This is a genomic window from Malonomonas rubra DSM 5091 (assembly GCF_900142125.1).
Taxonomy (GTDB): Bacteria; Desulfobacterota; Desulfuromonadia; order Desulfuromonadales; family Geopsychrobacteraceae; genus Malonomonas; species Malonomonas rubra.
In genome coordinates this window covers 1-57,671 of sequence record NZ_FQZT01000015.1, presented here as the reverse complement: position 1 = coordinate 57,671, position 57,671 = coordinate 1, and the positions used below count along the sequence as shown (strand labels likewise).

The window sequence follows — 57,671 nt, the reverse complement described above, 5'->3', positions numbered from 1 at the left end:
TGAGCAGCTGCAACAGCGAAAAGGGATTAACTTCTGTGCCGGGAATGCCCCGAAGGGTGATGATTGTCTGGCGACTCCAGCCCTGCTGCAGACCAGTGGTGAACGTTTTCTTGTTGATCCACAAATCGCTGAAGAGGTCTTTGGCCCCAGTTCCGTCATGGTGGTCTGCGAATCGATCGAGCAGATGCTTGAATGTGCGACCGCATTGCAGGGACAGTTGACCGCAACCGTTCATGCGACAGAGGGCGAAACACAAACCTGCCGTAAACTGTTCTCCCTGCTGGAGCGAAAAGCCGGGCGATTGTTGTACAATGGCTTCCCGACCGGAGTGGAGGTCTGCCATTCGATGGTTCACGGTGGCCCCTACCCTGCGACGACCGATAGTCGTTCCACCTCTGTTGGGACGGAAGCGATACGGCGTTTTTTACGCTCAATTTGCCTGCAGAATTTTCCCCCTTCACTGCTGCCATTAGAATTGCAACGATGAGGTTTCTATCGTTCCAGTATCACTCAGCTTTAATGCTTGCAAGCTATCTCTTTAACTTGGAAGGAGAATAATATTAGCAGCTTAGAAGTTATTGATTAGCTAAAAAAAATATTATGCAACTCTTGAATAACTGGAATCTATAGCTTTAATTAGTTTTATGAGAAAGCTTAGGGAGAGATAACATGTTTTTCGAGAGTGCAGCAGAACGAGCCGCTTTTCCCCGCGTATGGGGGAAAGCGGCTTTTTAGTCTGCGCAACGTCAAGATCTCGTAGCGGGTGGAAATGGCCAATGATTTACGAAGCATTGGAGATACTGCGAAGTGAAATCAGCGATTATCTGAAGTCGTTACCGGAGCTGAATGTTGCGGGCAACACAGTGGTGTCGATGACGAATGTCGCCAAAGATGACGGCACTGTTGATATTCCCAACAACAACATCGGGCTGACTCTGGTGAACATTGAAGAGGAACGGCTGGTTCGCGATGTGACCCCACACCGGATCAATCCAGATAACAGCGTCAGTCACCTTAATCCCGAGATCCGCCTAAATCTCCTGGTGCTGTTTGTTGCGCATTTCAATGACTACAAAACCTCTTTGCAGTACATCTCAGGCCTCATCCGGTTTTTCCAGAGGAAAACAGTCTTTACTCCTGATAATTCGCCGAGCATGCCGGATGGCATTGAAAAGCTTGTGGTCGATCTGCACCAGCTTAACTTTGAACAGCAGAATAATCTCTGGGCCGTGCTTGGCGCCAAGTATCTGCCATCCGTTCTTTACAAAGTTCGCGCGATCAAAATCCAAGAGGGGCAGGCGAAGGATCTGCAGACGCCGATTACCAGCATCAAAATTGTTGGCAAAGGAAAGGAGGCCGGATGAGGATCGATTTCCAGAAAGCCTTCGCCGTCGAAGTTTTGCACGATTATTATCGGGACGGCATTAGCGCCGACTTTCTCATTGCACCGACGCCAAGTTGTCAGCAGCAGCTGCTGAAGCAGGGGATGTTGTTCAAGGAGACTCCGAGCGGTTTCGTTGTTCTTTATGAAACGGCCGGCGATGAGGCATCAGAGCCGAAACGGCCACTCGCCAGTCCACTCACTTTTTCCTTCGTGCTTTGGTCACAAGAATCTTTCCTGCTCAACTATTCGAACCTGCCGCTGGATAAAACCCCGGATCAGATCTTCTACCTGAGCAACCGAGATAAAAGTATCAACGATGGACAACTGTTGCTTTCTGCTGACAGTGGAGCCCAGTTCCTTTCTGCCGCTGACCTGTTGGCGCTGCGGCCACAACGCTTTCAGGTCGATATTGAAGACTCTTCCGATTCGGTTGTATGGGAGCTGACTGACAGCAAGGGAACTCTTGTTGACCGACGTCGGGTGGCAACGGTTGAGGGCAACAACAGTTATCTGGTTGATCTCAGGGAGCAGGCGCCAGGGCTGTACCGCTTGTGCTGTGATGGAGAAGAACATCTGAAATTTTATGCAGCCGACCGCCTGGTCAGTGGTTTTCCTTTTGGCTTGATCGAGATTTTTATCGATCCAGCCATTAGTAACGATTTCAGCTTTGTCGCAGCTGACGGATCTGTTCAGTTTCGCAATTACCGACTCAAGTTACAGGCTCGCAGTACCACCTGGGAATATTACGTGGTCGCCAAGTATGAGACTGAAGTGACGCCGAATGATCTGCAGATATCGCTCGATGAACCCGCGGTCAACTTTGTTCGGCAGCCGGCAGTGAGTCTGGCCGACGGCAGTACCGCTGTTCCTTTTGTCGCTGGTGCAACTTTGCCCCTGAGCCAGCAGCCTTTGACCGGGATAACCCTGCAGAAGAAAAAGGGGCCGTCGACTCCGCGACTGGTGATCGATAACCTGCCGAATCCATCGGTGGCAGAGATTATTCCTGAAGCGGACAGAGTGATATCACGAACATATATTTATGTTTAGTTAATATATAATTAGTTATTACAATGCATATATGCTTATAAAAAATCAAAAGTAAGTATAGAAAAAGTTAATAAACTAAAAGAATAGTTAAGAAGGCCTAGATAAGTCTAACTCTAACGAAAGAGGGACGAAAGATGGCGACTTACAAAACACCCGATGTCTATGTCGAAGAAATTTCCCTGTTTCCGCCGTCGGTTGCCGAGGTGGAAACCGCCATCCCGGCGTTTATCGGTTATACCGAGATTGCCAACAAAGATGGCGAAGACCTTACCCTGAACCCGACCATGATCCGTTCGATGGTCGAGTTTCAGCGCTATTTCGGTGGCGGTCCACCGGTCAAGCCGACTGTTTACCTTGACGACAACAATGCCGTCAGCAGTGTTGATCTGGGCGCCAACAGCTTTTACCTGTTCGACAGTATGCGCCTCTACTTCGACAACGGTGGCGGCAAGTGCTACATCGTCTCGGTTGGCGATTACAATTCTCCGCCGGCGATCGGCAACGACACCAGCGGCATCCTCGGGGGGCTGAAAAAACTGGAGATGGAGGACGAGCCGACAATCCTGCTCTGCCCCGACGCCACCCTGCTCGCCGGTACCAACCTTTACCAGTTTCAGCAGCAGGCGCTGGCCCAGTGCGGCAAGCTGATGGACCGGGTGACGGTCTGCGATCTGGCCAACAGCGGTGACCTGGAGACTGACAAAGCGGCCTTCCGCAACAATATCGGCATCAAGAATCTCAAGTATGGCGCCTCCTATATGCCCTGGTTGCAGACCAGCTACACCAAGACGATCAAGTCAAGCAACGTCAGCCTCAAGCGGGCCTCGACCAACGGTGATCTGCGGCTGGAGAACCTGACCAAGGATGCTGACCTCAAAGCATTTATTACTGGCGATTTAAACGCTGCGGTTTCCGCCGTTGAAGATCTGCAGAGCGACCTGATCGATGCCTTCACCACTGGTGATAACGAGACTTTGAAAGAGCAGTTCGGCGAGTTGGACGATACCTTCAAGGCCGCTCAGCCGTACGCGGCCGAAGATGATTTCCAGGGCAACATTCGGCCGATGTTTACCCTGGTGCTCGATGTCATGCACGCGATGATCGTTACCTATCGCAACAGTATTGTCGAAACCGACGACTTCAAGCTGCAAACCGACCTCGACACCATCGTCAACAACAATCAGCTGGATGAGGATTTCCAGTTGCTGCTTGAGCACCACAACGCCACCATCGGCTTCTCCGCCGGCAAGATCATGGTCACTACCGGCGCCACCGGGACCCGCATCAGCGAGACCATTGCCGCGCTCAATACGATTACCGGCAGCAGTTTGACCGACGGCATGACGGACGCCGCAGTCAACGCGCGTTACGCTGCCGCGGCTGATGCTAATGCCAAGGCGAACATTGCCCTCGAAGCGGCTTTCATGGCCTTCGGAGGCTTGAATGCCGCGGTTGCCGAACTGTCCGCATCGGCCGCCGACTATGAGAAAACCTTCGACGGCCTGCTGGCCGATCGTTTCGCTCTCTACAAGAACATCGTCAAAGGGATTAACGACAAGCTGGCGGTACTGCCGCCGAGCGGCGCGGTCGCCGGGGCTTATGCCTTCACCGATCGCACTCGCGGGGTCTGGAAAGCACCGGCCAACATCAGCCTCAGTTCGGTCAACGGTCCGGCGATCAAGATCGACAACAAGCAGCAGGAAGATCTCAACGTCGACGTCAACGCCGGCAAGTCGATCAACGCCATCCGCCCCTTCAGCGGCAAAGGTACCCTGATCTGGGGCGCTCGCACCCTGGCCGGCAACGACAACGAGTGGCGCTACATTTCGGTAAGGCGCTTCTTCAACATGGTCGAGGAATCGGTAAAAAAATCGACTTACTGGGCGGTTTTCGAGCCGAACGACGCCAACACCTGGATCAAGCTGAAAGCGATGATCGAGAACTACCTGGTGCAGAAGTGGCGTGACGGCGCCCTGCAGGGGGGCAAGCCGGAGCATGCCTTCTTCGTCAAGGTCGGTCTCGGCGAGACCATGACCGCGCAGGATATTCTTGAAGGGCGGATGAACGTGGAAATCGGCATGGCGGTGGTCCGCCCCGCTGAATTCATCATCCTGAAATTTTCGCACAAAATGATGGAATCTTAAGATAAGGAGACAGACAGATGGCTGACTATCCTTTGCCGGTTTTTCATTTCCAGGTGCAGTGGGGCGGCACCAAGCTCGGGTTCTCCGAGGTGTCCGGCCTGAACATCGAAACCCAGGTGATCGAGTACCGCGATGGCCTGAGCCCGACCTATTCGGCGACCAAGATGCCGGGCATCCCCAAATTCGGCAACATCACCCTGAAGCGGGGCATCGTGCCGAATGACAACGAATTCTTCGACTGGCTGAACACCACCAGCCTCAACAAAGTCGAGCGGCGCGACCTGGTGATCAGCCTGCTCAACGAAAGCCACGAGCCGGTGATGACCTGGAAAGCGGTCAACGCTTTCCCGGTCAAGGTCGAGGGACCGGGCCTTAAGGCGACCGGTAACGAAGTTGCGATCGAGTCGATCGAGGTGGCCCACGAAGGACTATCGATCGAGAACGGGTAACTAGATGGCTGATTATCCGCCGGTCGGGTTCCACTTCCGGGTCACTATCAGCCTGCCCGGAGTCGGGGAAAAAGACAGCCGTTTCCAGGAGGTCACCGGGCTTTCCGCCGAACTGGGCACCGAGGAGCTGCAGGAGGGAGGCGAAAACCGCTTCGTCCATCGCCTGCCGACCCTGCCGAAGTATGGCAACCTGGTGCTCAAGCGTGGGCTTTTGATCGACTCGGGGCTGATCCAGTGGTGCCGCGACGCCATCGAGAACTTCAGTTTTGCGCCAACCACCGTCGACGTGACCCTGCTCAACGAAAAGCACGAACCGCTCGGCTTTACCTACAGCTTTGTCAAGGCATGGCCGGTCAAGTGGGCGGTGTCCGATTTCAAGGCGCAGGAGAATGGGCTGGTGGTCGAGACGCTGGAGCTTTCGTACCAGTATTTTACCAGAATAGGTCGATAAGATTTTCCTCTGAAGAGAGGTCGCTATGCCGTTAGAAGTCAGAGAACTTGTTATTCGTGGAGTGGTTGAGGGAAGTCAATCCACGCAGCAGGAAAGTGAAACATCGGACGCGCCGCGTGAGGAGCGACAGCAGATTGTCAGCGACTGCGTGGAGCAGGTGCTCGAAATCCTCAAAAACCGGCAGGAAAGGTAGGTCGACATGTCAGCGCCGAACAAAGGTGAACTGGAAAGGCTGCTGCTCAAGGCCTATGCAGAAGCTGATTATTCTGGCCAGCCGGTTGCAGAATTCAAAGTCGACTTCAACCCGCAGGAGTACGGCCAGGTTTACGACGTCGAGTACCAGCGCCAGCAGGGAGAAGGAACAACCGGCAGCCCGGTGGTGTTCCGCAAGATCAAGCCACAGGAATACAAGTTCAAGCTGATGTTCGACGGCACCGGCACTTGCGGCGACAAGGTCGAAGTCTACGATCGGATTCAGGAGTTTTTCAAGGTTGTCGGCTACGATGGTGAAATTCACCGTCCCCGGTACCTGAAGTTGCTCTGGGGGAAGTTGGAGTCGAAGTGTGTGCTGATCAAGGCTGACATCACATACAAGCTGTTTTACAGCGATGGCCGTCCGCTAAGGGCGGTAATGGATGCAACCTTTACCGAAAATATCGATGACAGTACCCGGGTCGCAGAAGCAAACGACCAGTCGCCCGACCTGATGCGGAGAGTGACTGTGAAAGAAGGGGACAGCCTGCCGCTTCTCTGTTTCCGGACTTATGGCGATCAGTCTTATTACCTGCAAGTGGCTGAAGTAAACGGGCTGGATGATTTCCGCAACCTGCAGGCGGGCCAGCAGCTGGTTTTTCCGCCGCTGGAAAAGAGTGCCAATGCCTAATGAACGGGCCATACAGACGCAGGCGCCGATCGACCGGCCGACGTTTGCCATCCTGATCGAGGGGGAGGATATCTCCCGTGAATATCAGGTTGCTGCCCTGACTGTCATCAAGCAGGTCAACCGGATATCTACGGCAAAAATCCTGTTGCACGACGGCGACCCGGCCAGAGGTGATTTTGAGGTCAGTAATTCCGAAATGTTCATACCGGGCAAGGAGATCGAGATTTGCGGTGGTTATCACTCGCTGGAAAATACCCTGTTCCGCGGAATCATCACCGGGCATGGCATCAAGGCTCGGCAACGGCGGCCATCGATGCTCAGTATTGAATGTCGGCATAGCGCATTTCGTATGAGCCTTTACCGGCGGAGTGCCTATTTCAGTGAACTGAAGGACAGCGACCTGTTTACGCAAATGGCGGAGAACTACTCTATCGGCAGCGAAATAGAAGAGACCAGTGTCGAGCACGCTGAGCTGGTGCAATACAACTGCACCGATTGGGATTTTATGCTGACCCGCGCTGAGGCGAACGGTCAGCAGGTGTTGACCAACAGGAACGAGTTGCAGATCGGCCCCCCCGATTTCAGTGCCGATCCGGTACAGACGTTGACTTACGGTGCGACCCTGCTCGAGTTTGAGGCTGAAATCGATGCCCGTGACCAGATTGCTTCGGTCAGCAGTGAAAGCTGGGATTCCGCCGGACAGGAGCTGTTCAGCCGCGACGGCTCGGCCGATGAGGTCGAGACTCCCGGTGATCTGCTGTTCGAAGAGCTGGCCGATGTCGCGGCACAACAGGCCCCGGTGCAGCGAAGTGGCAGCCAGCTCAGAGAGGATGAATTGCAGGCCTGGAGTGATGCGCGCCTGCAGAAACAGCGGCTGGCCAAGGTGCAGGGGCGGGCCAGGTGCACCGGCATCGATGTCAATCCGGGGGATTTGATCGAGCTTGAAGGCGTAGGAGACCGTTTCAGGGGCAGGGCTTTTGTCTCCGGGATTCGGCATGAGTTCAGCGGTGGTCCATGGACCACCGATATCGATATCGGGCTGCCGGCAGAATGGTTTGCCGAAAAATTTCCGGTCAGCAGTCCACCTGCTTCCGCACTGCTGCCGGCCGTTTCAGGTTTGCAGATAGGCATCGTTACTGCGATCGTTGGCGATCCGGACGGTGAAGACCGGGTGCGGGTGAGGGTTCCGGTGATCGCACCGGATGTTGATGGTGTCTGGGCACGTGTGGCCTGTCTCGATGCCGGCGAAGAGCGCGGCACCTTCTGGCGGCCGGAAATAGAAGACGAAGTGGTGCTCGGTTTCCTCAATGATGACCCGCGTGACGCCATCATCCTTGGCATGCTCAACAGCAGCGCTAAACCGGCGCCGCTGGCAAGCAGCGACGATAACCACGAAAAGGGGATCGTCACCCGTAGCGGCATGAAAATGATCTGGAACGACGAGAAGGTCAGTCTGACGATCGAAACCCCGGCCGGGAAGAAGATCGTTATCGATGACGATGCCGAAAGTATCCTGCTCGAAGATGACTACAGCAACAAGCTTGAGATGAACAGCGCCGGCATCAGTTACGAGAGCCAAGGTGATATCACCATCAAGGCAACTGGTGATCTCAAGCTCGAAGGGATGAATGTTGAGGTGAAGGCGCAGATGGAAATGAAGGCCGAAGGCGGCGTGGAAGCCAAACTTGTTGGCGGAGCGACGGCCAAGGTTGAAGCCGGTGTTGTGATGATCAACTAAAGGAAAGGAACAGATATGCCTCCAGCAGCACGGGTGACAGACCTGTCTACCCATGGCGGCACCATCGTCGGTCCCGGCAACGCGACGGTGCTGATCGGCGGTATGCCTGCGGCAGTGATGGGCGACAACCATGTCTGCCCGATTCCTCCTCCGGTGCATGTGCCAACAGTCAGTCCCTTTGTGGCCGGCAGCGGTACGGTGCTGATCGGTGGCGTGCCCGCCTTGCGGGTTGGTGATCTTTGTGGCTGTGGCGCGACCGCTGCTATCGGCGAACCGACGGTTATCATTGGCGACTAAGGAGCTTCGCATGACGAAGTTGAACGATACAAATAACCCGTTTCTCGGCACCGGCTGGAGCTTTCCGCCCCGGTTCTCGAAGATCAAAAAGGGCGTCGAACTGGTTTCGGGCGAGGATGATATCCGTGAAAGCCTGGAGATTCTCCTTGCGACCAGTGTCGGTGAGCGTTTCCTGCAGCCGAAGTATGGTTGCAATCTCGACGAACTGATCTTCGAGCCGCTCAATACTACGGTAAAAACCTACATCCGCGGGCTGGTCAAGCAGGCGATCCTGATTTACGAGCCGCGCATCGAGCTGGAAGACGTGGTGATCGAAGCACTCGATGAACCGGCCGGCAAAATCGAATTGGTCGTCTACTACAAAGTGCGGGCGACCAATTCGCGCAACAACCTGGTGTTCCCCTTTTATCGGTCTGAGGTGACTGGATGAGCGGCAGCACAAAGCAGATATGTCTCGGCAACCTCTGGCGCGACGGACAGAGCCAGCAGCAACGCCTGCTGCCAGCCCTCGATCCGGGTAGTGCGCCGATTGACGAGCGTGACCTGCAGCAGTGGCTCGATTTCTCCACCGAGTTTGCCCGTTTGCTCAACTTCATCAATCCGCAGAGCAACAAAGTTGATGGCAACTGGAGCGCTTTTTTCGATCAGTTGCCGGCCGATTTGGCCAGGCAGCTTGCTTTTGATATCGACCTCAATGATGTCGAGCAGAGCTTCGCCGCACGGGGCGACTTGTCTCCACATCTTGGCCTGTTGATAAGTTTCCTGCGCCTCTGCCGCTACGCGCGCGAAGAGCTGAACGGCATCACCGGTCGACATCTCGATCATTTTTACCGCCAGGTGCTGCAGCTCAAATCCGCTCCGCCAGTGGCGGATAAAGTGCACCTGCTGTTTGAACTGAAAAAGAAGGTTGATGAACTGTTGCTGCCCAAAGGCACCCTGGTGACAGCTGGCAAGGATGCGACGAAAAAGGATGTTCAGTTCGAGCTGGCCGATGACCTGAGCGTCTTCCCGGTGACCATCGATTCATTGCGCTCGGTGTTTGTTGATGACGGTCTCATCCGGTTGGCACCGCTTGCGGCCTCGAGCGACGGGATTGGCGGCGAGTTTGCCGAACAGCCAGGGCAGTGGCCTCCGTTCGGCTCCAGCGTGCTGCCGCAGGCGCAGATCGGTTTTGCTTTTGCCGCACCGGTTCTGGCGATGGCGGAAGGCACCCGGACCATCACTCTGGAGATGACGCTGAACGGTTTGCCGAGCGGGATAAATATCGACAGCGCCGGGGAGGGTGCGTTCCAGGTTTACCTGAGCGGAGAGAAGGGTTGGATAGGACCGAAAAGTGCGTCGCTGACAGAGGTATCCGGGCTCTATCAGGTGACCGTTTCGCTCAGTGCGGAAGATGACGCTGTCGTTGCGTATGACGCTGAGCTCCATGGTCACAGCTTCGATACCGGGGCACCTCTTCTGCAACTGTTGCTCAACCAGCAGAAAACGGGTTTTGGTTATCATGAGCTGTCAGCAGTCAGTATCACCAGTGCAGAAATTCGTGTGACCGTCGAGGGGGTGACCAGTCTGCAACTGGAAAGTGACTTTGGCAAACTCGATCCGGCCAAGCCCTTTTTGCCGTTCGGACCGCAAGGGAAGCAGGGGGCGAGCTTTTATGTCGGCAGCGCAGAGGCGTTCAACAAAACCCTGGAGACCTTTACCCTCAAGCTTAAGTGGCTGAACGCGCCGGTCAGCTTCGCCAGCCATTACAACGCACCGGAATATAACTACAGCGTCGGTGGCAACAGCTTTTTCCAGGCAAAACTGAGATCGAAAATAAACGGCCAGGAAAAGGTTTCGACAGTAAACTTGTTCGATTCCGGCAACGCCAGGGCAGAGCACTCTATTTCCGAACCACCAAGTGGCAGTTTGCCTGTCAGTGTTCTTCCCCGACCTCCGTTAATGCAGGCGCAGGCTGTCAGCTTGCAGCAGACCCGCTGGGCGCTGCAACAGGTGCAGGGCCTGCAACTTGTCAGCCCGATCCACTGGTTCTACCCGGCGCTGTCTGTTCACCAGGGATCGACTCCGCGGCTGCGAGACGGTTTTATCGCGCTGCGACTGACAAGAAGTTTTCTGCATCAGGAATATACAGAAGCCTACACTTCCGCTGTGATTGTTGCCGCCGGGGCGCCCCCGGTTTTGCCAAACGAGCCGTACACTCCGACGATCGAAAGCCTGAGCCTGAACTACACGGCCAGCAGCGGGAAACTGGATTTGACGGCAAATTCTGCCGCTGCCGTAGTTGACGATAGCCTGGCGTTTTTCCAGATCGCCCCCTTCGGTCAGCGGCGTGACCACAGCTACCTGCGCAATCAGCTCTCATTTCTTGCCGCGAAGTCGGTGCCGTTGCTGCCTGAATATCCGTTTGAAGGAGAATTCTACCTCGGCTTTTCCGGCGTCGACCCTGGCCGCAACCTGTCTGTGCTGTTTCAGGTCGTCGAAGGCAGCGGCGAGCCCGATCTGGTCAAGCCGGATGTGCAGTGGAGTGTTTTGAGTGATAACCACTGGCGTGAACTGAGCAGCGAGGAACTGCTCAGCGACGGTACGAACGGTCTACTGACCAGCGGGGTGATTCGCTTCAAGCTTCCGGAACTGGCGACCAACCGTAACACCCTGCTACCGAGCGGCTCCTTCTGGTTGCGGGCGACGGTGGCGCAGAATACGGCAGCGATCTGCACCTTGATCGACGTGCAGCCGAACGCTGTGCTGGCGACTTTCAAAGATCAGGGTAACGATCCGGAACGGCTGCGATTGCCCTTGGCGGCGAAATCGATCAGTAAACTGGTGGTGCCGCAGGCGGGGATCAAATCGGTCAGCCAGCCCTACGCTTCCTTTGCTGGACGCATGGCAGAAGATGACGCGGCGTTTCGGGTGCGAGTCAGTGAGCGGCTGCGGCACAAACAGCGAGCGATCAGCCCCTGGGATGTCGAGCGACTGGTGCTGCAGCAGTTCCCGGAGATCTACAAAGCGAAGTGTCTGACCCACACAGCGCCTGACAGCTGCGAAGCGCCGGGGCATTTGACCCTGCTGGTGGTGCCGAGTCTGCACAACCGCAACGCCGTCGACCCGTTACGACCGCGGGCCGACCTCGACACCCTCGATCGCATCAAGGCATACATCGAAGGCTTGACCGGACCGACGGCAACGGTGCATGCCGCCAACCCGCTCTACCAGTCGATCAAGGTCTCCTTTCATGTTCAGTTCCAGCAGCAGCTCGACTTTGGCTTCTACCGCAAGCTGCTCAATGAAGAGATCATCAGGTTCCTTTCCCCCTGGGCTTTTTCGGCTGACAGCGACGTCAACTTCGGTGGTCGGCTGCACAAAACGGTCATTCTGCATCATATCGAGCAACTCGATTATGTCGATTACCTGACCGAGTTCAAACTTTACCAGGGGAATAATTTGACAGATGACCTGGGCGAGGCCCGGGCGACCGATCCGCGCGCCATCCTGGTTTCGGTGGCGCAGCACGATATTCAGAAGCTGTGAGGCGTTTATGGCCGAGAAGCTGACCATCAGCAAACAATCGAGCGATATCACGGCACGCAACTATCAGCGGTTGCGCGAAGAAGGACTGGAACATGTCCAGCTGCTCTCGCGCAAGCTGTGGACCGATTACAACATTCACGATCCGGGCATTACCAGTCTGGAACTGCTCTGCTATGCCATCACCGATCTTGGTTACCGCATCTCTCAGCCGTTGCCCGATCTGTTGGCGCTGCCGGAGCACGTCGAAAAGGCCGAGGCCAGCTTTCCGACTGCGGCGCAGGTTTTGCCGACCCGCCCGGTGACGGTCGATGATTACCGTCGCCTGCTGATCGATATCCCCGGCATCCGCAACGCCTGGCTTTTGCCGGATCCGCAGCAGTATGGCATCAACTGCGAGCGCAGTCGGCTGGAGTTTCTGCAGAAGGGGCGACTGCATAAACACCGGGTCGAGATGAAAGGGCTCTACCGGGTGCTGCTGGAGTTGGAAGAGGATGTTGCCAATGGGGATCGTGATCTGCGCAACACCCTGCAGCAGAAAGCCTGGCAACTGTTACAGGCCAGCCGCAACCTGTGCGAAGATTTTACCGGCATACAGCTTGTGCGGCAGAAACCGTTTTGCCTCTGTGCCGAGATCGAGCTGGCACCGGATGCAGAGATCGACCTGACCGAGGCGCGTATTTTCCGTGCGGTGCAGCAGTTCCTCACCCCGCCGGTCAAATTCTATTCGCTGCAGAAGCTACTCGATAAAGGGACGCCGGTTGAGACTATCTTCGAAGGGCCGCTGCTGCAGAACGGCTTCCTCGCTGCCGAAGAACTGGCCGCTTCGCAGATCCGCCAGCAGATCAACCTATCCGACATTCTGCAGGAGATGATGCAGGTCGAGGGGGTGCAGGCGGTGCGCGATATCGTCATCGCTCCGAGCGGTGCGCAGCTGCCAGAGGATGAGGATAGCTGGATTATCCCGGTCTGGCAGGAAGGCCAGCAGCCACTGCAGCCGGTCATCAGCACAGAGTGCTCACGGCTGGTTTTCTACAAAGACCTGCTGCCGTTCCAGGCAGATTTCGAGCGCGTTGAAAACCTGCTGGCTGAAATGGAGCAGGATGAGCAGGCGAACGCTCACCCCGGTAGCACCGACCTGCCGATCCCGGCCGGGCGTTATCGCAACAGCGGCGATTACCAGAGCATCCAGCAGCACTACCCGCGCGCGTACGGTATCAGCGACAGCGGCCTGCCGGAATCAGCGAGTGATCAGCGTAAGGCTCAGGCGCGGCAGCTGCAGGCCTACCTGCTGTTCTTCGATCAAGTGCTGGCCAACTATTTCGCCCAGCTCGGTAACGTGCGTCAGCTGTTCACCCTCGACCCGGCCATCGGCCAGAGCTATTTCAGCCAAGTGGTCGCTGGGGTGACTGATGCTGATGGACTTTATGCCGATCCTGCAACGCTGGCCGAAGATATCCAGAGCCTGACGGAGGATGAAGCGACCTTCCTCAAACGCCGCAATCGTTTCCTCGACCATCTGCTGGCTCGGTTTGCCGAAAATTTCAACGAGTACGTCTGGACCATGTACGCTCATGATCGCAGTAACGCTGTGGCCGAGGCGGCACGGGCTAAACGGGAATTTCTGCGGGATTATCCGAGTTTAAGTGTCAATCGGGGCGGAGCCTTCGATTACAGCCTGAAAAAGGAGCTGTGGGACACCGCCAATATCAGTGGCCTCAGCCTGCGGATCGGTCGTTTGCTCGGCATCCGCAATCTCGACCGGCGTAACCTGGCGAACGTGAAACTCGATATCTACGACGAGCGGGACCGGGTTGAAGATGATCTCAAAGAGTACCGCTTCCGTATCCGCGACGATCGCCCCGAGATGGAGGGCAAAATCCTGCTCAGCAGCAGCTGGAAGTTCCTCGACTCGCGCGATGCCCGCGAAGAGATGCAGCGGGTCCTCGGTTTCGCTCTCGATCGCAGCAATTACCAGCCGCGTGTCGCCAAGGACGGGCGTTATTATTTCAACCTGACCGATGGTGAGGAGGATATTCTCGCCCGGCGAATTGAATATTTCGCCACCGAAGCGGAGCGTGATGCGGCGATCGATCAGATCCTCGATCTGCTGCAGGACAGGTTCAGTGACGAGGGTCTGTTCCTGGTCGAACACCTGCTGCTGCGGCCGCAGCGGGAAATCGGTCTGCCCTTCGATGGTGGACGGAGTACTGCTACTCCCGCCGCACCGGTAAACCTGCGAATTTCCGACCGGATACCGGCGCCAGGCGCGATTGCGGAAACGATCCGTCCGATCGAGGATTCTCTGTTGGCTGAACAACAGCAGGGGCTTTTCCTGCCGATCTGTACAGGCGGTGATTGCAGTAACGTCAAATACATCGACCCCTATAGTTGCCGCATCAGTATTATTCTCCCCGCTTGGCCGGCACGCTTTTCAGATATCGATTTCCGCCGCTTCGCCGAAAAGACCATCCGCCAGGAGACCCCGGCCCACATCCTGCCGAAGATCTGCTGGGTCGACCGGGCGCAGATGGCCGGGTTCGAGAAGGCTTACAAACGCTGGCTGCAGGCGACTTTCGGCAGCTCGCGGGTAAACAAGCAGACAGCATTGGCTGAACTGGTTAAAGCTTTGAGCAATTTACGCAGTGTCTATCCCGAGGCGACTCTGGCGCCTTGCGATTTCATCCTGGACCGCGCGGTTCTGGGCAGACGAGACGGGTGACGTTATGGCAGATGCAAACAGGCTTTCCACGCAGGTGACCGAACACACGGTCTTCGAAGAGAACCAGGTTCTGACCGCTGAACAGCTTAATCAAGTGGTCGGCTATCTCGATCGGCAGCAGCGGTTGACGCGGGCCCGGCTGCACGGGGTCGGCATCGTCTGCGGATTGCAGCTCAAGATGATCGCGACGGCGGTGAGTTTGAGCCCGGGAACGGCACTGACCACCGATGGCGACCTGATGAATGTCGAAGAGCCGCTCTCTTTCGGCCAGTTTAAAAGCTTCACTGATCAGGATGCTCTTTACCCCCATTTCATGGTCGATGACATCACCATGCCGCTCTACGAGTTGGTGGCAAAAGGTGGTACGGCATTGAGTAGTTTCACTGCCACGACCGGGCGGCAGCTGAGCAACATGGTGGCGGTGCTTTACCTGGAGAGCTACTTTTACGATCCCGACCTGTGCACCGGCAGTGGTTGCGATAACAAGGGGAAAGAAGCGCGCAACAACCTGAAACTGTTGCTGGTTGATGCCGAAAACGCTCCGTTGCTGCTTGGTTCGGAGGCGTTGCTCGGGCGGCGTTACCCGCTGTTGGAGAGCTATGTGATGACCCGGCCAATTCTCGAGCCGGACAACATCGACGATTACACCGACCTTGGCAACACCTATCGCAATGTCATCCTGCAAACGATCCCCGAACTGAAAGAGCGGTTGCAGAAAACCTGGCAAAAGCAGATCAGCATGCTGGTCAGTGACCTTTACGGTAAAACCAACCCCACGCTTGCTTGGGCAGAAAAACTGGAGACGTTGCAGAACCATGTGCAGAACAGTCTGTTCGGGGTGCAGTACCTGTACGATTTTCTCCGCGATTTGAGTCTCGCTTACAGTGAATTCAAAGAAGCGCTGTTCGAGGATAATTTCATCTGCATGCCGCCGGTCGAGCTGTTCCCCAAGCATGTGCTGCTCGGCGGAGTCGGTGACTATTCGGAGGTTCGCCACGGTTTTTATGAATCGCCACAGCTCAATCGCAAGGACCGGGCCCTGGCTCGCATCCGTTTTTTGCATCAGCGACTCGACCGGATGATCCGCCTGTTCGAGATGCCGGCGGTCACGGAGAAATTGAAGTTTACCCCGACATTGCTCTCTTCCGCCGGGCTGGGCGAGCGGGCTATCCCCTACTACTATAAGCCGGACAAGCTGCGCCCGCTGAACGGCAACTGGAGTTTCGAACTGAGCCAGCGTGGGCTGCAGCGCGAGATTTACGGCTATTACGCCGAAACTCTCGGTGGCAGTGCCGCGGCCAAACAACCGCTCAATTATGATTTTGATTGCTACGATTTCTTCCGGGTGGAAGGCCACCTGGGAAGGGATGTGGAAGAGGCTGAAGCCGCGTTGAAGCAGCAGATCGAAGATTACAATCTGCCGATTCAGGTTCTGCCTTTGCAAGTTGAGACCGCGTTGATCCCTTTCAAGCCAAGGCCGCTCGCTCCTCTCCGCGAGCTGAAGGCACTGCATCGTTTCCATCGCCTGGATCTGCTGGAAAATGTCAAAAATATCCGCGATTTTACCGAGAAGGTCCAGGCTACGGTCGAGGACTCGGAAAAATTACCGGAAACTGATGTTCATGCCGACACCCTTTCCTATAACAAGGCAATCGGAGCAGGGGCCGATGAGTTGAAGCAGTCGCTCGATCAGGTCCGTAACGACTTGAAGGTCGATTTCAGCCAGTTCAAACTGAACGACTTCAAGTTGCATTATTCCGGCGCAGTGCAAAAGGCTGCAGCCATCAATAAAAATGTGCGTGGTGTGACCTATGCCTCTTCTTTCACCCCCTTCGAGGGATTAATCAATGATACCAAGTTCAAGTGGCTTGGCTGGATCGAGGGGATTTTGCTGAAACGGGCGGAAGAGGCTGAAGAACTGTCGAAGTTCGCCCAGTTCCTCAAGGAGGCACCGGCAATGGAACACCTGGCCGGTGCGCCGAAAGGGGGCACTTTTATCCTGGTTTATTCTGGCGCCAGTAAAAAGGTGGTCGCTGATTTCTGCCTGCCGTACTGGCATGTTGATCAGCCGAAGCTGGATGAAGCGGAGGAACAAGTGGCGGAAGAGAGTGAACCGAACTGGACTCTGCTCAATGATTTTATGGTGCAGCGTGATGACCTGACTCTGTTGACGGATCAGTTCAACGAGGTGAAGGCGACGGTAGAAACCTTCAACTGGCGGCTGCGAACCCAGGAAACGATCGCCGACCAGATCCTGACTGCTAAAGTATCTCCGGCCGGTGTGGTCGAAGAAACTTACTTGGAGGAGGCCTTGGGGGCGCGTGCCGAGATGCTCGCAGCGGCAGAAAAATATCTGGATTATGTCGACGAAAAGGCCGCAGAGGGAACTCTGACAGCTGCAGAAGAGGCGATGCGTAAAGATGTAGAAACCGTCACCGGTGGCATTATCAAAGAGGCGGTCAACGAGATCGGCAGCAAAGATTCAGATATCCTGCCCGGTTCGGAAGAGGAGAAATTCGTCGAAATGGCGATCAGTGCCAGCGCCCGGATGAGCGCGGCGGAAAAGGCATCCCTGTCGGCCAGCATGGTTGAGATTCAGAGCGGAGCAGGAACAAAGACCAACATGGCCAGTATGCTCGACAGGATGATTATGAAGTAGGAGCGTTATGGAGCACCTGATCCAGCGACAGATTCTGGAACTTAAATTTGCTTCGCAGGATGATGCGCGCTTTTGGATGGAGCGTTTGCCCGAGTTAAACAGGCAGGTCATTTTGACCGAGTTGGAGCAGGTTTTCGATGAACTGGCGGGTGGCCAGAACCTGCGGCTTGAACAATTGCAGATCGATTTAGGCCGACTGAGGCGGAGCGATCTGGAGCATGACTTGGCGCAGCTTGTCAGGCAGAAGGTGCGGGAAGCGTTGCAGCCTCACCTCGGCCAGTTGCCGCATAACGAAAAATCGCCAGGACTTGCAACTCTAGCAACGCGGAAACCGCGCCTTTCTGACAAACAGAACCCTGCTTCCCACCTCGACGCCGCTTCCCTGGAAGAATTGTTTGAACAGTTCCTTCAGAGTGGACATTTTCCCTGGTGGTTGCAGCGGGAGGCTTCCGGGCAACTCGATCAACTTTACCAGGCTTTCTTGCTGAGGGCACCGGATGCGGCCGGCCGGCTTTTGCGACAGGCGATCAGCGAGCCGGACTGCCTGGTTCGGCTGGTCGAGCAGTTTTCCAACCGCAGCCACAAGTTGACCCTGTCGCGGCTGCTGCCGGCGGAGATGGGCGCTCTGCTTTTTGACCTGCGTAAAGTCGCGAGTCTTCTGCTGGCGCGTCGGGGCGGCGGCCAGCAAGCTCGGGCTCTTGGTTTCAAGCTGATCTACGGCATGATCGCTGTCGACAACCAACAGTGGCTTGAGCGACCGAACTTGCTGGCGCGTCAGTTTTTCACCTCCCTGGAGCGGATCAGCGGAGTCTCGCCTCGCGAGTTGGCGAAGGAGGTTGATGGCACCGTTTCCGGGCTGAAACTGATGCCCGCAACCCTGGCCCTGTTGGCAGACATGTTACGTCAGCCGGATGCTTTTTCCGGTCAGCAGGAGTTAGATCGGGACCAGCGGGAAAAAGAGATAGAGCCGGGAGCAGAAAGTGACAGCAAAGGTTCTGTGGCAGGAGAAATAGATATCGCTGTCGCGAATGCCGGACTGGTGCTGCTCTGGCCGCATCTGGCAGAAATCCTGCGAAAACTCGATTTGCTCGAGAAGTTGATAGACGGCTCTAAGAAGCCAAAAGTGGAGTCGGTTCTGCTGTTGCAACAGTTGGTCACCGGGAGACCGGCAGGGCAGGAGAACCTGCTGTTTTTGAACAAGCTGCTCTGTGGCCTTCCAGCAAATGCTCCAGTGCCACGGCGGTTGCGGCCGAACCAGCAGTGGGTGCAGGAAAGCGAAAATCTGCTCAAAGCGGTCATTGCGCAATGGGCAGTGTTGAAAAACACCTCGGTAAATGGAGTGCGCAGCGGTTTTCTCCAGCGTGATGGCATCCTGCGAGAGCAGGGAGAAGGCTGGCTGTTGCAGGTCGAGCGCAAACCTCAGGATATCCTGTTGGAGCAGTTGCCCTGGGGCCTCGGCATGATTCGTTTTTCATGGATGCAAAGACCTTTGATAGTTGAATGGTGAGCAATGAAAGCGGACCCTTTTTTACAGAATGCCACCGCTCTGAACGATGAGCTCGACTGGCTGTTCCGGGTACTTGATACCCGTATCAAGTTGCATTTCGAGGAAGACTGCGACTACCGGGACGTGTTCGAAATATCGGCCCCGGCCTTGAATGATCAATCCAGCTTCGCGCGTTTTATCCAGCATTACCAGCTCACCGAAGCTGAGCGCCTGGTCTTGATCCTGGCTTTGACCCCGCATGTCCGGCCGCAACTGCTCGATGTCCTTTTTACCAAGAACTCGGTCAGCAATCGCGACTTTACCGAGTTCGGTGGGCGCAGCAGTGCTTCTTTCGGCGGGTTCCTGCCGAGCGCGGAAACAGCTCTCTTCCTGTTGGCCGGCAACGATCTGGCCCGGCGGTTTTCATTCCACTATCTGTTCGATGCAGATCATGTTTTTTCCGAACACGGCATTATCACTCTGGAAAAGATGCAGCCGGGAGAACCGCACCTCAACGGGATTCTGAGTGTAAACCGCGAGATCATCGAGCTGGTGACCACCGGCAAGGTTGGACGCCCCATGTTTGGCGCCGATTTTCCCGCCAAGCGGATAACGACTGAAATGGAGTGGGATGACCTGGTTCTTGACCCGGAAACTTTTGAGGATGTCCTGGAGATAAAATCCTGGCTGGCCCATGGCGATACCCTGCTGTACGAACTTGGTTTGGCGAAAAAACTCAAGCCGGGCTATCGCAGTCTGTTTTACGGCCCACCCGGCACCGGCAAAACCCTGACAGCCAGTCTGCTGGGGAAAAGCTTCGAGCGGGATGTCTACCGCATTGATCTGTCCGCGGTGATCTCCAAGTACATCGGCGAGACGGAAAAGAACCTGGAAAAGATTTTCCAGAAGGCGGAGCTGCGTGACTGGATTCTGTTCTTTGACGAAGCGGATGCCCTGTTCGGCAAACGGACAAAAATCAGCAGCTCCCATGACCGCTTCGCCAATCAGGAAGTCTCCTATCTGCTGCAGCGGGTCGAGGATTATCCTGGGGTGGTGATCCTGGCCTCGAACATGCGCGCCAACCTGGATGACGCCTTTGTCCGCCGTTTCCAGTCGATCATCCACTTCCCAATGCCGGATGCCCGTGAGCGGCTGCAATTGTGGCGCTCGGCGTTCTCGGAAAAGACCGATCTGGCGGAGAAGGTCGACCTGAAAGAGATCGCCGGGCGCTACGAGCTCTCCGGTGGATCGATTATGAACGTGGTGCGCTATGCCACGTTGAGAGCGTTGGAAAGGGAGGAACGCACAATCTCCAATGGAGATTTGCAGGAAGGGATCAGGAAGGAGTTTCAGAAAGAAGGGAAAACGATTTAACTGCTGGGAGCGCGTCCCTTTTGTGGCGCAACTGGAGTTGAATCACGGGCGAGTTTCTGCTGATTCCCGAAGCGACCTCCGAAGAGGTCGCGGGGCAGGTTGAAACGGTAGGTGGAATATGTTTGCAACGGCAACCAAACAAAAAGAATCCACCGTTGCGGCACGGAACAAGGCTTCCGCATCCGCCCACCCCAGCCGTGCGCCCGCTGCTGCAACCGTTCAACTCAGTCGTGTTATCTGCAATGCGCAGGTTCAGCCGAAACTGAAAAGCGGAGAACAGAAAGATCGGCAGGAGCAGGAAGCGGAACAGAAGAGCGAGCGGGTCATGCGAACATCAGTCTTCGTTGCGGCCAATACTCTTCCTGCAACCAATCAATGGACCTTTCCCGATGTAAGTCGTCTGCCGCCCCAAAGTCCGGCAGTTCCATTGCCTATTCCGTATCCACATGTCAGTCGGATCGATCCAGCCAAGGGGAGTAAGCAGGCCAAATTCCGCCCTAAAAGCGTTGTGATCCGTGGCCGTTCGCAATACCAGGTTTCACAGGGGGACGAACCGGCAACTGCACGCCAGGGAATTGTTTCGGCGCGAGACCGGGCACAGACCCCGCAGATCACGGTCCTGCAAACACCGGGGACGCAGGTTCAAAGGTTCGCAGGCTCCGTCGGCGATCAGTTGGGTTCACTTGCCCGGCGCGTACCGGGCTATACTCTCCTGACGCAAGTTATTGGCAGTGATCCGATTTCCGGTGGCGCACGCGCGCCACCCGCGGATCAATTACTCAGTATTTTGTTTGGACTGGTCGCAAACGGCCGTGCCCTCTACCGGAAAATAACGCAAGAGGGGCTGGTCGGGCGTACGTTGATCTTCCTGCGCGCTGAATTGCTGCGTCACAACCTGACCGCAGCACGACTGCGTCGAACTATTTCCAGTGCGCGTAGCGAGATGGATTTCTTCCGGCTCGATGCGGTGCCTTATAACCTGCGGGTGCTCGCCCGGCACCTTGCCTTGCTGCTGGCTGACGTGCGTAGCCTGGCCGGGGCGGTGTTCCATCAGCTGGTCGATCTGCTCAAGCAGCTCCTCCGTGACCGCTTGGCAGCCATGGCCCAGCGTATACCGGGGTTCTTCCTGTTAACAATGCTGATCGGCCATAACCCGATCAGCGGTGAAGCCGTCGAGCGTTCACCGGTCAATCTGGTCCGTGGCCTGCTGGAGTTTGTCCCGGGTGGCCGGGCCAAGTTCCGCGATCTTCAGGAGTCGGGCGCACTGGCGCGTGCTTTTGCCTGGATCGAATTTCACCGGATACTGTTTGTTGGTATCCGGGCCAGCCTGCGCAACGCTTTCAGGACTTTCTGGGCGACCTTGTCAATTCAGGACATTCTCAACCCGGTAGATTTTATCGCTCGCACCATCACAATTTTTTACTCTCCGGTGCAGCGAATCCTTTTCTTTGCCATCAGTGTCGGCCATAAAATTCAGGAATTGATTGTCGAAGCGGTGATGGGATTTGGGTCACGCGTGCTGTCTCTTGTGCAACGTGTTCGTTCAGTATTCCTGCGCCTCGCCCGTAACCCGATCGCGTTTGCCACCAGCCTGGTGCGTTCTGCGTGGCGGGGGCTGCGTCGCCTGGCGCTGCGTCTGACCGGTTTTCTGCGGCGTTCATCGGCTGCTCTGGTTGCTCGTGTTTTGCGGGTGGCAGGTTTGCTCAGCGAGCGCCTCAACCTAAGCCGGATTTTCTCGCTGGTCGAGCGGGTGCTGGGTATCAGTTTCCGTCGTCGTGTCCGCGGTCGTTTGCTGCGGCGTTTCGGCCGGCACATGGTGGCCTTTATGCAACGTCGGGTTGCAGCCGTGCGCCGACTGTTTGCCCTCGGACCGCTGCGGGCTTTCGGTCTCCTGAGGCTGGCGGTGACACGTCTCCGTGATCGGATTTTCGGACCGCTGCGAAGTTTTCTCATCAGCCGAATTATACGAACGGCAGTTTCACGCATAGTACAGTTTTTCAACCCGGCAGGGACTGTGATTGCCGCGATCCGCTCCATCTACCGAAGTGTCAATTTCTTTGTCGACAGACTCGGCCAGATCGGAGGCTTGGTGGCAAATATTGCAGGTTCTGTCTGGCGACTCATTGCTGGGACCGCCGGACGCGCGGCAACTTTCGGTGAGCGAGCGCTGGCTAGAACCATCCCGCTGATTCTCGGTTTCCTTGCACGTTTTGTCGGAATCGGCGGTGCGGCCGGGCGCTTGCGGCAGATCATCAGCCGTTTGGGCAGACCGGTCGTCCGCGTTTTTGAGCGGGTTTCCGATATGCTTGTCCGCCAGGTCGCTGGCTGGTTGCGACGATGGAGACGAAGAGATGTACGGGCAAGAGCAGAGCGCTAAATGTAAATAGGAAGAGGGGTGAGTAATGAAAACTTACGCGAAGAGAGCAGGTGAAGCCAAGGTTCAGCGCCGAGTCGAAGGACGCAGAAAAACTCCGGCGATGGAGACGCTGCAGCTCAGTCGTTTGCTGCACAAAGCAGGGGCGCAGGCCAGGCTGAAGATCGGCCGGCCGAATGATCGCTATGAGCAGGAGGCGGATCGGGTTGCCGATCGGGTGATGGCCTCCCCCGATTCATCACAGGTTGCAGCCCCGGTTGTTGCTGGAATTTCGCCGTTGAGGGCGCAGAGGGCCGAAGAGGAAGAAGAGGCAGCTCAAGCTCAACCATTGCAGCGGCAGATCGAGGAAGAGGAAGAGGAAGCGCTGCAGCCGAAATTGCAACGACAGATTGAGGAAGAGGAGGAACCGGTTCAGCCACAGCGCTTGCTGCGGCAGGAAGAAGAGGAAGAGGCTCAGGCGAAACTACAGCGGCAGGAGGAGGAAGAGGAAGCAGCCCAGGCAAAAGGTGCGGCCGGGGGCGTTGCATCATCGCAATTTTCTTCCCAGGTCAGCAGCCTGCGAGGGGGTGGGCGGCCGCTAGCAGCGACGGAACGGTCTTTTTTCGAGCCGCGTTTCGGAGCCGATTTTTCTTCGGTGCGGGTGCATGAGGGAGGGCAGGCTTCGACGTTGGCACGCTCGGTCCAAGCGAAAGCGTTCACGGTCGGACGGGATGTTGTTTTCGGTGCCGGTCAGTATGTGCCCGGTTCACCGCAGGGGAGAAAGCTGTTGGCCCACGAGTTGACTCATGTGGTGCAGCAGAGCGGTGGACAATCGGGAAAGTTACAGCCGTTTCGCGAGATCTCCCGTTCGGCGCCGAGTGGCACGATTCAGAGGCGTCGTCTGCCAAAAAAGTCTGAATTGGCTGCCCTGCTGGGTGGCCGAAATCAGACCGCTCACCATGCCGGCCTGAAGCGATTGCTTAGCCGGACGATGGCGTTGTTAAGCCCGGCACAGAAGAAAAAGGTCAGGAAAAAGGCCCGCGGTTCCTTAAGTCCGGCTCAGTTTGCCAAGCTGCCGAGTACCAAGCAGAATATTCTGCTGGCTGAAGCTCTTTATAACAGTTACAAGGTCCTGCGTTTGGGGGATCCCTCGCAAACTGAGGTGGGGCCGCGCAATAGTGCCGAAAGGATGAAACTGCTGGCCCTGTTCGGTTTGACGGCTGGTCACCTCACGGCCCTATCCCTCGGCGGCCATGATACGGAAATCAAGAAGATTTTTGGTGCTGCCAACCTGGCGACAGTAAAGAGAAATTATGCCAGGGCTCTTGTTCGCCTGACCTATCTTTATCGTAATAACAAGATTCGCACCGATCGCTCCGGTTACAGTGAAGAGGTTGGCTTGGGAGGGTACGCAAACCGAGATGTCATCATGTTGTCGAATGATTGTTTCGATAAACCGAGGGCACACGAGTCGATCGTCACTCTGGTGCATGAAAGCATGCATGCGGGCAACGCAAACATCGGCGACTACATCTACACTTCGGCGAAGAACGCTTTTCCCAAGAAGTCCGCGGCGATCAAGCTGAAGAATGCAGCGCACTACGAAATTCCACTCAGGCGTCATTTGAAGATGTCGCACAGCTTTGGCAAAGGAGCTTTCATCCCTGCTGGAACAACTGTCGGCGGGGTGACCGCAGCCAAGCTGACGCCGTTGGAGAAGGGCCTCGACCTGGCGGCTAACAGGGTGAGAAAAGCCTGGGATGTCGGTGTTTCGCTCCATGAATTCTACATCAGTATTCACCAGCGACCTCAGCGTTGGAGCAGGCGATATCGGCGCTGCTTCCCCTACTGGTCAAAGGTCGAGAAGATGACTATCCATCAGCGCAAAGCGATCTCCAGGAGCAGTAGTGATGCGTCGCGAAAACCGGTGACCAGCATCGATCTGGCACTGTCGGAAGGAGTGAGTCGTAAGCTGACTCTGGCCTCTCGGGCGATGTTGAAAGGAGAGACCAAAGCGAGAGCCTTCCTGCTGAAAAAGATGACAGTTGCGTCTTATCAGAAGATTCGAAAAAATAAGTATAAACTGCGCGATAAGCTTTTACGTTACGTGCTGCAGGATAAAGTCGGGCGGATGACCGGTGGCATTTTGCGTGACATGGCAGTGTTGCGGGCGCTGGCGAGCGCTTACGATCAGAGCACTTACGCCAAAATTCTGCGGGCGCGCAGCCCTTCTCGCTTCCCGTATGCCTGAGGCGCAAAAAAAGGCCGACAGGAATTCCTGTCGGCCTTTGGTGTGCAACTGAAGAGCCGATTTACTTGCGCTGGAAAGTGCTTTCGGCGAAGGTGTATTTGAAGTTCATGTGGTCGGTGTAGGTCTCTTCGAGAATCGCAACCACGTCTTCGGTGAAAACCAATTCCTCATCGGTCGGAATAACGAAAACTTTGACCGGGGAGTCGGCGGTGGTGATCATGGTTTCCGCCTTCCGGGTCATGGTGTTGCGGTTCTTTTCCTTGTCCAGCTTGATGCCCATGTGCTCCAGGTCCTCCAGGGCTTTTTCACGGATCAGCCAACCCATTTCTCCAACACCGGCGGTGAAGACAACGGCATCAAGGCGACCAAGAGCGGCGCAGTAGGAGCCGATGTACTTTTTCAGGCGATAGCCTTCGATCTCCAGCGCTAGTTTGCACTTTTCGTTGCCAGCTTCAGCGGCTTCAATGACATCACGACGGTCAGTGAATTCACCGGTGACACCGAGTACGCCGGCTTTTTTGTTCAGAACGTTGTCGATCTCTTGCGGGGTCAGGTTCTCACGCTGCATGATGAAGGCCGGGATTGCCGGGTCGATATCGCCGCAGCGGGTTCCCATCATGGCTCCTTCCAGTGGGGTGAGGCCCATCGAAGTGTCGACCGAGACGCCATTTTTTATGGCTGTGTGGGAAACACCGTTGCCGATATGCATGGTGATAATGTTGCAATCCTTCGGGGCTTTGCCCAGCAGGACGGCGGCACGCTTGGAAACGTACAGGTGGCTGGTGCCGTGGAAACCGTAGCGCCGTACGCCGTGCTTTTCGTACCACTCGTAGGGGACAGGATAGGTGTACGCTGACTCCGGCATTGTCTGGTGAAAGGCTGTGTCGAAGATGGCAACGTGCGGAACGTCCGGCAGATTGGCCTGCGCGGCTTCAATGCCGGAGATGTTCGGCGGGTTGTGCAGAGGTGCTAAGTGCTGTACTTCTTTGATTGCATCGAGAACTTCGTCGGTGATCATTACCGAGCAAGTGAATTTTTCGCCGCCGTGGACAACACGATGACCGACAGCAGAAATTTCCGACATTTCCTTGATGACGCCGTGCACATTGTCCGTAAGGATTTTGACAATCAGGTGAACAGCAGTCTTGTGGTCCGGGCACTCGTATTCTTCGCGGTAGGTCTCGCGCCCGGGAACTTCATGAATAATGTAGGAATCACCAATGGTAACCCGTTCTACCATCCCCTTGGCGATAACTTCTTTTTTCTTCCAGTCGAACAGCTGGTACTTAACTGACGAGCTGCCGCAATTAAGTGCAAGAATATCCATTGTTTATGTCTCCTTTAGCGCATTTTTTGTCAAATCGACATTTTAGTTAAAATAAAAAATCGTTTTATTTTTGCTTAAAGAAAAGATTGAGATATCTGATAAAAAGGCAAAAACCCTGTGCTGTAAGGGGGTTGCCGAATAAAAAGAGCGTACAATCTAGCCCAAAAAACCATATCTTGGCAAGGGTTTTTCTGGGCTAGACAGCCGCAACAAGATCGGGTAAAGTTGTCGCCGACCTAAAATGCAGCTTCCGCCTCGGAGGCTGTATATCTCACGAATTGAGGAGGAGAGAATAATGGCTTACGTAATCAGTGACGAATGTATTGCTTGTGGTGCTTGCGCCGATTCCTGCCCGGTCGAAGCTATTTCTGCCGGCGACCCGATTTACACCATCGATGCAGCTGCCTGCACCGATTGCGCTGCATGTGTTGATACCTGCCCGGTTGATGCTATCAGCGAAGCTTAAATCGACCCTGTATTTTTAATACAGAACAGATTTGAAAGCGGCGGCTATTTCTTATAGTCGCCGTTTTTTTGTGCCTGTATGTTTTTTGATTTTTTAGGGTGGGGTTATTGAGCGGCTGGCTCGGAAGAGGCGATGTCGACACTGAATTCAGAGAGGTTCTGGGGCAGGTCGCGAAAGGCGATGACAAATGGGATGGTTTCTTTGTTGTTGACCTTTACATTACTCATGGCTTTGCCGAACTGGTTGCGCATCATTTCTTCCAGTTTACTGAACGGCAGGGTTTGCAACTCCTGGTCGCTGATCGGGTTGCCGCAGAAGATGGTCTTCTGCAGCAACTGTTTGCCGTTCTGGTCAAAGATAATACCTTTGACCTGGATAGAGGAGCGCGGCTCCCTGTAATTGTTGGTTGCCGCGCCACGGATGACAAAAAGCTCGCCTGCCTCCTGGTTGTTGATGAATTTTCCTTCCAGCTCACTCAGCGAAATCCGACCTTGTTCTAACGTCTGGACCTGCTGGCCGAGCAATTGCTGGATCGCTTGCTCGATCTGTTCCGGGCCGTTCAGGAAATAGAGAGCACCGCCGATAATCGCCAGACCGAGAATTAACAGCAACAGGATGCGGATCAAGCTGCCCAGCGGACTGCTCTTCTTCACTGTCGGCGCTGGCACTGCCGGTTCTTGTGCAACAGGCTCCTGCTCTTGCTCATCAGCGAACAACGCAGTCAGCTCTTCGTCGCTATATTTTTTCTTCTTTTTGGCTGGCTCTTCCTCTTCTTCCGCAACAGCTTCAATCGGCTCTACTGGTTTTTCTATTTGCTCATCGGCTGGACCAGAGAAAGTGAAATCTTCTTCTGCGTTCGCCGAGGTTTCCATGAGCTCCTCAGCAGTTTCGGGCTCGGAATCGAAGCTGAAGTCGTCCTCTTCTTCCGCTGTTGCCGGATCGAGTTCGCGGAACTGATCGTAGCTGAAACTGCTTTCAGGTTCCTCTTTCTCCCCACTGAAATCGCCGCTGAAAGGCTCTTCGTCGCTCTCCGAGGTCGAATCGGTGGCAGTTTCCGGTTCCTCAACAAGCGGGGCTGGTTCTGGCTGAAAGTCCTGCTCTTCTTCTGCATCCGCACCGAAATCGAAATCGCTTTCGCTTGTCGAATCAACTTCGGGTGCTTCGTGTTGCACCGAAAACGCTTCAGGAACCGGGGGCTCTGCAACGGTTGGTTCTTCAACCGCCGGGCTTTCGATCACTGGCGCAGGGATTTCTTCTTCGACCGGCTTCTGCGCCAGGAATACATGTTTGCATCGAGCGCAGCGGACTTTTGCACCGCCATCTGGAATCCGCTCGCTGTTGACACGGAATTTGGTCGAACATTCAGGGCAGACTATGACCATCCGATCTTCTCCTTTTCCGGAGCCCGGTGAGGGGCTGTCCACTTCATCATTTAAAGACAATTACTCTTCTTCAATAACGTAAATGTCAGGTAGATTACGGTAACGCTCATCATGATCTAATCCGTAGCCGATAATGAATCCATCATCCATGCTGATACCGACATAATCGGCCTCGATCTCGACCTCGCGCCTGGCGCGTTTGTCGATCAGGGTGCAGACCTTCAGCGATTTTGGTTTCTGCAGCAACAGTTTGTTGTAGAGACACTCAAGTGTATAGCCGCTATCGACGATGTCTTCGACAATAATAACGTTACGCCCGGTGATCGGCATTTCCAGTTCTTTGCGAAATTCGATAATGCCGGAGGTCTGAGTGCCGGAACCGTAGCTGGCCAATCGAACGAAATCGACCACGCTGGGTGATGTGATCTCGCGGATCAGATCGGCAATAAACAGAAAGGAGCCTTTCAAGACACCGACCAACATGATTTCTTCATCACCGTAGTCGCGGCTGATTTCTTGCCCTAGGCGATTGATTTCACGAGCTATTTTGTCGCGGGAGAAGAGGATTCTGCGGGTTTGCTCCGGCATAAGATTTTTGCTCCATTGATTAAATGTATTAAATGTACTCTATAGCAAGAAGAATACAAGCCTGTCAATCGCAACCGACAGTCGTCATGACTGTTTTGTTATCGGGATTGTGCTATGATTCAGAGCTGTTAGAATTGTCGACCAAAGTAGGAGAGGTTTATCGATGAAGCGTCTGCTTGCCACTATTGTTTTTTGCTCACTCTGGCTCTCTACCGCCTGGGCTGCTCCCAGTGTGACGGTAGAGACCTTGACCTATGATTTCGGCACCGTTTTCCAGGGTGACAAGGTTCATCACGTGTTTCGTTTTCATAACAACGGTGATCAAATTCTGCAGGTCGGTAATGTTCGTAGTTCCTGCGGTTGCACTGCAGCGATGTTGTCGTCCAAGCGGATTGCCCCCGGTGATTTCGGTGAGTTGCGCGTTACCTTTGATTCCACTGATTTCAAAGGAGCGATACACAAGACCATCAGTATCGATTCAAACGACCCGAAACATGAAGCAGTAAGCTTTGGCCTGGTCGGAACAGTCAAGGCTGAAATCCTGACTGAACCGGACCGGATCAAGTGGGGCCGGGTTAAAGAGGGAACAGAGTTGACGACGAGGGTCAGGCTGAAAAATCTGGGGCAGAAGGATATTCGCCTGCATGCGCCGACAGCTACAAATCCCGAACTCAAGGCTGAGCTGAGTGCGCTTGACCTGCCGCACGGCGAAGAAGTTGAACTGCTGGTAACAGCAACGTACCCGGAAGGGAAGAAGCGATTGACTGGCTACATTATTATTGCCACCGATTATCAAAAACTGCCGCAACTGAGAATCCCAGTTTCGGCCCGCTTATCGAAGAAGTAAGCCCTTACCGGTTCAAGGAGCTTTTTATGGACGATGCAACACCCAAGGAACGAAGAACATTTCTCACTGTGATTCTCGGGGGGGTCGGCGCTGTCGTTGCGGCAGTCGCAGGCTGGCCTCTGTTCCGCTACCTGTCACCGATCGACAAAGGCTCAGCGGAAGACCTGGTTCGGGTTGCCCGCCAGGAGGTTGCTGTTGGCGGTGCGCACTTCTTTTCTTATCAGGGGCGACCTGCGGTGCTGTTGCAGCCGAGTGCGGGAGAGTTTCTTGCTCTGAGCGCTGTCTGTACCCATCTGGGCTGCATCGTCAAGTGGGTTGATGATAAACAGGAATTTCTCTGTCCCTGCCACGGTGGACGGTTTTCTCCCGCCGGTCAGGTGCTTGGCGGGCCACCGCCAACGGCTTTGGAAAGTTATCCGGTTTCGCTCGATGGCGAAGACATTCTGGTCGGTTGAGGAGATGGCAATGAATCCGTACAAAGAAACGGTTGACTGGCTTGATCGGCGGATCGGGATCCGCGCGTTGCTGCACCAGCAACTGACCGGTTACCTGCTACCGCGCAATATCAATATCTGGTACACCATGGGCGCGGTGCTGATGGCGATGTTCGGGCTGCAGTTTCTGACTGGTATCCTGCTGCTGGTCTATTATGTTCCTGATACTGAAAAAGCCTTTGCCAGCGTCACCATGATTATGAATGAGGTGCCTTACGGCTGGTTGATTCGTTATTTACATGTGGTCGGTTCCAACCTGATCATTGTTTTCCTGCTACTGCATATGCTGTCGGTTCTTTACATGGGCAGCTACAAACGGCCGCGTGAGTTGACCTGGGTTTCCGGTTTTATTCTGTTTAACCTGGGGCTGGTCTTCTGCCTCACCGGTTACCTGCTGCCCTGGAGCCAGCTTTCTTTCTGGGCAACCACGGTTGCTACCGATGCTGCCGGGGCGATTCCGATTGTCGGTGATTTTCTGATCGAGTTTCTGCGTGGCGGGCCGTCGGTTGGTGAAGCGACGCTGGGCCGCTTTTTCGCTCTGCATGTGATGGGCTTGCCGATGGCGTTCCTTGCGCTGGTGGGATTCCACCTGTTCTGTGTGCGTCGCATCGGTATCTCTGCACCTCCTTTTGGTGAGGAATATCAACCGAAACTGACGTACGGATTCGGTCACGAAGAACATCCGAACGGTGTCCCTTTTCATCCTCATTACACCGTGAAAGACCTGGCGGTGGTCTTTTTCGCCCTGGCGCTGCTGGTAGCGATCACCTTCTACGCGCCCTGGCTGTTTATCCCGCTCGATGCACTGACCCCTGCCGATCCGTTTACCACGCCGGAACACATCAAGCCGGAGTGGTATTTCCTCTGGGCTTACCAGACGCTGAAGATTTTCCCGAGCGAATTCCTGGGGCTGGCAGCGCAGGGGGCGGCGATGGGCTTTCTGGCCATGCTTCCCTTTATCGATCGCGGTCCGGAACGCCGACCGGTCAAGCGGCCGATTTTTATCAGCCTTTATCTGTTGGGAATTCTATTGTTTGTCGGTTTGTCGATGTGGGGGCATTACTCATGATGCGGTTAAAAATGATGAGACGAGTGTCGGCGGTAATTCTTGCTTGCCTGTTGTTCCTGCCGCTTTGGGTTCAGGCTGAAGAAACGGTTTGTCTTCAGTGCCACGCCGGTTTGGAAGAGCGTCTGTCGGCGCCGGTTGGCCAGTGGCGGGGCAGCATTCATGCACAGAACGGAATCTCCTGTCACGATTGCCATGGTGGTGACCCGACAGACTTCGAAATGGCGATGAGTCCGGAGCGCGGATTTATCGGTGTGCCGGAGTATATCGAAGTCCCCGAATTCTGTGGACGCTGCCACCTGGGCGTGAAAGAGGATTATCTGGCCAGTGCGCATGGCAAGGCATTGGAGTTGTGGGGGCCACAGTGCGTGGTTTGCCACGGCAATCACGCTGTTGAAAAGGCGACCATCGATTTGATTAATCCTGACAGTTGCTCTCGCTGCCACGAATACGAGCGGGCGGCACAGGTTAAGCAGATCATCAGCGCGACTGAAGCGACATTGGTCGAACTAGAAGCTTCAGTTGCTGATCTGCATCGCGTTGGCTTCGATATGCAACGACTCAGAGAAGACCTGTTTTCTCAACGTAACAGCTTCCGCCGCCTGTTCCATACGGTTGCGCCAGAGCGGATCAAAAAGCAAACGGCAGAGTTCGATGCCGGTTTGGCGACCACGCGAGAACAGATTGAAGATTACGAAGATTCGGTTGAAAAGCGCAAAATTGCCGGTGGCGCGGTGGTGGTTCTGCTGCTGCTCGGCGGCTGTGTCGCCTTGCTGATCAAGCGAACTTTCCACGACGAAGAAGGCTAAAGAACGGGACAAGTTTTCCTCATCATTTGCTAACTTCAGCGGTTTAAGTTGACTGAACCGAACGATAAAGCAGACATGCTGCTCAAGGGAGCAGTGAGGAGGAAACATGGAGAATATGATCAACCAGTGGGTGTACCGTGCAACCAGGGATTCGTCGGAAAAAGAGGGGAGCGCCGGTTTTCTGGCATCACACCGTTGCCCTTTTTACTGTGCCCAGGAAAACCGTTGTACGGCATCGGTTGCTGCAGAACCTTTGAGCACCAGCAAACGGATGCGTTGTTGCTCTGATGAATACGACGATTGTCCCAGCTACCTGGCCTATTTGCTTCGCAGGAGCAAGGCATTGCGCTGCGATTCAGATTGGCTTGATGCTGGACAGTAACAAGGGAGCCCATGACGAAAGGTCATGGGCTCTTTTTTCTCCAGTGCTTGCGCGAGGGGGGCTGTCGGTGTAATAAAGGTTGCATCAACCCTTTTCAAAAATAGCGCGGTGGAGCTTTATGACAGGACAGAACGGGCAAGACGAAAAACTGGTCTACATTATCTCTGATGGCATCGGGCAGAGTGCCATCAGCCTGCTGAAAGCAAGTATGATCCAATTTGACTTCCCCTCATCTGCCCTGCGGATTTTTTCCAGAGTTGACGACAAAGAGCGCATAAATACCATTCTGGCCAACGCGAAAGAGGACAAGGCGTTCGTTGCATTTACCATTGCAAAAAAAGAAATTCGTCAATTTGTCCATGATCGTTGTGTCGAAGAGGATATCCTGCATCACGACATCCTTGGACCGCCGCTGGAGAAATTGACTGCCTACCTGGGGCGGGAGCCGAAAGAAGGCGCCAACCTGCTACGTCGGGTCGACAGTAAGTATTTCGAGCGGATCGAAGCGATCGAGTTCACCATGAAGTATGATGACGGCCAGGACGTGAAGAAGGTGTTTGAAGCCGATATCATCATCATCGGTCTGTCGCGCACATCGAAAACACCGACATCCTATTTTCTTGCCCAGCAGGGCTATAAAGTGGTCAACGTGCCGCTGATGCCGGAGGTGCCCATCCCGGAGGAGGTCTACCAGGTCGATCAGAATCGCGTTGTCTGCCTGGTGATGGATTCTGAAGTGCTGCAGAAAATCCGCAGCGCACGGGTCAAGCATTATCGTACCACCAACAAATACACTGACCTGGGGCGGATTTTCAACGAGATGGAAATGGTCTACGAGCTTGCCAGGAAAAATCGTAAATGGCACCTTGTCGATACCACTAATAAGTCGGTCGAGGAGACAGCCCGGGAGATTATCGGCATGGTGTATGGTCCGTCGCGGGCCTAGGCCGCGATAATAAATTGAGCCTCTGAACCAAGCACAAAGATTTCTGCTGTCTCTGCAGCATTCTGATTAAAAGTGAGAAGCCCCGGTATGTCCCGGGGCTTCGTCCTATCTGTCCTTTTCGTTTGCTATCGTCTCAGTACTTGCCAAAATCGTCATCGTCCAGCTTGATATCTGCCTTTGCTGAAGGCGACTGCAGTGAGTCCCAGCCGATTCCCTGTGCCGCCGATTGTGGTGCCGCGATCGGCGCGGCAGGGAACGAAGACGTATCTGTCGCCAGCTTGAATCGGCTGATCATCTGTTTCAGGTAACTTGACTGGCTGGACAGCTCCTCTGCCGCCGCCGCCGACTCCTCGGCTGTTGCCGTGCTCTGCTGAACGCCTTGGTCGATCTGGCCGAGCCCCTGATTGATCTGGGAAATTCCTTGGGCTTGCTCATTGCTGGCAGCTGCGATTTCTGCGACCAGATCAGTCGCCTTGGTGATGGAGTCTACGATCTCGTTAAGGGCTTCCGAGGTCTTCTCTGCAATCTGAGTGCCGTTGTTGGCTTTTTCTACCGATCCTTCGATTAGCTGGGCCGTTTCTTCCGCGGCCTTTGCACTGCGTGCCGCCAGGTTACGTACTTCCTCGGCAACGACGGCGAAACCTTTGCCGTGCTGGCCAGCGCGAGCCGCTTCGACGGCCGCATTAAGTGCCAGCAGGTTGGTCTGGAAGGCAATCTCGTCGATGACTTTGATAATCTTGTTGATGTTCTGACCAGCTTCGTTAATTTCATTCATCGCAGTGACCATCGTGCTCATGCGCTCGCTGCCGGTACGGGCTGCAGACTGGGCACTGTCGGCGAGCTGGCTGGCCAGGCTGGCGTTTTCCGCGCTCTGCTGGGTCTGGCTACCTATCTCGTTCATCGAGCTGCTGATCTCTTCCAGTGATGCGGCAGATTCGGTAGCTCCCTGCGACAGCGACTGAGCGGTGTCGGAAACCTGCTGGCTGCCGGAATTGATCTGGTCCGATGCCCTGGCGACTTCACCCAGCACTTCGTTGAGGTTTTCCACCATCGTCTTAAACGCCTGACCCATGGTGTCGTGCTCCGATGCAACAGAAACCTGCACCTGTAGATTTCCTTGGGCAATCTGTTTCGCTTCTTCCGCTTTCGCCTTGAGACTTTCCGTCATCTTGTTAATGGCGCCGGCCAGTTCGCCAACCTCATCCTCGCTCTGGTAATTGACAGACTGGCTCAGGTCGCCGAGAGAAATTCGCTGGGCCACGCCGACTGCCAGCTGCAGGGGGCCGATCACGCGGCGCGTGACATAGAAAATCGTGCCGCAAATGATGACCACCAGTAGCACTGCTCCGATGCTGAAGCGCCATCCCATGGCATTGATTGTACTGTTTCCTGATTTTTCGATGCTGCCGATCAGCGCGTTGGTCTCTGTCATATCGTAGACAAGGGCCATGACGCCAACAGTTTTTCCGGAGAAATCAGAAATCGGGAAGCTGGTAATGAACTGGTTACTGACAACCTGTTCGCTGTGACCGCTGAGCCCGGCATCAAGCAGGGACGAAGTGATGATCCCGTTGGTGATATCTTTATTGGTTGAGGAGACGAAAACATATTTCCCGTCAAGAACCGGATTTTTCGCTGCGTCCTGCAAGCGTGTCGCGATCGGCAGCATGTCCGCTAGCATGTAGACAGCAATCTGGTAGCTGTCGTCAGTGTGGTTAACTTTGAGCACTTGGTTGAAGGAGCCCAGGACTTCGACCGAGCCGACATGTTCACCGTCAAACCCTTTGACTGCAGAGAGGCCACGGATGGCAAATCCGCCGCGGCCGACTTCGATGCCGCTTATCGGCTTATGATCGCCCTGGTTGATCTGGACCACGGTTTTCCGGAAAGAGGAAAGATCGTCGGAGATATCGACTTTTTGCCCATTTCGCATGGCCTGCCAGTTGCTGCGCCATAAACGGGACAGGCTTCTGCTGCTGGGGACATGGAAATGGATTCTGAAGTCCTTGGCACCGGCCTGCTTTTTCAACCCGTCGATATAGGCCCCCATGACGATTCTCAGCTTCTGACGGGCCTGCTGCATCATGATGTCGTTTTCGTCGTTAATATTTCCTGACAGGGCGACCTCGTAAACATCCTGTATTTCGGGAACCTCGGAAAAAAGAGCCGCCTGCCCCAACGCAGCTTTGCCGACCTGGTCAATGCTCGCATAGATTGCATTCTGCCGCACCTTGGCTTGTGTAGAGAGGTTTTTGTGGGCAGACTCTGCCAGCGTTTCCTGCTGACTGCTGATCAGGCTTTTCAGCGAGCCGTTAATACTGATGACAGCCACGATTGCTGAGACGATGACCAGTCCAGTAATTGGCAGGATGAATTTACTGCGTAATTTCATACAGATCTCCTGTTCTGTTTCGGGATGCCGAGGCTAAGCTTATTGGTCTGAAATAAAGCTCTGATCAATATTCTAGCAGATCACAGTGGATTTGTAGGCATTAATATGAGAAAAAGTTTATCTTTGTGGTTTTTGGAAGAGCAGGACAGCTGTGCCAATAGAAAACATCGCTGCGCCGTGGTGGCAATTCTTGATTTGTTTGGTGCTTTTAGCGAAGGTTTAGCCGCCATGCTTTCTGATTTCGGTTCCGGCTGTTCCCGAGACGGCCTCGCAAATTGCATCAAGGGATGTGATAATGGACCTCTTGCCCCCCTCGCGAACAAACTGCACTGCTGCTTTCACCTTTGGCCCCATGGACCCGGCTGGGAAATGACCCTGACGCAGCCATTGTTCGGCCTGGACGCAACTGATATGTCGTAGAAATTTTTGTTCTGGCTGGCCGAAACTGAGAGCCGCGCCTTCAACATCAGTCGCGATGACTAGCACGTCCGCCTCCACTTCGGATGCCAGTCTGGCACTGGCCAGATCTTTGTCGATTACCGCGTCGACACCGTGAAAGCCCCGTTCCTCCCTGATCACCGGAATGCCCCCACCGCCGCAGCAGATGACGATAAAATCCATCGCTACCAGCTTGCGGATTTCCTGCTTTTCGACGATGGTTACAGGTGCAGGTGATGCCACGACCCGTCGGTAGCCGTTAGCGGTCTTGACCACAGGCCAAGGTAATGAATCAACGGCTCCTTCGGGATAGGACGGTCCCACCGGCTTAGAGGGCTTCTGAAAGGCTGGGTCGGCCTCATCTACCACTACGTAGCTAATCAGGCTGACCAGTTGTTTGCTCTGCGCTCCCTTGATTTTCATGAACTCAGTGTCCAAGGTCGATTCGATCATATAACCAAGCTGGCCCTGCGTTTGAGCTACGAGAATCTCCAGAGGCAGTTTGGGAACGTCACAGCAACTCTCTTGCTGCAACAACAAGTTGCCAACCTGGGGGCCGTTCCCGTGAGTGATGATGATGCGGAAGTCCATTGAAAGCCGAGCAATCTGCTGCATCGGTCCCTTGAGGTTGGCGAACTGCTCTTCAATGGTTCCTGCCTGTCCTTTACGGATCAGGGCGTTTCCCCCCAGGGCGATGACCAGTGTCTCGCGCATCCCTCGTCTGTTCATTTATCCGCCTCTTCAGCCAGCGCCAAAACAGGCTCAAGGCGTGCCTTCAATGCCTCGGACAATGTCGGGTCACCGTGGTCAGAGTAACGGTAACGGACCCTGAGACTTGGCTTGTCGATGCGAATCAACCGTCTCAGGTCGATGGGAGTGGCAAATAGAACCAGGTCGCAGTCAGCTCTGGTAATAGTCGCTTCAAGATCGGCAATCTGCTCTTTCGAATAGCCCATCGCCGGCAATGCCCGCTGCAAATGCGGATAATGCTGGTAGGTATCACGAATGGCACCACAGGCATAAGGGCGCGGATCAACAATCTGCGCGGCACCATGCTCTCTGGCGGCAACGACTCCTGCACCAAAAGGCATCCCGCCGTGGGTCAGGGAAGGTCCGTCCTCCACCACTAGCACCCGTTTGCCCCTAATGTTCTTTCCTTGTTCCAGCTCCACTTTCGAGTCAGCCAGTAGCAGGGTTGCTCCAGGGTTGATTGCCTCTACTTGCCGCCGAACCTGTTCAACCTTCTCAAGCCCAGCGCTATCGATTTTGTTGATGATGGCAATATCCGCCATGCGGAGATTGGTCTCCCCTGGGTAGTAGAGGGTCTCATGACCGGCCCGATGTGGATCGAGAAGTGTGATATGAACATCGGGCCGGAAAAAGGGTGTATCGTTGTTGCCTCCATCCCAGATAATAACTTCAGCCTCCGTTTCTGCCTCTTTCAAAATGGCGGCATAGTCGACTCCGGCATAGACTATAAATCCCTCCTCGACGAGCGGTTCGTACTCTTCACGTTCCTCGATAGTACAACGATGCAGGTCAAAATCCTCATAGCGGGAAAAGCGTTGCACCCGCTGTTTTCTCAAATCCCCATATGGCATGGGGTGACGCACGATCACAAAACGTTTTCCCAACTGCTGAAGAACTCGGCAGACATGGCGGGTGGTTGACGACTTGCCACAACCGGTTCGCACGGCACAAACTGCCACCACCGGACGCTTTGAGGCGAGCATTGTGGACCGCGTTCCAGGTATCTTGAAATCTGCACCACACGCCTGAACCAAGGCCGCGCGGTGCATAAGGTCGGCGTAGGAAATGTCGCTGTAAGCGAAGACCACCTGATCGACCTTTAAGCGATGGATTAGCTCAGGCAGCTGCGCTTCGGCAAAAATGGGAATGCCCTCTGGGTAGCGCTTGCCGGCCAACTCCGGAGGATAGATGCGGTTTTCAATCAAAGGGATCTGGGTGGCGGTGAAGGCGACTACCCGCACCTCCCGCGAGTTGCGAAACAGGGTGTTGTAATCATGAAAATCACGGCCGGCAGCACCCATGATAAGGACATTTTTCACCATAACGCCCCCTTTTGTTGGTAGGTTCCATACAATTTTAACGGAGATCATCGGTGGAACAAGCCCTGGCCGGACTTCAATTTTAGAGGGGAGCTTCTGTCGCAAGAATAGTGAGTTTACGAAAAATGCCGTCGAGGCATTCCCGCGATTTTGGTATATCATCACTCCATGCATATGAGTAAAAAAAACTGCTCAACATCTGTAAAAAAAACTTACACAGGACAATAAATAGCCTTTATATATTGGCAAGCTACCAACAATACTGCAATGATTTATGGGCATTTTTTTTGCAATAACCAAACTACATCTTGCTAAATATTCAATTCAATTTATCTACTTTTTCTGGTTTCCCGCCACGCTACTTATTTAAGTTTGATTTTGGGGAGAGTTTCTCCAAAAAATTTTTTCATGTTTGTTGAGACGGGAGGTCGTATTATGAATAGAAATCTGTACTCAATTTTAATTATCATCTTTACTTTTTTGCCATTTCTTGCATCTGCCGCTGTAATAACGGATGCAGAAATGAATTTTTCTTGGACGATCAGTGACAGCCTCAACTCCATGCCTACGGAAGGCAGCTATTCTGCCTCACATCATTATGCTTATGAAAATGATTGGTCCGATGAGCAAGTCTTTTCAGGCACAGGCAATCTCTACCCTCCCGATACGACTTCATTTTCCAGTACCTCTACCGGGGGAGATAATTATGCCAGCAGCAATATCGATATTTTCGGTACAAGTGGGGGTGTTGAAGGATATTTGGATACGACCGCTTATAGCGTTTTGAACTCTGGTGAAAACTATGCTTTTACTCAGAACCGTACTGATACCTCAAATCTAGGAATTGAGATACCATTCAATTCTGCTGGTCTTTCTTCCTCTCCGTTTTGGGTAATGACCCTTGATATAGATACAGTGACTTCTTCAAGTATTACAGGGAGTGCAACAAGTCAGCAAAGTTCTGCGCAATATTGGTTCGGAATAACCTATCATCTATATGACGCTACCTTTCAAAAGCACGCATATATCATTATGGGACCAGACAATTTCCAAACCGACTTTACCAACTCATTAGGAGATAGCCTTTTTGAGAATGAGTTTTCTTATGATTTCAATTTAAATCCCTATGATGAAAATTTCAGTTTCGCTTTAGATGTTGCTAGTCTTGATTTCACACCAACTCACGGAAAGCTGCAGTTGAGCTTTGAGGTAAATAGTGGAGCCATGATGTATCAGCGCGAGGATGATCCTACTACGCCTCCAAACCCAGTTCCTGAACCAGGCACATTGCTACTTCTTGGGGCCGGCATTAGCGGATTGGCTCTCTTCCGGCGTAAAGCTAGGGAATAATCTATCGAATAATTCATAGGGTCCCGGTTCTAAGTCAATCGGGGCTTTATAAGCTTTTAGGCTTCTCTCAAATATCGTGATTTAAGTGGAGGCTGCTGCCATTTTAGGTGCAGCCTCCCTGCTTTCAACTAGCCTGTGCTTGCTCTTCAAATTCCTTATCAAGTTTCGCGGCCAAGCGATAGACAGTTGCTCTGGAAACGTTAAACTGGCGAGCCAATTCTTCTTTACTGATAACCACAGAATCGAGCAGCTCTAAAAGCTCTTGCTCTTTCCGTTTGGATAGCTTCGGCTTCCGACCGAATTTCACTCCCGCTGCCATTGCTCGCTCTCGTCCTTCTCTGGCTCGTTCGGTGATCAACTCACGTTCAAACTCACCGATTACAGCTAGGACATGAAAAATCAAGCGGCCAGTAGGTGTTGATGTGTCGAGTTCTTGGTCGAGAACCTGCAAGTCACATTGTTTGTCCTGGAGGACCTGAGTGATCTGCATCAACTCAAGGACGGAACGCGCCAGTCGATCCAGCTTAGTAACAACAAAAACATCGCCATCCCTGACATAGTTCATGGCTTCCTCAAGTGCAGGCCGTACTGTCCCTCTTGCATCTGATGCTTTCTCCTCGAAAATTTTGTCACAGTCTGCCAGCCTGTCCTTTTGTAGGCTGAGATCTTGGCCAGTCGTACTGACCCGTGCATAACCAACACGTTGTCCATTTGTCATGCTCTGGCTCCTCTCCCCCTCCTTGGCTCATAAGTCCCCACTTAAATCTCACACCTCCATTTTAAAACGCCAAAATATACCTCCTGGCGCTACAGTGATTTCGATAGTTTAGCCGAGGGGCACTTTTGAGAGGACTTTCGAGATAATTCCAGAGGTAATAGTTATGTGATTTCAGACTAGTAGGCTTGTCGGGAGAACGTTCGGTTCGTGAATTTAATTGAGCTGGGTGTGAATAGCGCCGATCAGGCAAGTTTTCCGTCTCTCAGGTTCATACATTTTAGACGGACCTACCGATCAAGCTTGCCCACCACTGACACTTTGAGTAAATTATTATCCTTAACCGTAGAAAAGGAAAAGACCGTGTTAGGCTTTGGGTTCATGGAAATAGGTATTCTTGTTCTGCTACTATGCTTTATCCTCGGTGCGGGTAAAGCCGGTAAGCTCCTCGGACGGATCTTCCGAATCTATCAAAAGGTCGATCAGGCCAAACAGGATCTGAAGAGCTCCCACAAACCCGTAAATCTCTTCCGCAAAAACAACCGCGGCAGGGACTGAGCGCCCGCTCCCCCTCCCCCTGGCACGTCGTCTGTTCCCTGCTCTCTATGTTTCATCAAGAATTGTATGAATTCAGTTTGCGATAGAGCGTTGCTATGCCGATCCCCAGGGCTTCTGCAGCCTTGGTCTTGTTGCCGCCAACTTTCTCCAGCACGGTGAGGATGTAGTTTCTCTCCACTTCTTCGAGGCTGAGAATTTTCCCTGAAATCTGAGGCTTAGGTATTGTGGTGCGCAGTTCTTCGGGCAGGTCGTCGACGTCGATTCGGTTCTCGGTGGCGAGTGCTACCGCATACTCAACCACATTCTGCAGTTCCCGGACATTGCCGGGCCAGTCGTAGCTGAGCAGTTGCTTGGCTGCTTTGGGGGATTTACGAGGGGGGATTATGCGAAAGGCTTTTCGTGCCATCGTTATCGACGACATGGATTTCTGCCGGGAACCTTGCTGTTGGACGAGCCTTTAAGCCACCTCGACCCGGATAGCCGTACGCAATTGCAGCTCGAATTGAAAGAGTTGCAGAAACAGACCGGTGTCACTATGCTGCTGGTGACTCACAATATGTCCGAGGCCGCGATTCTTGGTCATCGGGTTTCTTTTTTACGCCGTGGAAGCATAGAGAAAACAGTCAATATAAAAGCTTTTGTCTGATTGATGTTTAGAGCGGTGGTGAAAGGCTAAAAGGTGAACTCCCTTTCTCTAAGCAAAGAGACATCTCCCCCAGCGAAACGATTCAAGGATCTCCTCCAATACAGTTCCAGAGCATTACACCTGGTCTGGTCGACAAGCCGCAGTCTTGCACTGGTCTTTGCTGTTTTAACGCTGGCTGCAGGTGCGTTGCCTGCAGGTATTGCCTGGGTCAGCCAATTGATTGTCGATGGCGTTGTTGCCGCGATGGATCAGTTTAAACAATCAGGTGAAGTCCTTGCCGATCCGGTTATGCTCTATGTTCTGTGTGAAGGCATCCTGGTTATTCTCCTGGCTGGTTGTCAGCGGGGCATCTCAACATGTCAGGCGTTGTTAAGAGCTTTGCTGGGGCAGAAAATCAGCTTGATGATTCTGGAAAAAGCTCAGCAGTTGACTTTGACCCAGTTTGAAGACGCAGAATTTTATGACAAATTGCTGCGTGCCAGAAGGGAAGCCTCGACACGCCCGTTAAGTCTTGTGACCGGAACTTTCGGTTTGTTGCAGAATCTCATCTCTTTGGGCAGCTATGCCGTATTGCTCTTCCAGTTTTCGCCCTGGGCTGTTTTAATCCTCGTGTCGGGCGGAATCCCTGAATTCTTATCAGAAGCGAAGTTTTCCGGGGATAAGTTTCGACTGTTCCGCCGAAGAACTCCCGAAACAAGAATGCAGATGTATCTTGAAACGGTTCTGGCCCGGGAAGACTATGCCAAAGAAGTCAAACTGTTTCAGCTCGGCCCTTTGCTGCTAGGGCGCTATCGGGATATTTTTGCCCGGATATTTTCCGAAGATCGGGCGCTGACTCTGCGCCGGGACTGCTGGGGATTTGCTTTGGGGCTGGTCAGTACAGCAGCTTTTTACGGCGCATATGTCTGGATTGCCGTATCTGCCATCAGCGGTGCCCTCAGCCTTGGCCAGATGACCATGTACCTGTTGCTGTTTCGGCAGGGGCAATCAGCTGTTTCTTCCTGTTTGAAAGCGATCAGTGGCATGTACGAGGACAACCTCTACCTGTCCAACCTTTACGAATATCTCGAACAATCGATCCCGGAAAAACAGGGCGGGCTGCGTCAAGGGAAAAAGACTGGTGACGGTGTCCGCTTTGAAAATGTTACTTTCACTTACCCTAATGCTGAAGAACCAGCTTTACAGGATATCAGTTTCCATCTGAAGCCGGGAGAAAGCCTGGCTCTGGTCGGCGAGAATGGCTCCGGTAAAACCACTTTGATCAAACTGCTTACCCGTCTATACCAGCCGACAAACGGACGGATTTTGCTAGATGATCTTGATTTACAGCAATGGGACGCCGAAGCGCTCAGGCAACGGATCGGAGTCATTTTTCAGGATTATGGCCGCTATCAATTCCTTGTTGGAGAAAATATCGGCATCGGTGATGTCCATCATTTTGCTGATCGACAACGCTGGCAGCAAGCGGCCGAAAGGGGGATGGCAGCCGAGTTTATAGAAAAACTGCCGGAAGGATATGATACCCAGCTCGGCAAGTGGTTTAATCGCGGTCGGGAACTATCCGGTGGTCAGTGGCAGAAAATAGCACTTTCCAGAGCTTTTATGCGTGCAGATGCAGATATTTTGGTGCTGGATGAGCCAACAGCAACCATGGATGCAGCAGCGGAAACGGCGGTTTTCGAACATTTTCGCAGGCTAAGTCAGGGGAAAATGAATATTTTGATATCGCACCGTTTTTCCACAGTGAGGAAATTCGACCAAATCCTCGTGTTCGACAACGGGCGAATCATAGAACATGGCCGCCATGAACAATTAATGAAGATGGATGGCAAGTACGCATTCCTTTTTTCTTTGCAGGCAGCAGGATATCTGGAAGACGCTTGATAGCTGATTCTCTAATTGTCTAGACTGGCAGAGATAGTACTTGAACGCAGACTATCGAACGTCATGCCTGCCCGGCAAAATGGAAATTCTTGCTTCACTGGGCTTCAGTCGATTATCAGGCCTGTCAGATATGAGACAGAAATGATTTGTGTGATAGATTGATATACCGTTTCTTGATCTGTTGTTCTCTTGCTTTAACCATATGGGCACAGAGAGAAGACAGGATGGGCAGCAACGAAAAAACGGTTAGCGAAAATTCGCTAACCGTTTAATATCAATGGCACGCCCGAGAGGATTCGAACCTCGTGCCTCCGTAGGGTCGATCGCTAAGACAATAAAAAATAACCTAAAATCCCTTCATATAGGACTTTGTGGCATTATTTGTAGTAAATTTATTTTTCATTTTGCAAGATCATGACATTTAAAATTCGGAATAGACATTCTCCGCCATTGACAAGCACGATATTTGCCCTATCATGGTCACATGATCTCTATTCAACGAGAACACCTTACATTTTCCTCAATCAAGAAGCCACCTCCTCACATACGGGAGTTATGGGATAAATACACTCCCCCTTTTGCGATCCCGAAAGTCTCCCCTTGGGTATCTGGACATCAAATTCTTTCTCGCGAAGCAGCACTTTCACTGGCTGAGCTCCACCCGCTGATCGTAACGGCAAAACATGAATGCCTGTGCAACCAGCGGCTGTTGATATTTCTCACGAGCCGACTCAATCCAGATGATCGCATCCCGGTTGGAATCGTACCGAGAGGGACTAATCCAGAACTGATTGAACAGCTGGTAATCACCGATATCCTGACGAGCACATTGCTATTTTCGCCATCGATGCCAACAAAAGACATATTCCATCTCTCAGAAAAACTTCCACCTGAGCTGCTGGATGAAATCAGCCCTGCATTAAACCAGAACTTCACCACACGCGCAGCCTTGCTCAGCACACGAACTGGAACGCTATACAAATGGATAAAAGCCGAGAGGCCCGATTGACTTCTACCACTCTCATCAATGTAGCGGAAAAAGCAAAAAAAGCCGGAATCGGGCAAGAACAACTCATGGAACTCCTGAGGCTGATCGGTGCACCTCCCGAACTCAACGGCTTGATGGAGCTCTTATTGGGATTAGAGAAAGTCTTCCCTGTCTCTCTTGATATCTCAAAGCTAAACAGTGATCAGGGCGCAATTTCCCCCACCTTGATTCAAACCGAAGAAACAGCGAAGCGACTCTTTGCATTAAAAAATGAATTCAAAGCAGAAGGATATGTCAGCCTTTTTCGCAACCACACAAAGTCGCGCCACGATATTTTCTCCCGCCTGCTGAGCAAAAACCCTCTTTATAGCTGCCTGGGTCTATTACCCCTGGGAGATGAAAACAACCCCGGATTCCGTCATCTACAGGCTCAGCTACTCTTGTTCTCAGCAAGACACCTGGGCCAAGATATGGGATCGCACCTAAATCTCTTCAAGGCAGTCAGAGACTTAACCAATCTGAAACTCCAAGAGGAACTACTTCAGCTCCCTCAAGAGTCTTTCCCGTCGAAACTTTATTTTCAGCAGTTGGCACTGAGTACCGCTCCCCGACTACAGGTGATCGGTGAGCTGTCGCAGGAAGCTCCCCAGCCAGTTTCCTCCGCCACTTCGACAGCAAGAAAAACGACTCGGACAACTCCCCGAAAAGGCACGGGCGCCCAGCGTAAAACAAGGATATTCCCCAAAACCCTCCCCAAATCACGCCGGACCCTACTGACAGACGACGAGTCCGATCGCTATCGCTCGCTGGGTGGGCACCCTGATGAAATCCAACCACCTGCCGAAGAGATACCGATCGATATTCCAGAGGAAATCCTCTCAGGCACAACATTCCGCGAACTTTGCTTCTGGGCGAAGATCGAATCGAACCGACGGGCTATGGAAAACCAACTTCTTCCTTATGCCTGGCAGGAAGCCAGTCTCTACGACATATCCGTGCTCATCGCGTTCATCCAAGGTCGTATTGACCTCCCCAAGGAGATGCCCGTTTCGACAGAGATCAAAAGCGCTCTCTACCTCAGCCTCTTTCTTAGCCGGCCCGTCAAAGAGATTGCCGAACTGTCCTATTTATCCGCAGACGATAATAATACGACGAACTTGGCACAAGGCATATTCTCGACAGAACAAGGGGAGCTGGTAGTCCGTCTCTATGCACCTGGGCCAGAATTGAGCGAAGACAATTGGCACAAAGAGTGGTCGGCAGCCTATCCTGTGACAAGCCACAGCCTCCTTCCCCTTCCGGACATCTGCGCAGAGATCACAGCCTTTCTGCGCCCAAAAGAAAAAGAGCAAACAGCGTCCCCCTTTGCAACAGCAAGTTCCACGCTCGTCGCCCAGACAGCACGGGTCATCAACGTGCTCCGACGTGTCCAAAATTGCCGTTTGAGCCCGGCCCGAATCTGCCGGTATATAATGAACCGATTGTCTCGTACCGAAGGAGTGGATCTACCGAAAGCCGCTCTTTATTTAGGGCTGACGAACATCGACCTCGCCACAACACGGGTGCATTACAGCGTTGCCCACCGGCCCTCCATGGAACAAAGTTACCGTTCTCTCTGTGCTGATCTTTTTGAGCAATTACAGATTGATTTTGTGCCCGCCGGAAGGACCCAGCCAATCAATCCGGACAGATATCTAGGCTCCCCCTTCTGTCCACGTCCGGATGACGTCAAAAGTCTGGTGGCGGCCATGCTGAGCAGACTGGACAAACTGAAATCAGATCTACATAGCCACCAGAAGCTCCTGAACTATCACAATCACTACACTCTCTATACGGCCCTGCAAACGTCCTATTCCTCAGGTTACCGAGCGGTCAACGACCGCTTTTTCAACCCTGACGAAATGGATCAAGAAACGGGGATGGCAGTCATTTCGGACAAGGACGGTCCGGACTTTTACTCTGCCCGGCAGGTCTGGATTCACCCTCTTTGCCGCGAACAACTTCAGCACTATCAGCAGCACCTGCGAGCGCTGTTCGATCACGTCGGGCTGTCCAGCGACGAACTATTTGCCTTATTTCGTGACAAAAGCTGGCCAGATATTGTCTGTGATTTTTTGATCTTTCCGGAGACCTCGACAAACAAGATGGTGAACTTAACGCCATCAGGGCTTCAGGCTCTGCTTGATGAAAAATACGGTTATAAAATGCCACCCAACAGTAACCGGCATTTCATCAAAAATCAGCTGATTGAAAGCCGGTGTCCTCCAGAGATTGTCGAAGGTTTCCTAGGTCACTGGCATAATGGCCAGGAACCATGGAACAGCCTCTCATCCCTGCATCCGGCCGATTTCCAATTGGAACTACAAACACATTTATCGAAAATACTGACGACTTGCGGATGGCAAAGTATTACGGGGCTATCGCCATGAACCCGGCAGATGTCTGGCTGGTCGCGGCCAACAAAACGAAGCGCCCTCATGACCCTCTGGATGCCTACAATGATTGGCAACTGGAAGTTCTGGGAATCCTCCAGAAATATGCTCCGCAACTATTACAGGGATTTGATGGTGAACTGAACTTATCTCGCAAGGACGTGTATGACCTCACGCGCCGGATTACTACCGGAGTCAGCACCACCTACCGTGAAAGGCTGCTCTTCCTCGCGAAAGGGATTGCCTACGGCAACCACTTGCTGGGATGGAATATTCCAACAAATCCGATTCTGATTAAAATCAACAGGGAAAAGAATCATATCACCCCTTCGCACTTCGCTACTCGTAGCCAATGGCAACCGTTGCTGACTGCCTTTAATCGTGATCTCGCCAATTGCTCATCCCTGCCGGCAGATCAAAGATTGGGCCAACTGCTACTAAGTGCAATTTTTTACGGGGGACTGATCGACAGCAAATGGTTGAGTCCCTGGCTCCAGGCGTTACTTAGCCGCGAAATTTACCAGGAAGAAAGTTGGCTTTGGCTGGAGATGGAGCGCTATCCCAAGTTCGCAAATGCAGAGACTCTCCAGGCTGGCCAGGCCCAAACACGTCGCTGGCTGGCAGATCCTTTAAGCCAACTGCTCATCTACAATCACCTAAAGTCAGCTGATGACACATATAGCTCCTTACCCCCCTGGACACTTTTAAACAACTACCTTGACCGCTTAAAAGCCCCTGGTGTCAGCTTACCCCGTACACAGAGCGAACTCCTTAAATGGGCGTTTGATCGCTGCACCGGAATCCTCCCAGGCGTACTGGCCGGCTATGCCCGAGGAGACATCCTGAGCACCTCCCTGCCAACCCGGGTCTGGTTGCGGACCATCACTGGTAGGACAATCCCCATCGGCCGGCCTCAAGCTGCTGACAAAGACTTTAAACCTTCTAATTTCAAACCACTGCGCGCAACCAACGGAGAGGATGCCCGCAAAGAGGAACAGATTAAGCTCTTTAAAAGTTTTATTACTCAGATCAACCCTAAACGGCTCGATAAAGTTCTCACCACAGATGATGGCCTTAAAATTATTACCAGGTTTAAGAACAAACACAAAAAACAGATGTCAATTGCAATGCAGATGTTACTTGGCTGGGCCGAACAACTGCTCAATAACCGCCAATCACCTCTCGAAGGACGGCTAAAAAAAGAGCCCTTGGCGATCAGTAGCGTCTACCGATACCTGAAAGAAATCGGCGTTGAATTTTTAGCCGTGAGCGAACTTCATGACCTCTACATCCTCGATCCGATAGATCTCGAACTCCTCTACGAAAATGTCAATCTGCGAAAAAACAGCAGGAGGTACAATGCACACAGACTGGAGTATTTCCACGGCTATCTAAGATATTTCCATGAGCTCCCAAAACTCGATTTTGCTGAATTATTTGGAGGACTAGAGGGCTCTCCGGTCAATGTTGACGCCAATGTCATTACACCGGCTATCTACACTGCGCTTCTTCGTCATCTAGGCTGGGGGGAAAACCCGGATCGCTGGCAAACGATTCACATTATCGCCACGATTCTGGGATACAGATTGGGTCTAAGGCCCAGTGAAATTCAGGCGTTACGCCTTAGGGATATTCTACTGCACCCACAGGCGGAACTACTGATCCGCAACTCTTATTTCTTTCGCACTAAAACTTTTGCTGGCCGACGACGGGTCCCACTGTCCCTTCTAAGCCAAGAAGAACTCGAATTTTTCGTGACTTTTTATCGCCAACGGGAAAAAGAGTACAAGGCATGGGGAAATGAGATTTTTCTACACTTCCCGAAAAGAAGAGCTGGCATGCTGTCAGACGATGAAATCTTTGAACCTATTCGTCAGACTCTCCGAGACCTGACTGGGGACCAAACATTGCGATTTTATTCTCTCCGGCACACATGCTTTAGTCAATTGACCATTCTGCTGATGTTACGCGATGATATCAACTTCGAGGGCTTTGATCTTTTCGACCATCCCGATTTCAGTGAGCAGCGGCAGAAGCAACTCAAAGACACGCTATTCGGCAAAGAAGGCTACCCAAACACCCTTTGGCCGATATCCCTGCTGGCTGGGCACAATAGTCCCCGGACGACCTACAAACATTACGTCCACCTCACCGACTGGCTTCTCGGATATCATCTTAGGCACGTTATCAATTCACGCGATATCGACTACAAATCATTATCAGAAATCTCCGGACTGAGTCCCTCCACGGTCTTTTATCACCTCGACAACAATATGGAGAACCATCCACTTCTGGCGATCGTCAAGTCCCAGGCCCGTAAACAAAGTCAGCGTTTACGCCATCCCACAATGGCACTGGCGACACCGATCAAGCGAGGGGTTCGCAAGGAAACCTCAACCGCTTTATGGTTGCCATCTTGGGATCAAGCACTGTCTGATTTTTTAAGTACGGACGATCCTGCCGCAGCAGGTTATCTGCACGCGCGCAAGCTACCAGACCGTGTAAATTGGCCACTGGCAGAGCAGGTCTACAGTTGCATCGCAGCCTGTAAGTGGCAGGAACTGAAAACCTACCTGCCCATCATCCGACATGCCATTGCTAACTATCCGGGACGCTGGGGAGGCATCAACTATACCCATAAGAGCCAGGTTGAACAGATTCAATCACTCCTCTATTTGTGCAATATTCATCACCAACAAATCCTGGTGAAATACCATCCCAGGCGTAGGCAGAAAAAACGTCAGCACGAGCATTATAAAAAATATTGGGAAAATAAGTTCAACTGCACTATTGTCATAGACGAAGAAGCGAATCAGGAGGGTGTAGCAGCGCGCGGCATCACCACGCTGATCATCTCCGCAAAAAAAATCACTGCAGAGCGGCTTACGACTGCCCGCCGACCTCGCATGAGTCCAGGGTTTATATTTGCCCTTGACCTTCTGTTGCATCAATCTAAAAAACTAAGCAGCCAATGATAGTTTCAGTTGGCTATCGAAACTCTTCATGACTTTGTGAACCTTCACGATATACGGTTCGATCTTGCCTTTCTGGCCGACAGGACCATTTTTCAGCGTAGCTTGCATATATTGCTGTGGAACAAATTTAGGCTCACCATGCTCAAAAAGATTATCAACCCAACTGAAGTCCTTAATGTAACAACGTAAATTCCTACCATCGACTTTAAAATGCCACTTCCCAGTTTTGTTCAACATATTTGGGTATGCAATGATAAGATTCTTATCGTATGCTTCTGACTCAACAAGTATTTTTTCATCATCAAAAACACGAGGCATTTCATTACTTATTATTATTTCAGTTCCAGTTTTTTCCAGATTACTTTTTACGTCTCCATACATAAAATAAAATTATTAAATATTTTATTAAGACTCACCAAATCCATTGCATTCCTGACTATTCTCGATTCATTAGGAATGAACGTATGGTTAATTTTTTCTTTCAATTTTTTTGCTGTTTCATCAAGTTGATTATGAGCAAAATCAAAATCAGATTCACTTGTTGCTGAAAGTAGCTTTTCAAGAATGATCTTACGTGAATTTTCAAGATAATCGTAAATGTCCTTTATTTTCTTTATTTCAACAAATTCAAGTTTAGACTCATCTGTTTTGAGATTAACTTGAACAGTAAATTCACACTTATTTCCAGTCAATTCCGGATACAGGATATGTTCTACCCCAAGGTCTATTGTTCCGTTTTCAAGCAACGATTGATCAAACGCCTGTATCTTCGTCATCAAATCTGCCAAGGCGGACAATGACCGATTCGTCAAAATATGACCTGCGAGATTAATTACCAACTTGAATGTATTCATCCTGAGCTCCCTTGCGCGAAAAGGTTACAGTTGACTTATCCCCCCTCGCCCAGAAAACGTGGGGAGGGGCGACCTAGGACTCAGAATAGATTTTTTACACATGGTGCAGGTGGCCGAAAAAACCTGTTTAAACGGCCTTTTTGCACCCACTTATTTAATTAAAATTTATGCAACTTGAAGGTTTTACAAAGTTTTCATATAATTGATCGTGCCGAGAAGAGCATCGCTGCAAATCGAAAGAAGGGATATTTCGGGAAAGACTGGGAAACGACTGGAACCCAGACACCTAAGTCCTGGGCAATGGTACTGAAGCGTGCGTATCCAACCTTTTGACCAACAATCATGATTTACCTCCTCTCTCCCCTGAAGGGGTGCTGTGATATTCCTCTTGATTGATACCGATAAGTATTAAATAATAATACTATCGATTTTGAGGAGGTATAGTTATGCCCAAAAATACGAGTGTCACCCTTGGACCTCACTTTGAAAAATTTATCGGTCAGCAGGTTGCTGCCGGGCATTATGGATCAGTCAGTGAGGCCATTCGAGCTGGTCTGCGATTGCTTGAAGAAAAAGAAGCCAAACTGTCAGTTCTGCGAAAAGCCTTGGCTGAAGGGGAAGCCAGCGGAACAGCAGAATATTCGCCGGAAGGTTTGATTCAAGAGCTGGATGCTGAAGATCTGAAATAATGTCCGCATTTACTCTGACCGAAAAAGCCAAGGCGGATCTGAAAGATATTGCTCGCTTCACCCAACAACGTTGGGGACGGGAGCAGCGGAATAAATATCTTGAACTGCTGGATGTCAGTTTTCACAAGCTCGTAGGCACCCTTTGATCGGGCGGGACTATAAATGATGTAAAAACCGGCTATCGCAAGTTCCATACGGGAAGCCATGTCATCTACTATCGAAGCAGCTCTTCCACAACGATTGAAATTGTCCGTGTCCTCCACGAGAGCATGGACGTGGAAACTCAGCTTTCCGTAAAAGATGAATCACACTGATGATTGCGTTATCGAAAGTCGCAAAACTTGAGAATAATTAATTACTTCTGAGGTGATCTAGCCCTCGTAACCTTTCGAGTACTCCCACGCCTCAGCTTTGCTGTTGTACCTTTGTCAGTTTGGTCCGTTTTGCGATCACGCCGCGGTCTGTTTCTGCCTTTTTGGATATCTTCTTCCTGCCGCTTGCCTCTTCGGCTAGGCTTTTCTTCCGTAGTTTTGGATTTTGTGGAATCGCTCCGCCCACCAGCCGGCCTTTGTTTTAACTTTGCCTTTTTAGGTTTCTTCTGCCGCGCTTGGGTCTGTCTGGTCAAAGGGACTTTGTGGGTTGGGACAAAGCCGGTTTCGACTTCACGGGTCAGAGTCTGTTTGATCAAGGATTCGATGGCTGCGAGATTTTTGACCTCGTCCGCACTGACAAGTGAAATTCCTTCGCCCTGCAGCCCGGCCCGGCCGGTGCGGCCGATGCGGTGGATATAGTCCTCGGCCACTTTGGGCAGGTCGAAATTAATCACATGCGGCAACTCGCTTATATCGAGACCGCGCGCTGCGATGTCGGTCGCAACCAGTATTCGGGTTTTGTTGGTTTTGAAATCCTTCAGCGCCCGGGTGCGCAAGCCCTGGCTTTTGTCGCCATGGATTGCGACGGCAGAGAGATTGTCACTCTTCAGTTTTCGAACCAGCTCATCGGCGCCTTTTTTTGTGTTGGTAAAAACCAGTACTTGTGACCAATTTCTGTTGCGGATCAGGTGGCTGAGCAGCGCTGGCTTTTTACTTTTGTCGACCTCGTAGACCCATTGCTTCACGCTTTTTGCCGTAGAATTTCGGGGGCTGATATCGATCTGCAGTGGGTTGTTTAGCAAGCGTTTGCTGAGTTTGCGGATGTCGTCGGAAAAGGTTGCCGAAAAAAGCAGGGTCTGCCGTTTGTTCGGCAGCAGTGCTATGATTTTATTAATTTCGTCACTGAAGCCCATGTCGAGCATCCGGTCGGCTTCATCCAGCACCAGGGTTTCGAGCTGGGCAAACTTAATTGCGTTCTTGCTGGCCAGATCGAGCAACCGGCCCGGTGTCGCCACCAGGAGATCGACTCCGCCACGCAGTTTCATCATCTGCGGATTAATCTTCACGCCACCGTAGACAACGCTCGATTTCAGCGGCAGATATTTACTATAGCTGGCGGTGTTTTGGGCAACCTGCTCGGCCAGTTCGCGGGTCGGAGTTAACACCAGGGCGCGAACATGGTTCGCCTTTACTTTGGGGCCATCGCTCAGTCGCTGCAGCAGCGGCAGGATAAAACCGGCCGTCTTGCCGGTTCCGGTCTGGGCTGCGGCCATCAAATCCTTGCCGGCAAGGACCGCAGGGATGGTCTTGCTTTGAATCGGTGTCGGTTTACTGTAGCCACTTTCAGCAATAGCACGCAGGATTGGTTCAGAAAGTCCGAGGGTAGAAAATGGCATAGGTCTGTTTCTCTGTCCTGAGTAGATGATTGGTCCGGCCGGGTACTAATCCTGCATTTTCCGTGGTAGTGGAGCAATGCTGCAGGTTGACTCGCCATTGGTCAGCCAGATCTCACCATCCTGCCTGGTGCACTGTAACTGCATGTTGCGCTGCACCATCCTGGTCATCTCTTTGCAAGCCGCCTCAGGTAGTTCAACAACGCTGAGATTATCGAAGCGTTGCAGTTTCTCCACATTCCGTTGCCACCACAGATCGGCCCCGCGACCGCCATAGCTGTATAAATAAACCTGCTTGGCCCGGCCGCAGGCTTTGCGCAGCCGACGTTCGTCCGGCAGGCCAACATCGATCCACAGCTCAATCTCATTTGTTAAACTCATCTGCCAAAGATCCGGTTCTTCGTCAGCGCATAAACCTTTGGTGAAGCTGAGCTGATCATCGGCGTGCAGGACAAAAGCGAGGAGTCGTACCATCATTCGCTCATCGGTTTCCGAAGGATGGCGCGCCAAGGTCAACAGATGTTCAGCATAGTAATTGCGGTCCATGTCGGAGATTTGCACGGTAGCTTTAAAAATCGTGGAACTAAGCGCCATTATTTGTCCTTTGCCGGCTGGGCTGTGAGCTTTTTATCTTCTCGTAACGCTTTTCTTGCTGCTCTGTCGACCAGAGGGAACAGGCGATCGGCAAAGTTTTCCTGTTTTGCAGCTTGATGACCGCGGACCTTAACAAAGAGACAATTCAGCTGATCGGTCAGGCAGTAAAAATCCCGGTAGAGCTGGTGGTATTTGAGCTGCCGATTTTGTTTCGAGCGAAAATCATTCGCTTCCAAGCGCTTACGCCGTCCCGGCAGGTTAATAATGTTTTGCGAATCGCTATAGACTGTCAGCCGGCAACCTTCAGTTTTAACCTCATCCAGTGCCCACAGCAGAGTCTGAAGTTCCAGCCTGGTCGATGAGGTCTGCTCAAATCGCCGTACTTTGACCTGCTTGTTCAATCCGTCCAAAGTAAACCCGGCTTCAGCGACCAAAAGGTAGGCTCCGTAGCCGATTTTCGACTTAGTATCCACACTGCCGTCAGTGAAAAGGTGTAATTCCTTCATCACGGGGAAATCAATCCATTCGTTTGACGAACAGATAGAGGTCTTCAACCTGCTTTCGTGCCCATGGAGTTCTACGCAAGAATTTAAGACTCGACTTTACCGACGGGTCGTTGTTGAAACAGCGAATATCGATCAGTTCGCCCAACTCATCCCAACCGTAATATTCAACCAGGGCAGTGACTATCTGTTCCAGGGTTATACCGTGCAGTGGGTCTTTGTTCTGTTGATCACTCATGGTGGAGATGACATCCTTATTCCAGGGCAAGAGCTCGATTGGTGCGGAGTGTAGTTGCGGTGGTATATATATGCAAGTAGATACGGGTGCGTCATTGACGGGAATAGAGGCCTGAAGCGGACATTTCTGTCTGCCGTCTACCAGCTGAGACGGCCCTACCGATCCCGCTTGTCTACCGCTGACACTTCGAGTAAGTTAATGGCCTTAACCGTAGAAAAGGAGAGGAACATGTTAGGCTTTGGATACATGGAAATAGGTATTCTTGCTCTGCTGCTTTGCTTCGTCCTTGGCGCGGGGAAAACCGGTGAGTTCCTCGGTCGGATCTTCCGCACCCACCGCAAGATCGACCAGGCTAAACAGGACCTGAAGAGCTCCCTCAACCCCGTAAACCTCTTCGGCAAAGACCACTGCGACAGGGACTGACTGCCCGCTCCCCTCGTCGTCTCTTTTTTTGTTCACTTCGCAAAAATTGCAATATATGATAATCGCCTGGTCAGGCTGGAAATTTAATTGCAAAACTGAATTGGCGATTTTTGGAATTACCCGCCGCCTCTACTCTCTTACGACGGGTAACCTTAAATATTGGAGAGGCCGCTAATCCTGCCACTGAATGCAGGAAACTGGACACATATCGATTGCCGTCTGGATATTCTCTTCAGAATCTCCTGTCGAATCATAGCACTCCGACTTGCCGTCAGCATCTAAGCGGAACACTCCAGGGCAGGTGTTTACACAAAGTTCGCAACCGATGCACTGTTCTTTATCAACCCAAACTTTTTTTGACATATCGTTTCTCCTCTGTATGAGTTGTTTTTCTCTGTTTCAAAGATAGCTTAAAAATAAATTTTGAGGTTTGACCTGAGTCAATACCCGATAAAAAGAGTTGGCAATTGACCCTGGTCATGTTTTCTGTTGTTCGTTTTGACTATAGTCGACCCATCATGGCAAAGCAGTCGCAGCAGCTAGCGCTGAACATGGATTGAATCGTCACCGCTACTTTGACGAGCTGGACGGCAGACCTGAAGCTGTGAGGCAGCTGCTGGCTAATTTTACCGGTAGGGACGTGACCATAGTCTACAGTTCTAAAAGTAAGTGGAATAATTCACTGGCGTTGAAAGACTACTTGGAGACCAAATATCCTGAGGCTGAAAAAGATGACAGAACAGATTCAAGGAAGGATATTCATATGAAAATTGACAGCAATGCTCTCCACCAACAGATTGTATCCCTCGCACCTGATGCCATACTGTTTGCCGATCAGGATGGGGTTATCCAGTTGTGGAACCAGGGGGCGGAGAAGATTTTCGGCTACAGTGCACAAGAAGCGATCGGCCAGTCACTGGATTTGATTATCCCGGAAAACCTTCGCCAGCGGCATAACGACGGCTACACGGCGACCATGCAGACGGGACACAGCAAGTACGGCGATCAACTGCTCTCGGTGCCGGCGCTCCATAAGGATGGGCATCGCCTGTTTTGCGACTTCTCAATCGTTATGATCAAAGCTGATGATGGAGAGATGCTCGGCGTCGCCTCGGTCATGCGCGATATGACTGCGCAGAAGGCCCGTGAAAAAGAGCTGCGGGAGCGGATCAAGGAGCTTGAAGCAAAGGAGTGAAGCTATGCTGTACTTTGTCAAAGACAACAAATTGCATCGTTATCCAACTCCCAAGCGTTGTAGCGTCAAACGCGAGAATGAAAAATTACGTGACACCATTCCCCGTGGAGTAGAGCAGTGCATCTACTGTATGAACTACTGGCCGGGTGATAAGGATTAGGTACGAACGAGATCGCAAAAATATAGTTTCCCATCACCGGTTATTCCTACAAGACTTAGACGGAATTTTCGCTTGTCTGACTTTTTTCGTCAGGTATTGACCCAGGTCATGTTTTTGATCTGGGTCTTTGCATATTATCGGCTCATCAAGACATCAAAAGGAGCACGAGATGAAACTTCCAGACGGCATCGGCGACCAGCCGATCAACAAAACCATCGAGCAGCACCCCTTCATTGGGGAACTGCTGGAAAAGTACGACATCGGCTGCGTCACCTGCGGCGTCGGCATCTGCCTGGTCAATGACGTGGTCAGCATCCATGCCCTGGGTGACGAAATAGAAGCGGAAATTGAAAAAGAAATCCTCGCATATTTAGAGAATAAAGGAGCTTAAATCATGAAAAATCTCGCTTGTGGCTGCCCTGGTTCCCAGGTGCGCACCGTGGAAAAAAAGGATAACAACGACAACACTCAAACCGGCCGGATCGGCTCGGAACTGCGTCAGTGGCCGACCCAGTTGCACCTGGTGCCGCCTTCAGCACCTTACCTGCAGAATGCACATCTGCTGATCGCCGCCGACTGTGCCCCCTTCGCTTATGCTGAGTTCCATCGCGACTTTATCAAGGGGAAGGTGCTGGTCAACGCCTGCCCGAAGCTGGACGATACCAGCCCCTACGTCGATAAACTGGCAGCAATGATCAGTCAGAATGATATCCAGTCGGTGACAGTGACCATCATGGAAGTTCCTTGCTGTGGTGGCTTGAGAATGTTTGCTCAGCAGGCGATCGCCCAGTCGGGCAAGGATGTGCCGCTGGAGATCGTAGTGATCGGCGTCGACGGCGAGAGGAGAAACTGATGAAAACCAATGTCACCCAGGTGATGAGCGACGAGCACCAGCTGATCCTGCGGATGATCACCTTGGTGGAGCAGAACACCGAGCTGATGGGGCAGGGCAAATTCCGCAACTGGCAGTTCTTTCTTGATGCGGTCGACTTCATCCGCAACTATGCCGACCGCTTCCATCACGCCAAGGAAGAGGACGTGCTGTTCGTCGAGCTGGTGAAAAACGGCATGCCGGCAAAACAGTCGCCGATCGAGGCGATGCAGATGGAACATGAGCAGGGACGGGCCTTCGTCCGTGGTCTGGAAGAGGCAGCGCAGAAGGCATTGGCCGGCGAACCGGGGCAGATTCCGCTGATCGCTGAAAATGCCAGGGGCTATGCCGGGCTGCTACGCGGTCACATCGACAAGGAAGACACCATCCTCTATCCGCTGGCAGAGCGGGTTCTGCCGGAAGATGTGCGTGAAAGGATGTTAGCCGCCTACGATCAGGCAGAAGAACAGACCCCAGGGTTGGAAGAGAGATATTGCCAGCTGGTGGAGGCTTACGAGCGACAACAGTGATTTTCATTGTCTGTTGACCCAGGTCAAATGTTTTCTTCAAAAGCTATGGGATAATCTCTTACAAAGATTGAATACTCACTGATTGAGGTTACAGTTAAAAACCAATCACTTTTAAAACGGAATGAAAGGAGCACATTTCATGAGCATGTTTTGTTTTCAATGTCAGGAAGCTGCGAAGGGGACCGGTTGTAATATTGCTGGGGTTTGCGGCAAAAAAGAGGATACCGCGAATCTGCAGGATCTGCTGGTTTTCTCTCTGAAAGGTTTATCTGTTGTTGCTGATGAAGCAAAAAAGCAAGGGAAACTCGATAACAGCATTGGCCTCTTTATCG

Annotated in this window: 52 protein-coding genes and 2 pseudogenes (1 of these 54 running past the window's edge); 39 read left to right on the top strand and 15 right to left on the bottom strand. The window is 52.7% G+C overall.

Features of this window, described 5'->3' with window-relative positions; translation table 11 throughout:
* The 18 genes from BUB13_RS15490 to BUB13_RS15410 all read left to right on the top strand — a co-directional run.
* A protein-coding gene (locus tag BUB13_RS15490; protein ID WP_072909680.1) for an aldehyde dehydrogenase (NADP(+)) crosses the window boundary here: on the top strand, positions 1–487 show its final stretch. It extends 1,040 nt beyond the left edge of the window; only the last 487 of its 1,527 coding nucleotides appear in the window; the start codon falls outside the window, past its left edge; the stop codon is at positions 485–487.
* A 289-nt stretch (positions 488–776) separates the two neighbouring features.
* Positions 777–1,364 (top strand): Pvc16 family protein, encoded by a 588-nt coding sequence (locus BUB13_RS15485; protein ID WP_072909679.1) that lies wholly within the window; start codon positions 777–779, stop codon positions 1,362–1,364.
* Positions 1,361–2,431: a hypothetical protein gene (locus BUB13_RS15480; RefSeq protein ID WP_072909678.1), complete on the top strand. Its 1,071-nt coding sequence runs from the start codon at positions 1,361–1,363 to the stop codon at positions 2,429–2,431. The genes BUB13_RS15485 and BUB13_RS15480 overlap by 4 nt, the downstream gene beginning before the upstream one ends.
* Positions 2,432–2,565: 134 nt before the next feature.
* A complete protein-coding gene (locus BUB13_RS15475; RefSeq protein WP_072909677.1) occupies positions 2,566–4,575 on the top strand; it encodes a phage tail sheath C-terminal domain-containing protein in 2,010 nt (669 codons plus the stop codon).
* 17 nt (positions 4,576–4,592) lie between these two features.
* Positions 4,593–5,024, top strand: a complete 432-nt coding sequence (locus BUB13_RS15470; protein WP_072909676.1) for a phage tail protein — start codon at positions 4,593–4,595, stop codon at positions 5,022–5,024.
* Positions 5,025–5,028: 4 nt separating this feature from the next.
* The gene (locus BUB13_RS15465) at positions 5,029–5,475 is read left to right on the top strand and encodes a phage tail protein (protein ID WP_072909675.1); all 447 of its coding nucleotides are present in this window, start codon (positions 5,029–5,031) and stop codon (positions 5,473–5,475) included.
* Between the two features lie 25 nt (positions 5,476–5,500).
* Positions 5,501–5,668 carry a DUF5908 family protein gene (locus BUB13_RS18970; RefSeq protein WP_153305044.1) on the top strand — a complete coding sequence of 56 codons (168 nt, stop codon included), beginning with the start codon at positions 5,501–5,503 and terminating at the stop codon, positions 5,666–5,668.
* Between the two features lie 6 nt (positions 5,669–5,674).
* A complete protein-coding gene (locus BUB13_RS15460; RefSeq protein ID WP_072909674.1) occupies positions 5,675–6,358 on the top strand; it encodes a CIS tube protein in 684 nt (227 codons plus the stop codon).
* A complete protein-coding gene (vgrG, locus tag BUB13_RS15455; protein WP_072909673.1) occupies positions 6,351–8,096 on the top strand; it encodes a type VI secretion system tip protein VgrG in 1,746 nt (581 codons plus the stop codon). The genes BUB13_RS15460 and vgrG overlap by 8 nt, the downstream gene beginning before the upstream one ends.
* Before the next feature lie 15 nt (positions 8,097–8,111).
* Positions 8,112–8,393, top strand: coding sequence for a PAAR domain-containing protein (locus BUB13_RS15450; protein WP_072909672.1), 282 nt, complete (start codon positions 8,112–8,114; stop codon positions 8,391–8,393).
* 10 nt (positions 8,394–8,403) lie between these two features.
* A complete protein-coding gene (locus tag BUB13_RS15445) occupies positions 8,404–8,823 on the top strand; it encodes a GPW/gp25 family protein (protein WP_072909671.1) in 420 nt (139 codons plus the stop codon).
* On the top strand, positions 8,820–11,921 hold the full coding sequence (locus BUB13_RS15440) for a baseplate J/gp47 family protein (RefSeq protein ID WP_072909670.1): 3,102 nt from the start codon (positions 8,820–8,822) through the stop codon (positions 11,919–11,921). The genes BUB13_RS15445 and BUB13_RS15440 overlap by 4 nt, the downstream gene beginning before the upstream one ends.
* 7 nt (positions 11,922–11,928) lie before the next feature.
* Complete coding sequence (locus BUB13_RS15435) at positions 11,929–14,640, top strand: YegP family protein (RefSeq protein WP_072909669.1); 2,712 nt, start codon at positions 11,929–11,931, stop codon at positions 14,638–14,640.
* Positions 14,641–14,644: 4 nt separating this feature from the next.
* The gene (locus tag BUB13_RS15430; RefSeq protein ID WP_072909668.1) at positions 14,645–17,299 is read left to right on the top strand and encodes a hypothetical protein; all 2,655 of its coding nucleotides are present in this window, start codon (positions 14,645–14,647) and stop codon (positions 17,297–17,299) included.
* 7 nt (positions 17,300–17,306) lie between these two features.
* A complete protein-coding gene (locus tag BUB13_RS15425) occupies positions 17,307–18,806 on the top strand; it encodes a contractile injection system tape measure protein (RefSeq protein ID WP_072909667.1) in 1,500 nt (499 codons plus the stop codon).
* Positions 18,807–18,809: 3 nt separating this feature from the next.
* The gene (locus tag BUB13_RS15420; RefSeq protein ID WP_072909666.1) at positions 18,810–20,159 is read left to right on the top strand and encodes an ATP-binding protein; all 1,350 of its coding nucleotides are present in this window, start codon (positions 18,810–18,812) and stop codon (positions 20,157–20,159) included.
* Positions 20,160–20,277: 118 nt separating this feature from the next.
* Positions 20,278–22,536 carry a PAAR-like domain-containing protein gene (locus tag BUB13_RS15415; protein ID WP_072909665.1) on the top strand — a complete coding sequence of 753 codons (2,259 nt, stop codon included), beginning with the start codon at positions 20,278–20,280 and terminating at the stop codon, positions 22,534–22,536.
* Between the two features lie 25 nt (positions 22,537–22,561).
* A complete protein-coding gene (locus BUB13_RS15410) occupies positions 22,562–24,763 on the top strand; it encodes an eCIS core domain-containing protein (RefSeq protein WP_072909664.1) in 2,202 nt (733 codons plus the stop codon).
* Positions 24,764–24,824: 61 nt separating this feature from the next.
* Here BUB13_RS15410 and BUB13_RS15405 read toward each other — a convergent pair whose 3' ends face one another.
* Positions 24,825–26,090, bottom strand: coding sequence for an acetate kinase (locus BUB13_RS15405; RefSeq protein ID WP_072909663.1), 1,266 nt, complete (start codon positions 26,088–26,090; stop codon positions 24,825–24,827).
* A 295-nt stretch (positions 26,091–26,385) separates the two neighbouring features.
* Between BUB13_RS15405 and BUB13_RS15400 the strand changes: the two genes are divergently transcribed.
* On the top strand, positions 26,386–26,556 hold the full coding sequence (locus BUB13_RS15400) for a DUF362 domain-containing protein (RefSeq protein WP_072909662.1): 171 nt from the start codon (positions 26,386–26,388) through the stop codon (positions 26,554–26,556).
* A 104-nt stretch (positions 26,557–26,660) separates the two neighbouring features.
* On the opposite strand, the gene BUB13_RS15395 is transcribed toward BUB13_RS15400, so the two are convergent.
* Positions 26,661–27,938, bottom strand: coding sequence for a DUF3426 domain-containing protein (locus BUB13_RS15395; protein ID WP_072909661.1), 1,278 nt, complete (start codon positions 27,936–27,938; stop codon positions 26,661–26,663).
* Between the two features lie 60 nt (positions 27,939–27,998).
* Positions 27,999–28,526, bottom strand: coding sequence for a hypoxanthine phosphoribosyltransferase (hpt, locus tag BUB13_RS15390; protein WP_072909660.1), 528 nt, complete (start codon positions 28,524–28,526; stop codon positions 27,999–28,001).
* Positions 28,527–28,689: 163 nt separating this feature from the next.
* On the opposite strand from hpt, the gene BUB13_RS15385 reads away from it, so the two are divergent.
* The 6 genes from BUB13_RS15385 to BUB13_RS15360 all read left to right on the top strand — a co-directional run bounded on the left by BUB13_RS15385 (position 28,690) and on the right by BUB13_RS15360 (position 33,070).
* On the top strand, positions 28,690–29,373 hold the full coding sequence (locus BUB13_RS15385; RefSeq protein WP_072909659.1) for a DUF1573 domain-containing protein: 684 nt from the start codon (positions 28,690–28,692) through the stop codon (positions 29,371–29,373).
* A 26-nt stretch (positions 29,374–29,399) separates the two neighbouring features.
* Positions 29,400–29,828 (top strand): QcrA and Rieske domain-containing protein, encoded by a 429-nt coding sequence (locus BUB13_RS15380; RefSeq protein ID WP_072909658.1) that lies wholly within the window; start codon positions 29,400–29,402, stop codon positions 29,826–29,828.
* Between the two features lie 10 nt (positions 29,829–29,838).
* Positions 29,839–30,936 (top strand): cytochrome b, encoded by a 1,098-nt coding sequence (locus tag BUB13_RS15375; protein ID WP_072909657.1) that lies wholly within the window; start codon positions 29,839–29,841, stop codon positions 30,934–30,936.
* Positions 30,933–31,742 carry a cytochrome c3 family protein gene (locus tag BUB13_RS15370; protein WP_244151889.1) on the top strand — a complete coding sequence of 270 codons (810 nt, stop codon included), beginning with the start codon at positions 30,933–30,935 and terminating at the stop codon, positions 31,740–31,742. The genes BUB13_RS15375 and BUB13_RS15370 overlap by 4 nt, the downstream gene beginning before the upstream one ends.
* A gap of 106 nt (positions 31,743–31,848) precedes the next feature.
* A complete protein-coding gene (locus BUB13_RS15365; protein ID WP_072909656.1) occupies positions 31,849–32,124 on the top strand; it encodes a hypothetical protein in 276 nt (91 codons plus the stop codon).
* 118 nt (positions 32,125–32,242) lie between these two features.
* Positions 32,243–33,070: a pyruvate, water dikinase regulatory protein gene (locus BUB13_RS15360; protein ID WP_072909655.1), complete on the top strand. Its 828-nt coding sequence runs from the start codon at positions 32,243–32,245 to the stop codon at positions 33,068–33,070.
* 133 nt (positions 33,071–33,203) lie between these two features.
* On the opposite strand, the gene BUB13_RS15355 is transcribed toward BUB13_RS15360, so the two are convergent.
* The 3 genes from BUB13_RS15355 to BUB13_RS15345 all read right to left on the bottom strand — a co-directional run bounded on the left by BUB13_RS15355 (position 33,204) and on the right by BUB13_RS15345 (position 37,972).
* On the bottom strand, positions 33,204–35,462 hold the full coding sequence (locus BUB13_RS15355) for a methyl-accepting chemotaxis protein (RefSeq protein ID WP_072909654.1): 2,259 nt from the start codon (positions 35,460–35,462) through the stop codon (positions 33,204–33,206).
* Positions 35,463–35,681: 219 nt separating this feature from the next.
* Complete coding sequence (locus BUB13_RS15350; protein WP_072909653.1) at positions 35,682–36,629, bottom strand: carbamate kinase; 948 nt, start codon at positions 36,627–36,629, stop codon at positions 35,682–35,684.
* Positions 36,626–37,972: a cyclic 2,3-diphosphoglycerate synthase gene (locus BUB13_RS15345; RefSeq protein ID WP_072909652.1), complete on the bottom strand. Its 1,347-nt coding sequence runs from the start codon at positions 37,970–37,972 to the stop codon at positions 36,626–36,628. The genes BUB13_RS15350 and BUB13_RS15345 overlap by 4 nt, the downstream gene beginning before the upstream one ends.
* Positions 37,973–38,404: 432 nt before the next feature.
* On the opposite strand from BUB13_RS15345, the gene BUB13_RS15340 reads away from it, so the two are divergent.
* Positions 38,405–39,319, top strand: coding sequence for a PEP-CTERM sorting domain-containing protein (locus BUB13_RS15340; RefSeq protein ID WP_072909651.1), 915 nt, complete (start codon positions 38,405–38,407; stop codon positions 39,317–39,319).
* Positions 39,320–39,443: 124 nt separating this feature from the next.
* On the opposite strand, the gene BUB13_RS15335 is transcribed toward BUB13_RS15340, so the two are convergent.
* Together BUB13_RS15335 and BUB13_RS15325 are read right to left on the bottom strand one after the other, a co-directional pair.
* On the bottom strand, positions 39,444–40,037 hold the full coding sequence (locus tag BUB13_RS15335; protein ID WP_072909650.1) for a recombinase family protein: 594 nt from the start codon (positions 40,035–40,037) through the stop codon (positions 39,444–39,446).
* Between the two features lie 610 nt (positions 40,038–40,647).
* The gene (locus BUB13_RS15325) at positions 40,648–41,013 is read right to left on the bottom strand and encodes an AAA-type ATPase lid domain-containing protein (protein ID WP_244151888.1); all 366 of its coding nucleotides are present in this window, start codon (positions 41,011–41,013) and stop codon (positions 40,648–40,650) included.
* Positions 41,014–41,037: 24 nt separating this feature from the next.
* Here BUB13_RS15325 and BUB13_RS15320 point away from each other — a divergent pair, with 24 nt between their 5' ends.
* The 5 genes from BUB13_RS15320 to BUB13_RS15305 all read left to right on the top strand — a co-directional run bounded on the left by BUB13_RS15320 (position 41,038) and on the right by BUB13_RS15305 (position 49,517).
* Positions 41,038–41,238: a hypothetical protein gene (locus tag BUB13_RS15320; RefSeq protein WP_072909648.1), complete on the top strand. Its 201-nt coding sequence runs from the start codon at positions 41,038–41,040 to the stop codon at positions 41,236–41,238.
* Between the two features lie 33 nt (positions 41,239–41,271).
* Positions 41,272–43,122, top strand: coding sequence for an ABC transporter ATP-binding protein (locus BUB13_RS15315; protein ID WP_072909647.1), 1,851 nt, complete (start codon positions 41,272–41,274; stop codon positions 43,120–43,122).
* Positions 43,123–43,606: 484 nt separating this feature from the next.
* Positions 43,607–44,131: a hypothetical protein gene (locus BUB13_RS18850; RefSeq protein ID WP_139249404.1), complete on the top strand. Its 525-nt coding sequence runs from the start codon at positions 43,607–43,609 to the stop codon at positions 44,129–44,131.
* Positions 44,104–46,539 (top strand): hypothetical protein, encoded by a 2,436-nt coding sequence (locus tag BUB13_RS15310; RefSeq protein WP_072909646.1) that lies wholly within the window; start codon positions 44,104–44,106, stop codon positions 46,537–46,539. Before BUB13_RS18850 ends, BUB13_RS15310 begins: the two co-directional genes overlap by 28 nt.
* Positions 46,509–49,517, top strand: a complete 3,009-nt coding sequence (locus BUB13_RS15305) for a site-specific integrase (RefSeq protein WP_139249403.1) — start codon at positions 46,509–46,511, stop codon at positions 49,515–49,517. Before BUB13_RS15310 ends, BUB13_RS15305 begins: the two co-directional genes overlap by 31 nt.
* Here the strand turns inward: BUB13_RS15305 and BUB13_RS15300 are convergent.
* Together BUB13_RS15300 and BUB13_RS15295 are read right to left on the bottom strand one after the other, a co-directional pair.
* The gene (locus BUB13_RS15300; RefSeq protein ID WP_072909644.1) at positions 49,503–49,898 is read right to left on the bottom strand and encodes a hypothetical protein; all 396 of its coding nucleotides are present in this window, start codon (positions 49,896–49,898) and stop codon (positions 49,503–49,505) included. The two genes, BUB13_RS15305 and BUB13_RS15300, sit on opposite strands and share 15 nt — an antisense overlap.
* Positions 49,883–50,371: a hypothetical protein gene (locus BUB13_RS15295; RefSeq protein WP_072909643.1), complete on the bottom strand. Its 489-nt coding sequence runs from the start codon at positions 50,369–50,371 to the stop codon at positions 49,883–49,885. The genes BUB13_RS15300 and BUB13_RS15295 overlap by 16 nt, the downstream gene beginning before the upstream one ends.
* A 446-nt stretch (positions 50,372–50,817) precedes the next feature.
* On the opposite strand from BUB13_RS15295, the gene BUB13_RS15290 reads away from it, so the two are divergent.
* Positions 50,818–51,060 (top strand): type II toxin-antitoxin system ParD family antitoxin, encoded by a 243-nt coding sequence (locus BUB13_RS15290; protein ID WP_072909642.1) that lies wholly within the window; start codon positions 50,818–50,820, stop codon positions 51,058–51,060.
* Positions 51,060–51,374, top strand: a pseudogene (locus BUB13_RS19285) (type II toxin-antitoxin system RelE/ParE family toxin). The gene BUB13_RS15290 and the pseudogene BUB13_RS19285 overlap by 1 nt, the downstream one beginning before the upstream one ends.
* Positions 51,375–51,415: 41 nt before the next feature.
* Here BUB13_RS19285 and BUB13_RS15280 read toward each other — a convergent pair.
* From BUB13_RS15280 to BUB13_RS15265, 4 genes are read right to left on the bottom strand one after another with little or no spacing between them, the layout of a single operon-like run.
* Positions 51,416–52,828, bottom strand: a complete 1,413-nt coding sequence (locus tag BUB13_RS15280; protein WP_072909641.1) for a DEAD/DEAH box helicase — start codon at positions 52,826–52,828, stop codon at positions 51,416–51,418.
* Positions 52,829–52,873: 45 nt separating this feature from the next.
* Entirely contained in the window at positions 52,874–53,419 is a 546-nt protein-coding gene (locus tag BUB13_RS15275; RefSeq protein WP_072909640.1) for a YaeQ family protein, read from the bottom strand.
* A complete protein-coding gene (locus BUB13_RS15270; protein ID WP_072909639.1) occupies positions 53,419–53,925 on the bottom strand; it encodes a ribonuclease HI in 507 nt (168 codons plus the stop codon). Before BUB13_RS15270 ends, BUB13_RS15275 begins: the two co-directional genes overlap by 1 nt.
* Positions 53,926–53,935: 10 nt before the next feature.
* Positions 53,936–54,160, bottom strand: a complete 225-nt coding sequence (locus tag BUB13_RS15265; protein WP_072909638.1) for a VF530 family protein — start codon at positions 54,158–54,160, stop codon at positions 53,936–53,938.
* Positions 54,161–54,388: 228 nt separating this feature from the next.
* Between BUB13_RS15265 and BUB13_RS18845 the strand changes: the two genes are divergently transcribed.
* Positions 54,389–54,583 (top strand): hypothetical protein, encoded by a 195-nt coding sequence (locus BUB13_RS18845; protein ID WP_139249402.1) that lies wholly within the window; start codon positions 54,389–54,391, stop codon positions 54,581–54,583.
* Between the two features lie 171 nt (positions 54,584–54,754).
* On the opposite strand, the gene BUB13_RS15255 is transcribed toward BUB13_RS18845, so the two are convergent.
* Positions 54,755–54,946: a ferredoxin gene (locus tag BUB13_RS15255; RefSeq protein ID WP_072909636.1), complete on the bottom strand. Its 192-nt coding sequence runs from the start codon at positions 54,944–54,946 to the stop codon at positions 54,755–54,757.
* Positions 54,947–55,346: 400 nt separating this feature from the next.
* On the opposite strand from BUB13_RS15255, the gene BUB13_RS15250 reads away from it, so the two are divergent.
* The 5 genes and pseudogenes from BUB13_RS15250 to BUB13_RS15230 all read left to right on the top strand — a co-directional run.
* Positions 55,347–55,778, top strand: a complete 432-nt coding sequence (locus tag BUB13_RS15250) for a PAS domain-containing protein (protein ID WP_072909635.1) — start codon at positions 55,347–55,349, stop codon at positions 55,776–55,778.
* Positions 55,779–56,107: 329 nt separating this feature from the next.
* Positions 56,108–56,329 carry a hypothetical protein gene (locus BUB13_RS15245; RefSeq protein WP_072909634.1) on the top strand — a complete coding sequence of 74 codons (222 nt, stop codon included), beginning with the start codon at positions 56,108–56,110 and terminating at the stop codon, positions 56,327–56,329.
* Between the two features lie 3 nt (positions 56,330–56,332).
* On the top strand, positions 56,333–56,791 hold the full coding sequence (locus BUB13_RS15240; protein ID WP_072909633.1) for an iron-sulfur cluster-binding oxidoreductase: 459 nt from the start codon (positions 56,333–56,335) through the stop codon (positions 56,789–56,791).
* Complete coding sequence (locus tag BUB13_RS15235) at positions 56,791–57,339, top strand: hemerythrin domain-containing protein (protein WP_072909632.1); 549 nt, start codon at positions 56,791–56,793, stop codon at positions 57,337–57,339. Before BUB13_RS15240 ends, BUB13_RS15235 begins: the two co-directional genes overlap by 1 nt.
* Before the next feature lie 139 nt (positions 57,340–57,478).
* Positions 57,479–57,671: pseudogene (locus BUB13_RS15230) on the top strand (hydroxylamine reductase); the annotation flags it as partial.

Bases quoted from the DNA above. Each gene is read 5' to 3' on its own strand.
- BUB13_RS15290 (WP_072909642.1), top strand. From the start codon at position 50,818: ATGCCCAAAAATACGAGTGTCACCCTTGGACCTCACTTTGAAAAATTT.
- vgrG (WP_072909673.1), top strand. From the start codon at position 6,351: ATGCCTAATGAACGGGCCATACAGACGCAGGCGCCGATCGACCGGCCG.
- BUB13_RS15440 (WP_072909670.1), top strand. From the start codon at position 8,820: ATGAGCGGCAGCACAAAGCAGATATGTCTCGGCAACCTCTGGCGCGAC.
- BUB13_RS15405 (WP_072909663.1), bottom strand. From the start codon at position 26,090: ATGGATATTCTTGCACTTAATTGCGGCAGCTCGTCAGTTAAGTACCAG.
- BUB13_RS15465 (WP_072909675.1), top strand. From the start codon at position 5,029: ATGGCTGATTATCCGCCGGTCGGGTTCCACTTCCGGGTCACTATCAGC.
- BUB13_RS15245 (WP_072909634.1), top strand. From the start codon at position 56,108: ATGAAACTTCCAGACGGCATCGGCGACCAGCCGATCAACAAAACCATC.
- BUB13_RS15295 (WP_072909643.1), bottom strand. From the start codon at position 50,371: ATGAATACATTCAAGTTGGTAATTAATCTCGCAGGTCATATTTTGACG.
- BUB13_RS15395 (WP_072909661.1), bottom strand. From the start codon at position 27,938: ATGGTCATAGTCTGCCCTGAATGTTCGACCAAATTCCGTGTCAACAGC.
- BUB13_RS15240 (WP_072909633.1), top strand. From the start codon at position 56,333: ATGAAAAATCTCGCTTGTGGCTGCCCTGGTTCCCAGGTGCGCACCGTG.
- BUB13_RS18850 (WP_139249404.1), top strand. From the start codon at position 43,607: ATGATCTCTATTCAACGAGAACACCTTACATTTTCCTCAATCAAGAAG.
- BUB13_RS15470 (WP_072909676.1), top strand. From the start codon at position 4,593: ATGGCTGACTATCCTTTGCCGGTTTTTCATTTCCAGGTGCAGTGGGGC.
- BUB13_RS15475 (WP_072909677.1), top strand. From the start codon at position 2,566: ATGGCGACTTACAAAACACCCGATGTCTATGTCGAAGAAATTTCCCTG.
- BUB13_RS15365 (WP_072909656.1), top strand. From the start codon at position 31,849: ATGGAGAATATGATCAACCAGTGGGTGTACCGTGCAACCAGGGATTCG.
- BUB13_RS15345 (WP_072909652.1), bottom strand. From the start codon at position 37,972: ATGGTGAAAAATGTCCTTATCATGGGTGCTGCCGGCCGTGATTTTCAT.
- BUB13_RS15410 (WP_072909664.1), top strand. From the start codon at position 22,562: ATGAAAACTTACGCGAAGAGAGCAGGTGAAGCCAAGGTTCAGCGCCGA.
- BUB13_RS15380 (WP_072909658.1), top strand. From the start codon at position 29,400: ATGGACGATGCAACACCCAAGGAACGAAGAACATTTCTCACTGTGATT.
- BUB13_RS15305 (WP_139249403.1), top strand. From the start codon at position 46,509: ATGGCAAAGTATTACGGGGCTATCGCCATGAACCCGGCAGATGTCTGG.
- BUB13_RS15235 (WP_072909632.1), top strand. From the start codon at position 56,791: ATGAAAACCAATGTCACCCAGGTGATGAGCGACGAGCACCAGCTGATC.
- BUB13_RS15265 (WP_072909638.1), bottom strand. From the start codon at position 54,160: ATGAGTGATCAACAGAACAAAGACCCACTGCACGGTATAACCCTGGAA.
- BUB13_RS18845 (WP_139249402.1), top strand. From the start codon at position 54,389: ATGTTAGGCTTTGGATACATGGAAATAGGTATTCTTGCTCTGCTGCTT.
- BUB13_RS15355 (WP_072909654.1), bottom strand. From the start codon at position 35,462: ATGAAATTACGCAGTAAATTCATCCTGCCAATTACTGGACTGGTCATC.
- BUB13_RS15270 (WP_072909639.1), bottom strand. From the start codon at position 53,925: ATGAAGGAATTACACCTTTTCACTGACGGCAGTGTGGATACTAAGTCG.
- BUB13_RS15445 (WP_072909671.1), top strand. From the start codon at position 8,404: ATGACGAAGTTGAACGATACAAATAACCCGTTTCTCGGCACCGGCTGG.
- BUB13_RS15275 (WP_072909640.1), bottom strand. From the start codon at position 53,419: ATGGCGCTTAGTTCCACGATTTTTAAAGCTACCGTGCAAATCTCCGAC.
- BUB13_RS15375 (WP_072909657.1), top strand. From the start codon at position 29,839: ATGAATCCGTACAAAGAAACGGTTGACTGGCTTGATCGGCGGATCGGG.
- BUB13_RS15300 (WP_072909644.1), bottom strand. From the start codon at position 49,898: ATGTATGGAGACGTAAAAAGTAATCTGGAAAAAACTGGAACTGAAATA.
- BUB13_RS15480 (WP_072909678.1), top strand. From the start codon at position 1,361: ATGAGGATCGATTTCCAGAAAGCCTTCGCCGTCGAAGTTTTGCACGAT.
- BUB13_RS15425 (WP_072909667.1), top strand. From the start codon at position 17,307: ATGGAGCACCTGATCCAGCGACAGATTCTGGAACTTAAATTTGCTTCG.
- BUB13_RS15450 (WP_072909672.1), top strand. From the start codon at position 8,112: ATGCCTCCAGCAGCACGGGTGACAGACCTGTCTACCCATGGCGGCACC.
- BUB13_RS15435 (WP_072909669.1), top strand. From the start codon at position 11,929: ATGGCCGAGAAGCTGACCATCAGCAAACAATCGAGCGATATCACGGCA.
- BUB13_RS15340 (WP_072909651.1), top strand. From the start codon at position 38,405: ATGAATAGAAATCTGTACTCAATTTTAATTATCATCTTTACTTTTTTG.
- hpt (WP_072909660.1), bottom strand. From the start codon at position 28,526: ATGCCGGAGCAAACCCGCAGAATCCTCTTCTCCCGCGACAAAATAGCT.
- BUB13_RS15420 (WP_072909666.1), top strand. From the start codon at position 18,810: ATGAAAGCGGACCCTTTTTTACAGAATGCCACCGCTCTGAACGATGAG.
- BUB13_RS15335 (WP_072909650.1), bottom strand. From the start codon at position 40,037: ATGACAAATGGACAACGTGTTGGTTATGCACGGGTCAGTACGACTGGC.
- BUB13_RS15350 (WP_072909653.1), bottom strand. From the start codon at position 36,629: ATGAACAGACGAGGGATGCGCGAGACACTGGTCATCGCCCTGGGGGGA.
- BUB13_RS15360 (WP_072909655.1), top strand. From the start codon at position 32,243: ATGACAGGACAGAACGGGCAAGACGAAAAACTGGTCTACATTATCTCT.
- BUB13_RS15250 (WP_072909635.1), top strand. From the start codon at position 55,347: ATGAAAATTGACAGCAATGCTCTCCACCAACAGATTGTATCCCTCGCA.
- BUB13_RS15310 (WP_072909646.1), top strand. From the start codon at position 44,104: ATGGATAAAAGCCGAGAGGCCCGATTGACTTCTACCACTCTCATCAAT.
- BUB13_RS15325 (WP_244151888.1), bottom strand. From the start codon at position 41,013: ATGTCGTCGATAACGATGGCACGAAAAGCCTTTCGCATAATCCCCCCT.
- BUB13_RS15280 (WP_072909641.1), bottom strand. From the start codon at position 52,828: ATGCCATTTTCTACCCTCGGACTTTCTGAACCAATCCTGCGTGCTATT.
- BUB13_RS15430 (WP_072909668.1), top strand. From the start codon at position 14,645: ATGGCAGATGCAAACAGGCTTTCCACGCAGGTGACCGAACACACGGTC.
- BUB13_RS15370 (WP_244151889.1), top strand. From the start codon at position 30,933: ATGATGCGGTTAAAAATGATGAGACGAGTGTCGGCGGTAATTCTTGCT.
- BUB13_RS15400 (WP_072909662.1), top strand. From the start codon at position 26,386: ATGGCTTACGTAATCAGTGACGAATGTATTGCTTGTGGTGCTTGCGCC.
- BUB13_RS15255 (WP_072909636.1), bottom strand. From the start codon at position 54,946: ATGTCAAAAAAAGTTTGGGTTGATAAAGAACAGTGCATCGGTTGCGAA.
- BUB13_RS15415 (WP_072909665.1), top strand. From the start codon at position 20,278: ATGTTTGCAACGGCAACCAAACAAAAAGAATCCACCGTTGCGGCACGG.
- BUB13_RS18970 (WP_153305044.1), top strand. From the start codon at position 5,501: ATGCCGTTAGAAGTCAGAGAACTTGTTATTCGTGGAGTGGTTGAGGGA.
- BUB13_RS15385 (WP_072909659.1), top strand. From the start codon at position 28,690: ATGAAGCGTCTGCTTGCCACTATTGTTTTTTGCTCACTCTGGCTCTCT.
- BUB13_RS15485 (WP_072909679.1), top strand. From the start codon at position 777: ATGATTTACGAAGCATTGGAGATACTGCGAAGTGAAATCAGCGATTAT.
- BUB13_RS15460 (WP_072909674.1), top strand. From the start codon at position 5,675: ATGTCAGCGCCGAACAAAGGTGAACTGGAAAGGCTGCTGCTCAAGGCC.